A 57,671-nucleotide genomic window follows, 5' to 3' on the forward strand; every position below is an offset into this window, starting at 1 on the left:
ACCTTCAACACAGGCTTCGTCACGGCTACATTGCCGATTTCCAAAGCTTCAACGACCTCATAATCCGGCGTGTTCGTCACGACCATCGCGGTTGTCGTATCGTATTCTGCCGCGATTTTCTCCAGATCGAAGTTCAGGATCGGATCGCCGGCTTTTACCTTAGCACCCGATTCGACCAGCGCTTCAAAGTATTGACCGCGCAGCTTGACGGTGTTGATGCCGACATGAATCAGCAGCTCCGCGCCGGAGTCGCTGTGGATCACGATCGCGTGCTTGGTTTTGAAAATGTTCATTACAATACCGTTAACCGGCGAAGTAAGGATGCCTTCCGAAGGAACAAAAGCGATCCCTTTACCCATCAGTTCGTCGCCGAACGTCGGGTCGGCTACTTCGGTCAGAGGAATCGAACGACCGTTCATCGGCGACAAAATGATTTCGTTCGTTGCCGGGATTTTAGCAGGTTCTTCAACGACAGTGACATCGGAAGCCGATGGCGCAGAAGTTGCGGCTTGCGTCGGCTCGGCTTTTTTAGCGCCGAAGTTGGTTGCGTCCGGAACCGGAATATCTTCTTTGATGCCCAGAATCAATGACACTGCCGTTGCCACGACAAAAGCGATTGCCATACTGATAATTGCATAAATGAATGTCGGTCCGATCATGGCCGGCAGGCCGGGAAGACCGCCGTTGCCCGCCAGCACATAAGCATTAACGCCAAATCCCATACCGAACGCGCCGCCGGCGGCGCTACCGATCATACCGGCGATGAAAGGCTTTTTGTAGGTCATGTTGACGCCGTACATCGCAGGTTCGGTAACGCCCATCAGAGCAGTGAAGCTGGTCGAGAGCGCTACGGACTTGAGTTTTTTATCCTTGGCACGGAAGAATACGCCGAAGGTTGCACCCGCTTGACCCATGTTCGAAATGTAGGTCAGCGGCAGGAATTTATCGAAACCTACGGTTGCCAGATTGCTCAGGATAACCGGAACGATCGCGTAGTGCATCCCTGTCATGACAATGAGGGCCATAGCCCCGCCCAGAATCGCGCCGCCGATCACTCCGCCGCTCGCAAGCAGCCAGTTGATGCCGCCGGACAGGCCGTTACCGATCACCGTACCCAGAGGTCCGATCGCGATCAGCGTGATCGGCACCACGACGACCAACGTAATCAGCGGAACGAACAGCAGCTTGACCGAAGACGGCATGATTTTATCGACCCATTTTTCCACGTAAGACATGAGCCATATCGCCAGCAGAATCGGAATGACAGTAGATGCATACGAAACCGCCGTAACCGGCAGGCCGAGGAAGGATACGGGATTGCCGGACGATAGCAACGCGCCCATATCCGGGTAGAGCAGCGCGGCGACGACGGCTATTCCGACGTACGGATTAGCGCCGAATTTACGCGATGCGCTGACGGCAATCAGAATCGGCAGGAAATAGAACACGCCGTCGCCGATTGCGGAAATGATGCGGTAGACGTCGGTATCGACGGACATCCAGTTCCAAGCAACGAACAGGGCCACGAAGCCTTTGAGCAGGCCCGCGCCGGCAATCGCCGGAAGGATCGGTGCGAATACGCCCGCGATAAAGTCAAACAGACGCGAGATCGGGTTTTTCGTTTTCTTTTGACCGGAAGTTTGAGCAGCCGGCGCGGCATCGCCTTTCAGCGACGGATATTCTTGCGCCATCGCGTTGAATACTTTGGCCACGTCGTTTCCGATAATGACCTGGTATTGATCGCCCGCGATGTTGGTTCCCATGACTTTGTCCAACTTTTTCAGCTCGGCCGCATTGGCTTTGTCGTTATCTTTCAGACTGAAGCGCAGGCGGGTGATGCAGTGGTAGACCGAGTTGACGTTATCGAGTCCGCCGACGGATTCGATAATCTTTTTGGCCGTCTCCTGATTATTCATTTGTCGTTCCCCCATGATCTGAATTGTGATGTGCAGGCACAAAAAATACCCGAACGAATAGACGTCTCCCGCGTTGCGGTGCATCTGTATTCATCCGGGTATTGCCTGATTGAACAGTAACAAGCCCTTTTAGTGTGCGAATCAGCTTTTGGATCCGCACACTTTACATTATGAAGTTCGGTTTTTCATGAGCCGCTCCAGATGCAAAGACAGATACAGCTGCTCGGAGTGAGTCATGTCGTACTGGTAATTTTTGCGGATAAAACGTTCGATCTTCCCGATGCAGGCGAAAGCTTCCGGGTAGTTTTTTTTCACGATCTCATATAGATATTCCTCTACATCCTCATGGCTGGAATGCGTCACGACGCGCTGGCAGAAGTACTTGAGATGCGTAATAAAACGGAAATAGTTCACGCTGTCCTCGTCCAGTTCCACGCTGTAATGGTACTTGACGATGTTCATGATCTCCTGCAAAAGCTGCATCAGGTGCGTCACGTCGTTCATCGAGTCGTTGACTTCCGCATTAACGAAATGCAGCGCGATGTTGCAAATCTCTTCTTTGGGAAATTCGACGTCCAGACGTTCCTTGAGCACGTTCAGCGATTCTTTGGCTACGTCGTATTCCGCTTTGTAAAAATGTTGGATCTCCCAAGACAACGGATTGCGCACGATCATGCCGTCCTTCATGCGCTGAATCGCGAAATGAATATGATCCGACAGCGAAACGTAGATGCCGTCGCTGATCGTCTTGCCGAGCTGCATGCGCGCAAGCGTCACAATATCGTCGGTCGCTTGCAGAATATCGATCGGAACTTCCATAATCGTGGCTTTGAACTTCTCGTAGAGCACCTCGTCCTGCAAACGGAATACTTTCTCGATTCGCTCTTCATCGACGGAATCGCCGACTTTCGAGTTGAATCCGATGCCCCGTCCGAGGATCAGCAGTTCTTGACTTTTCTCATCCTCGGTGCTGACGATATTGTTGTTGAAAATCTGCTTAATTATCACATGGACCACCTGTTTTTGAGGATTAAGTGCCTATCCCGAAATAAAAAGCTGGGCGATCGTCCCACCGTCATCAACGGAAGCAACTTAGTTCGGGATAAGCACCAAAAAGGGCAATACCTACAATGAAAGAAGCGTACGTCCGGATAAAAGAGCCAGAGCTCCTGTCTGTACGTCTCGTCAATTCATCGTGGGTATTGCCCGCATTACCGGTAACAAGCCTCGCGGCTATCATAGCACTAGCTGAAAACGGTGTCAACCAATTTTGCCGATTGACTTGATTGCCCAAATCGTTCAAACAAGTCTTGCCGGATACATAAGCTTGGCCTAAAATGGTACACATTCCGAACGTAAACCATACATAAACGGAAAATTCAGTTGGGGCGGCCATGCGTTCATCGGCGAAAAGCCTTTCGGCACCTGCTCGCTCGAACGACCTGCGTCGATTTGGAGGTACTTCTATTATGCTTGTCAAAAACGGCGCCAAAGCCGAGCGGATCGATCCGGATACCGAAGCCCGATCTGCCGTAAAAGGATCTCCGGCTCCCGGCTCCTCCGACGGACATTCCCGCAATACGGTGTACGGCGTCCTGTTCGCGATCAGTCTGGTGCATTTGTTCAACGATTCGATGCAATCCGTCATTCCGGCGATCATGCCGATCTTGCAGGATTCCATGCAGCTCAGCTACGGACAGCTCGGCTGGATCTTGTTCGCGATCAACTTCACGGCTTCGATCATGCAGCCGGTGATCGGATTGTTCGCGGATAAAAGGCCGACGCCCGCGCTGCTCCCCATGGCGATGGCTTCCACGTTAACGGGCATGCTGCTGCTCGCTTATGCTTCCGACTACGCGGCCGTCATTATCGCGGTCATCTTCGTCGGATTGGGGTCCGCCGCTTTTCACCCGGAAGGTTCGCGCGTGTCGCATATGGCTGCCGGAACGCGCCGCGGTCTTGCGCAGTCGATCTTCCAGGTCGGCGGCAACGCGGGGCAATCGCTGGCTCCGCTGCTGACCCGCATGATCTTTATCCCGCTCGGTCAATTCGGCGCGATCTGGTTCACGGGACTCGCGGCGCTCGGTATCGTCGTGCAGATTTTTATCGCTCGCTGGTACGGACGTACGCTGAAGGCGGCTGCACAGACGAAAAAGACAGTCGTCAAAAAAGCGATGGACCCGGCGGTTCGCAAAAAAGTGGCTTCGGCGATGGGCATGCTTCTTCTGCTGGTGTTCGTTCGCTCCTGGTACGTTACTTCGGTCGGCAGTTATTACGCGTTCTACCTGCGTGACGTGTTCGCGGTCAGTATTGCTGACGCGCAGATTTACGTATTCTTGTTCCTTGCCGCAGGCGCGGTCGGAACCTTATTCGGCGGGCCGTTAGCTGACCGGATCGGCAAGCGCAACGTCCTGTTCGGCTCCATGGTCCTCGCCGCTCCGCTGACACTGGCTCTGCCGTATGCGAATTTGACATGGACGGGCATTCTGCTGACGCTGATCGGATTTATCCTGTTGTCGAGCTTCTCGGTATCGGTCGTATACGCGCAGATGCTGATTCCGGGCCGCGTCGGCGCGGTGTCCGGTCTGGTCACGGGCCTTGCTTTCGGCATGGGCGGTCTCGGCGGATTAGTACTCGGCAATTGGATGGACGTCGCGGGCGTCGCGACGGTCATGCAGTTTTGCAGTTACTTGCCACTGCTCGGCGTGCTGACGTTCTTGCTGCCGAGTGACACCAAACTGAACAGTTGGGCGAAAGAGAACGGAGCGGAAACGTGACGATTCGGCTCGGCGGCTCGGCGGCTCGGCTAACGGATACTATGTCCTTTAAAAGCCCAAATCAACTCTCTGCGCAACTTTAACGGATCGCATGTCCGCTAGCCGCCGATTTCACCTTTTTTTCGATGAAAATCAAGGCGAATTCTGCTCTAAGCATCATCTTGCACCTAGAATAAAAAGTGGACATACCCTTAAGTGACCTCAGATAATAAGGACAAAGAAAGAGGTGGGGTCCGTGACCAAGCAACGTCAGCACTACAACGAAGAGTTCAAGAAAAAAGCCGTCCAGTATGTGCAGGAGCAAACCAAAACGCTGCCGGAGATCGCCGAGGAGATGCAGATTCCAGCCGGCACACTCAAGAACTGGATGACGAAATATCGGTCATTCGAGAATGAGCCGGTCGTCACTGCTAATGCCGAAAAGCTCCGGGAAATGGAAGCCAAGCTTAAAGCCTCCGAGCGAGAAAAGAACGATTTGGAAGAGGAACTCGCGATCCTAAAAAAGGCGCTTCACATCTTCAGCAAAGAAAAGAACTGAGATTTGCGTTCATCGAAGCTCATCGCTCCGAGTTTCGAATTGAGAAGATGTGCACAGTCCTTCAAGTCGCTCGGAGCGGTTTTTACGCGTGGCGTTCTCGCCGACAAAGTGCGCAAAAGCAGCGTAAAGGTCAGGTGCAGCAGCAGATCACCGTTCTTTTCCACGACCACTACTCGCGATACGGCAGTCCCAAAATGACGAAGTTACTTCATCGTCGTGGCGTTCGAATTTCGAGCCGAACCGTGAGTCTCTACATGCGCGAGCTCGGACTTCGTTCGTGCGTCAGTCGCAAGTTTCGAGTCCAAACGACCGATTCTGCCCACCCTTCGCCCGTTGCGCCGAATGTGTTAAACCAGAATTTTGTGGCGACCGCGCCTAACGAAAAATGGGTGGCCGACGTGACGTCTATTCCTTGTCGACAAGGCCGGTTATATTTGGCGAGTGTCATGGATTTGTACACGCGCGAAATCGTAGGCTGGTGTTTGCGTGACCGCATGACCGAAGATCTCGTTGTAGAGGCGTTGAAAATCGCTTACCAGGCGAAGAAACCGAAGCCCGGACTCCTCCACCACTCGGATCGTGGGTCGCAATACGCCTCCAAAACCTACCGCAAGCAGCTTGAATGCTACCAGATGACCGCCAGTATGAGTCGAAAAGGAAACTGTTATGACAACGCCGTTATTGAAGCCTTTCACAGTGTATTAAAGAAAGAATTGGTGTACGTGACTCGGTTCCAAACGCATGCCCAAGCTTACGACGAGTTATACACGTATCTCGAATTTTTCTACAACCGCAAACGGATGCACAGTGCGCTGGGCTATCTTTCTCCTGTTCAGTTTGCCGCACGCTGGCGACAACATTCGGCTTGAATCGGTCACTTAAAAAGTTGTCCATTTTCTTGACATAGGTACATCTCGATCCGTTAAAAATCCTCAACTGCTCCAAAAGCCCGCTAAGCGTCGTCTGGATCCGTTACATTTTCATCACTTTCTCATACCGCGGAAAACCTCATCGGTTTTCCTTTTCTTTTACCGCATCTTTTCTCAAACTCAAATTTTTCAATTCGGGATCGGAATATCGACGTCCCGCGAAGCGTCCTGCACGCGGTACGTTCCCGCGTTGATCGAAAACTCGCTGCCTTCCGGAATGTTCGGGAATACGTCGATCTGAAATCCGAAGTCGCCGGTGTATTTATTGCTGGTTTGTTTAGGGTCGGACAGATAGGTTTTGCCGTCGACTTTAAGTTTCGTTCCGCTCATCATTTGGAATTTGTTTTGGGTCAGCGTCTGGACATGCACATCGTTACCTTGCCTTGTCACTTTGTAATCCATCACGCTCTGATCCGGCATCGTCTGTTGGAGACGCTGCGCTTGATCGCTCGGGGCGGCAACGGGCGTCCAAAGATCGGGATATTCGTTGACCACTGCCGCATTCCGCAGTTGAAGCGTCAAAGACCGATCCCTCACATCGTCCACGGCGTAATCCACGAAATTGAAGTAAAGAGCTTCCGGAGCAGTCGGCCCGGTATCTGCAAGCATATTCGCGCTCATCGGTGCAGGGTTCCATCTGCCTTTGACTTCTTTCTCGTCCACTCGCAGACTCACCTCTTCGTAGTACAAAAACCCGGAACCGTCCGCAGCCGTTTTTTGTGCGCGTATCAACGGGATTCGCAGCTCGAAAGGACCGACTTCCGCTACTTCCAGTCTCATTCCCGTGCGTTCTTCAAGAGCCGCCTGTTCTTCGATCGGCAGGGCATACCCGAAAGTGACAGCTTCCCCGTTATCGATCGTGAAATCGATGACCCAATCTTCGGGAATCGTATCGACGATCTGGATCGTTGAGTAGGTTAAGTTTTTCAGCGTCAACCGATACTTTTTATTCTGGCTGTCCGCAGACAGATTGCTTTCGAAATATTGAGTAAGCGTCTGATTCGTCAGATCTTCGCCGTCCGGTTGGAACAAACTTCGTTCTCCAAGCATCGGCAGACTCTCTCCGCTATCCAAATCAGTTAATGTCATTTGTTCGAATTCGAACGTAGTGAATCCGCGATTTTGCAAATCGGCCAAGCTCAAATGAAGCGCGATTTGATCGTCCTGCTCCGACGGTTTGCGGCCTACGACCACGCTGTTCAGCATCACTTCGATGCCTTCGACCTCAGTTGAAATGCCGACCTGTTGGCCCATTTCGACCGTGGCGACTTCTTGCTGCATCAATGGATTAAAATAAACAGCGGCTCCTCCGGCCGTCGCGAGAATTGCGGCGGCAGATGCAGCCATCACCCAACGACGAGCGCGCGAAACGCTGCGCTTCTCCTCCGACGGCGTCTTGGGCTGTTCGCTCCAACCGGAACGACGGCGCTTCACTTCCAATTGAATTCGACTCCACATCTCGTCATAGTCCGGGCTGCCATCCGAAAGATTGCGCATTCGCTGTTGTACATGCTGTTCAGTAATTCGAGACATGGTGGTCACTTCCTTTCCCTCGCGAATTCGAAGACTTTTCGTACAATTTCTTCAACATCTTCAGGCCCCGATTGATTCTTGATTTAGCTGTTCCTACTGGGATATCCAAAGCTTCCGCGGTTTCTGCCGTTGATAGATCAGCCATATAATACAGCAACATGGCTTCCCGCACTTTGGGCTTTAATCGACTGAGCAATTGCCCAAATTCGTCAGCAGCCTCTACTCGTTCATATTCATTCTCTACCGATTGCGCCGGGCGCAGCGGCAGATGGATTGAAAATGCTTTTTTCTCTTTTTGCTGTCCGTTCGTTCGGCGCCGCATCAACGAATGGCATTCGTTAGCGGCGATTCGCATCAGCCAGGCTTTGATATATTCAACTTTGCTCCGATCTGCCAACATTGCTTTGACGAACACTTCCTGACAGATATCTTCCGCATCCGTCTGGTTGCGCAGCATATGTAAGCAGTATCGGTATACGTCTTCTTTGTACGTCCGAAATAACGTATTATCGTCCACCATTTCTCACGCCTTTCGCCCCTCTGTATCCTTTATACCTTGTATAAAGACTCGCGAGCAAAAGAAACAGTTCGCTTTTTTAGAAAAAAATTAAAGCCCGACTTCTTTCGTCATTGAAAGAAATCGGGCTTGATTATATATTGCTGATTTGGCGTAGAAGCTCTAAAACCTAATTCCCCTCACTTCCGCAAAACAATCTCCGTATCCAGCGACGGATCGATTTGGCTGTATAACCCCAACTTGAGCTCCAGCTCTGCGCTCTGCGGAACATTTTTATACACATCGACCCGGTAATCGCCATTCGGACGGTAGTATTCATGGGACGAACTACCATCTGCCTGATAGGTCTCACCTTTCACGTTCACAATAGGCGCTTCCAGCAGATGCAATGAATTCTCGGTCTCCGTAATGACTTTAAGATTGTTGCCTTCACGCGAGTAACGGTAATGCAGGACGCTGCCGTCCGGCAGCTTGGCATCGATTTGTTGTTCTTGTTTTGTCGGAGCAGCAAGAACGGTTGCGCTCCCCTTCGGTGCTTCGCGAACCACTACAGCATTTTGCAAACGAATTTTCAGCGGGCCCGTAGTCAGGTTACGCATGGCTTCGCTCATAAAACGGAAAGATAACGCCTCTTGTCCTTGAGTCGCTTGACCGAAAGAAACAAGCAAAGGATTGTCTGCATGTTCGCCTTCCTTGGATTCGAATTTCTCCGCAACAAGTACCGACTTTTCATAGTACAGAACAAGCCCGTCGTACAGCTTCCGGTCCTGCCGTTCTCTTTCGATCGGAAGATACACGCCATAGGCACTGACATCGGCTTGCCCAAGCTTCCATCCGATTTTTTGTTCGATTTCCGAAGCGTTCTCCGGCATGATTTGAACCACCCGGTCTTGAGCCTGCGTTCCGTCAAGCGTGAAATCGATCTGCCAAGACCCTTCGATCTTTTCAACCATTTCGGCGTAACTATAAGTTAAAGTCAAAGCTTGGCGTTCTTCGGCGCTTATGCCGTATAATTCGTAATTCATACTGAACGTATCATCTCCCCTACCTCCTGAAGTGGGTGCTATGGTTCGGGTGCCGGTATTTAAAAGAAGCTGTGTTTGAGTCTCGGAAAACAAGGATTCCGGAGGCGAAGACAAACTGTAAGCCTCCGTTCCTTGAAGCTTATAATTTAACGTTAACAGCCCTTGCTCTTCGTCCCATTTCGAATCGGTGAGCAATACGGACGCGCCTTGGAGTGAAGGAATGGGGTATTCGGTTTGATCCTTAACAACACCCTCTAGCGGAATATCTTGACGACGCACCGTATACAGATCGCTTGTTTCGAAACGGAAGCGGCGAATCTGTCCTTCCTCGGCCCAATCCCCGTCGAATACTTGAGCGTCAGACACGTTCTGCATGCCTTGTCGCAGATCGAAGCTGGCTCCTTTCCATTCCTGCGTTGCGCCGCTGTCCAAGTCCGTCAGGCGCGTCGATGCGAATCCGGCGTACTCGGCATTCGGCACGTTCAAACCATCCAGACTCATTTGCAGCACGAGTCTGTCGTTTTGTTTTTCCGTTGTGCCTTTACCTTGAAAACGTCCTTGAATCAGGTTGTTGATCGTCAGCTTAATCCCGTCGACCGTAGCCGAGGCTTCCAACGCTTGTCCGGCAGGCGCCGTGTAGGCTTTGCTCGCTTCGTTTAAGTTTGAAGTCACTGTAGATGCAGGTTCGGTCGCTAGGTCCGTTTGCCAAAACAGTACGCCTGCAACGGCTGCGCAAGCCAACACACCCGCTCCCGCAGACATGGTCCATCCTCGGCGCAACGATCTTTTTTCCGCAGATGCGCCTTCGGCTTTCCATCCCGATCTTCGTTTGTCGACTTCAAGGAGAATCCGTTTTCGCATGCCGGCGTAATCCGGATTGTCGTCTTCCAATTCGCGCAGTTCCCGTTCCGTAGTCGGATCAGTAATTCGAGACATGAACATCGCTTCCTTTCTTCATATGTGGCTCCCGTTCTTCCTTCAGCTTTCTGAGCGACTTTAATCCCCGATTGATTCTCGATTTGACGGTTCCAAGCGGTAAGCCCAACATTTCGGCCACCTCCGCCATCGGCAGATCCGCCGTGTAGTAAAGCAGCAGCACCTCTCGAAATTTCGGCTTGATCTGTCCGAGCAACAAGCCGAATTCCGCTTTCGTTTCGCGACGTTCATAAGTGCTTTCGACCGATTGCGCATACTGAAGCGGATCGTTTTGCAGAAAAACCTTTTGTTCCTTTTCCCGACCTCGGCTTCTGCGCCGCATGAGACTATGGCATTCGTTTGCCGCGATCCGCAGCAGCCACGCTTTTTCGTTGCGAAGATCGCTTCGGTCCGCCAACATCGCTTTCACGAAAACTTCCTGGCAGATGTCTTCCGCATCGCCTTTATGTTTGAGCATGTACAGACAGTATCGATACACCGTCGTTTTATAATCTTCGAACAACTCCAGGTCGTTCATCCCTCTTCTCACATCCTTGTCGACTTCCGTTTGCCTTCTTCAATGATCATGAACGAGCGCGCGCTTCTTATAGAGGACTTATGAAACCGTGAAGAGGTTCCCGTTTGGCGATTCGTCGAAAAACTTAATTATACGCCTGCTCTTGAATGAACAAACGCGAAAAAAAACCGCCGGGGACGCAAATCCCCGGCGGTTTTCGGTCGATGTTTTATTTGCGGATGACGACGGTGGCGTTTTTCGAGTCGTCAACGGTTCCGTAAGCTTGAAGCCCGAGTTCGAACTTCTCGCCTTCCGGTACGTCGTCGAAAACATAGACGCGGTCGTAATAGCCGTTTTCGGTATTCCGAACCGAAATAGCCGAAAATTCGTCCGTGTCGTGAGCATAAGATTTCCCGTCGACCTTCAATCGGATGCCTTCATAGATGTTCATGCCTTCCGGTCTTTGGACCTGAACCAAGACCTTACTTCCTTCGCGGTGCACGATATACTTGATCGGAAGTCCTTCCGGAAGGGTATCCGTCGTCGGTTGTTCTTTTTCCGTCGGCACCGGGATTTGTTTCCAGTAATCGTCGTGCCGGCGCACGACCCAGGCATTGCTGAACGTCGCGGTCAACGGTTTGTTGCGGAAATCGTAGGTTTCCCAATAGTCGTACGTCATCTGGCCGGCCGTCGCGTTTTTGGACATGCCCTGTACGCCGAATTTGATATACTCCTGCTCGCCTTCCCGTCCTTGCTTGATCCGCGTCGTCGGAACCGGATCTTGAGAACCGGAAGTCGTGACTTCGCCGTCCGTGATGGAAATGCTGTAATCCACGATCTGACCGTCTTTCAAGACGCTTTCCGAATCCTCTTCATTTCGATAAACCGGAATCGTAACGCCGTAAGCGTCCAACTGCGCTTCGCCCAGCGTCCAGCCGGTCTTTTCCGTCAGTTCCGACGCGTCTTCGACAGGGATCGTTTCCGTTTCAACGATGGCTTTCGACGAATCGAGCGTGAAATCGATCGTCCACGGACCTTCGATAACCCGAACCGGCTCAGCGTAGCTGAAAGTCATCGTCATATCGGCAATCTGGTCTTCGGTCAGGCCTTTGACATTGTACTCGCCTTCCGCTTCGCTCACTCCCGGCTCCGGTTCGATCGGTTCGCTCCAACCTCCCGGTCCCAGATCTTTATCGCCCACTTTCAGTCTTATCGAGTTTCCCCTATCCATCATGAGCGTATTCGAATCCTCCGTATCAAGTCTCGGCACGTTTTCGTTCGGCAGGAACTTGATCTTCATCAGCCCTTGCTTCTGATCCCAATCGATATCGGTAATTTTGATTTTGAAATTCCGATCCGGCAGCACGGTATATTCTTCGCCCAGCTTCACGCTGCCCTCGATCGGAACAGTCGCGCGGCGAATCATGTACAAGCCGGACGTTTCCAGACGATAGCGATGCTGCCCTTCCGTATCGTCGAGATCTCCGGTCACTCTCGACGTTGTGTTCAGCGTCCGATTGGCTTCCCAATCTCCGATGCTGCGAACATCGTCCGTATTGAAATCGCCCATGCTCAATTCCAGCTTTTTGCCGGTATCGAGATCGATGATCGACGCTTTGTCGAATGCAGCGTAGCGCACGTTTTCGCTGCCGAAACCGCTGAGCGACAAGTCGAGTACCATTCGTTTTTGCGCTTCGCTTTGTCCGTAACTTCGATCCATCCCTTGAACCGCGCTATTCACTTTCAACATAATCCCGTCCACTTCCGCCTGTGCGCCAATCGACTGACCGAGCGGAGCTGCTTTCGCGTCCGGAAGCAACGTTTGGATATAGCCTTGCGAAGCCGCCGCTCCCAATGCGATTACGGCCGCCAACGCCGCGCAAGTCACGGGCATGAGCCATCTTTTCTTCGTCGACTGTTTGCGAATCGGCGCGGCAGCCTGTTCCTGCCAACCCGATCCCCGCTTGTCCGCCTCCAGTCGTATCCGGTTCCACATCGCGTCGTAGTTCGGGTTTTCTTTTTTCAATCCGCGCAGCTTCTTTTCCGTCTCGTTTTCAGTAGCTCGAAGCACGACCTTCACCTTCTTTCTCCGGCATCGCCGATTCTTGTTCCGTCAACTTTTTTAACGATTTCAATCCCCGACTGATTCTCGATTTCGCCGTTCCGATCGGTACGCCCAGCGCATCTGCCGTCTCGTTCGTGGACAGGTCCGCCATATAATACAGCAGCAGCGCCTCGCGCAGCTTCGGCTTCAGTCGTCCCAACAGCTCCTCGAACTCTCCCGACGTCTCGATCCGCTCATATGCCTGCTCGACCGATTGCGGAGAACGCAGCGGCATGCCCAGCCAAAACGCTCGCTTTTCCTTGATCTCGCCGTTCGTTCGGCGTCGCAGCATCGAATGGCACTCGTTAGCCGCGATCTTCATCAGCCATGCTTTCACGTATTCGATGCCGCTTCGGTCTGCCACCAGCGCCTTCACGAATACCTCTTGGCATACATCCTCCGCGTCCGCGCGACTGCGAAGCATGTACAGGCAGTAATGGTAGACCGCCTCTTTATGGGTTTCAAAAAGTTCTTTATCGTTCAACGTTTCTCACTTCCTTTGCCCCTCTGTGTAGTGATCACTCGACCATAAGAACACGCGGGGGATCAAATAGGTTCCATTTTCGCTTCGGAAATTTTTCATGGCAAAAAGGACGGCCGGGGGCCGTCCGGAAAGGTATAGAGGAATCTTGTTCATGTGGTGAAGGAAGACGCTGCGGAAGAAATTCGTTCAAGCCGCTGTCTCACTCGGAAAAAGTTGAATTGGATTTAATAATGGATTTTCCGAGTTCAAAGGCCAACAATTACACGTATGTTACCGCAGGTTTTCTTTGAAAACCTGTATTTCACTGAATTTCTCCCTCTGCTAGGTTTGCTTCTTTTACGACAAATTCTTCTTCACTCTTAAAAGAACCGGACGAAAACTATCCTTTTTGCCAAGAAAAACGAACTCGCTCTACAGTTAAGTAGGGCGAGTTCGTTCCAAGTCGAGCGAAGTTCGATCGTGATCGAACGGCTCCTTTTACTTATTCACTTGCCGATCGACTCCAGGTATTCGGATACTTGAGTTGGAGTTTTAGCGAATTTGCTGTGCAGGTGGGCGATTTTTTCGCCGTTTTTGAACACGAGCAGGCTCGGGATGCCGCGTACTTCGTTCGACTCGGCGATTTCCTGGAACTTCTCTGCGTCCATCGCGAAGAATTCTTTGTCCTGGTTGTTTTCGATGATGCCGCCGATGAAACGGTCCAGGTTTTTGCAGTCCGGGCACCAGTTGGTGTCGAACTTGATGACGGTCAGGCCGTCGCCGCCGATTTGTTCGTTATATTGTTCCAAGCTCTCGATTCGTTCCATTTGTGCATTCTCCTCTCGGTTTCGGGAAGGGGTCCGTCTACGCTGATCGGATTATTCGTAAAAGGTTACGCTCGTCGCTTCAGTAAGGATCGTTGTGCAATTCGCCCGCACCCGGACGCATCCGACGTTTCGCTGCTTGAAGCGCGCGTTCCATGTCCTGTACCGCTTCATCCACGATGCGACGGTCAACCAGATAATCCTGCACTTTCGCTTTTTCCGCCAGTCGCGCGATCTCGGCATCTTTCTTCTCCAGATCGTAACCTTGACGGCGCTGAAGCGCATTGTACTTGTCCAACAAGTCGGAAATCACCTGATAAAACCGCTCGTAATCGAGAATGACATCGTCCAGAAACGCGTCGACGTCCTCTTTCGTATACCCGCGCATTTTGACGGGAAAGTCCTTCTCATGAATTTGCAAAGCGTCGAGCTTGATGCCGAGCTGTTTGAACAGCCGCTTTTGCTCCTCAAGTTGGCGCTGATACTGCTCCTCCATGCCCATCCCTCCTTCTTTTAATGTATCATATTATTTCGTTCGATTGATGAATTTTTAATTAAAAGATTTTGCAAAATCAAAATTTAAATCGTCCATTGCCCTGCGCGGAATACGGGTTCGACCGTGCCGTCCTGCAACTCGCCGTCGATGTCCATCTGATTCGAGCCGACCATGAAATCCACGTGGGTCAAGCTTGAATTGCCGCCGCGCGCCAGCAGTTGGTTTTGCGTCAGATCCGCTCCGCCTTTCATATTGACCGGATAGCAGCTGCCGAGCGCGAAGTGGCAGGACGCGTTCTCGTCGATTCCGGTATTGTAAAAGACCCGGTTCAGGTTCGAGATCGGCGAGTCGTACGGAACCAGCGCGACTTCGCCGAGATATTTCGCGCCTTCGTCGGTGTCCAGCAGCGACTCCAGATGCTCGCGTCCCGATTCGGCGTCGAACGCGACGACACGGCCGTTTTCAAAAGTCAGCGACAGCTTTTCGACCAAGCGCCCGTTCAGGTTAAGCGGCATGGTGGACGTGACCGTTCCGTTGACGCCCGTTCGATTCGGCATCGTGTACACTTCCTCGGTCGGCATATTGGCTACGAAGTATACGCCAGCCCGGTTGGTGTCACCGCCTCCGAGCCATAGATGATCCGGTGCCAATTCGACTTTAAGATCCGTGCCCGGCGCGCGATAGTGCAAGCTTTTGTAATTTTTCTCATTCAGCTTCGCTTGCATGTCTTTCAGCGTCTGGATATGGTTCTGCCAATTCTCTACCGCATCGCCTTCGCCAACCCGATTCATTCGGAAAATGGTTTCCCACATCGCGTCCACGCGCTCGTTCTCCGGCAGATCCGCAAACACTTTGTTCGCCCAAGCCCGGGTCGGCGCTTTGATCAGGCACCATGCCAGTTGATTGGTACGAACGAATTGCTGGTAACCTTTGCGCGCCGCAGCGGCCGCTTTGGTCGCCCGCGCCACGCGGGAAGAATCGATGCCGCGATACAGTTCCGGGTCCGGTACTTTGATATGCATGACCGCTCCGCCTTCGGCTGCCAGCTTTTCCAACGCTTCGGCTTTGAACGTCGGATAGTAATCGAACGTATCCTCCGATGCGTATTCGTAACGCAGGCGGGTCGACGCTTCGTCCTCCCATTCGATCTCGACATACTTCGCTCCCGCTTCGTATGCTTTTTGAACGACCAATCGCGTAAACTCTGCCGCTTCGATCGGGGATTGCAGATGAAGAACTTGCCCCTTCTGAATGTTAACCCCTACCTTTACGACCAGCTCCGCATATTGTTCCAATTTCTTTGTAAATCCATCCATTTCTCTGCTACCCCCAAGTTTTCATCCTTATGTAAAATGAAAATTTCGAATATGAAAACATCTTCTCTTATCATAGTCAAAGATTTTGCAAAAATCCACATAGCGAATCGGTTAAGAGCTTTCGATCCCGGAAGCGATTCCGACTAGGGCGTGTCTTCAAACCTCGACGGAAGCAGATTTTGCCGAATTTTCGTGCTGAATAAGGAACTTTTCCGTAGTCGTGCCGGGTCACGTCAAGGGATACTGACGCAGTAGAGGGCGAAAAGGCGGCTAAAGATGCACGTCGTTAAGTTTGCGTGCACGACCTAAAATAGAAAAAGGGCCCGACAGCTTGTGAGATAGCCGTCGTTCCCTTTTCGATGTAAGATGTTAGATTACGCCCGCATGATGCATGGGATCACGGTTTTTTGCTTCCGAGCGGGGCAATAGGATTTGTTTCAAAAACGATGTAATCGTTAGCCTGCAACTTTTCGATGGTCTCCAGATCCAGCAAGCCCAAAGACTCGAGTTCCGGATTATCGACATCAGCAGGATAAGTTCGTCTTTGCAAAGTGCCGAATCTTTTTTTATTGTATACGCGGTTGATATAAAGGATTGCGTAAAACAGAATGAAGATGCCAAGCGCCAACATAACCAAATTACGAACGTCTTGATCCATCGTACGGAAGGAAGCATGCAACATTTCCGTCAAACCGTTATGCAGCCCGAAAGTAGCGGATACGAAAAAGAAAACCACCGCTAATCCATACGCCCAAAAAATCAAAGAAAAAAAGAAATCAAGACAGGCTCGAAACCAAGATCGGTTGCCTACGATCAGGAAGCTTTCTTCTTCATGCCGCGGTCCGGACTGTTCCATACGGCGTAACCTCCTTTCAGACGCGACGAGATAGCTCGAGGAACAGCAGCCATTACGACAAATGTATTCACCATCCAGTAAATGGCCGGGTACCAAGCTGCCCAGAAATAATACTTCAACACGCGATTGTAATTGGAATCGATCAAAAGCGCGATCAACAACTGAATCAAGCTAATGAACACCAACGCAAATGAGGTCAGCGTAAACCAGATGAGCATGTCCGTTACACTGTCGGCCGTAACCAACAATAATAGCGTAACAAAAAGCCAACTGAATGCCCAAAAGATACTAATCCATTGTTCAAGGTAAATCAGCCACATTCTGCGTTGTTTCCAGCTGAACAAGATTTTCCAATGGCGAAGAATGACTTCTTGGCCGCCCTGCGCCCAACGCACGCGCTGTTTCCAAATGCCGGATAAAGTTTCCGGCACAAGCATCCAACAAATGGCCTGCGGTTCATAGCGAACATCCCAAAAGCGTTTTTGGAGTTTCCAACTGACCGCAATGTCTTCAGTGATCATGTCGCGGTCCCATAAACCGACATCCACAAGCGCTTTTTTGCGGAAAGCGACCACGACTCCGGAGACCGTCATAACTTTTCCGAGAAGTCTTTGCGTCCGCTTAATCGCTCCGATAATCGAGGCGTATTCGACCAACTGCATTCGGCTGAGGAGATTGTTGCGGTTACGGATCGCCGGATTGCCGGTTACGGCACCGAGTCTTTCGCCGCCCTTAAAGAAATGGCGAATCAAATAATAGGGAGCCGTATCGGCAAGGAGGGCGTCGGAGTCGACGCAGATGAGGTATTCGGACCTCGAGGCGAACAATCCGACTTGCAAAGCATTGGCTTTGCCGCGGTTTTCATCCAATTGAATAGATCTGACAATCTCGTATTCTTCCGACAATCGTTTGATGATTTCCCCGGTTCCGTCTTTCGAACCGTCATTGATCAAAATAATCTCTTTCTTGGGGTAAGAAAGTCCGTTCAGGTTACGCACGGTTTCTTCGATCGTCTCTTCTTCGTTATAACACGGAACCAATATGCTGATCATCGGCCAATCGATTTCCTCGATGTTCAAAAGATTGCTTTTGGATTCTTTCGTTCTAAGAAACAGAAGAGAACCGGCCATCCAAAAAAGAGCCATAATAAACGGATACCAAAAAACAAATGCTGTTACAAGGCCATAAGGCCCAGAAAATAAATCAGGAAATCCCAATTCGGTTCCCTCCACTATCATATATAGGCATTAATTTGTGACTAAGTAACTATACATAGAATTTTAATGAAATGTCAATTTATTTTCTGGAAGAAACAGAACTTTTTCAAAGAGAATTTTTCTCCTGTTTTTGTACCTACTTTTGAAGGGTATTTGAAAAATTCATTTTCGATGTACCGACTCCTTTGCTGATCCGTTTTGCAAATCAAAGCGCTTTCTGTTATATTCGCGGCAGATATCGACCCGCCAAAGGAGCCTTGATCAATGACTACTTTTCGCTTGCTGAAAGCCCATGAGCTGCCTAATGCCGCGCAGCTTTCGAATTCCGTATTCCGTCCGAACATGAAACCGACGATGGCCGACATGTTTCCCCGTCTGTTCGCGCCGGGTATTGTGCAATCCTACGGCGCATTTACCGAAGAAGGTACACTGGCCGCGTTCATGGGGCTTGCTCCTTCGACGCTGCGCATAGGCGGAGCAGCCTCGCTTCGCGCTTTCTCGATGGGTTCGGTCTTTACCGCACCGGAGCATCGGGGAGCCGGACTAGCGGGTGAATTGCTGAATCTTTGTATCGCGCATACGCAAAAGGCCGAAGCCCCGCTGCTGTTTATCTCCGGCGAACGCTCGTTGTACACCCGCGCAGGAAGTACCTATTTTGGACGCGCCACAAAAGCGATCCTTCGCCGCTCAATCCATGATTTGTCCGCTGCAACCGATTCATCGGTTCCGGCGCAGCCATCGATTCGCCTTCGCCTGGCCGAACCGCAAGATTTGCTGCGTCTACATCATCTTCATGAATCAAATCACACGCGATTCGAAGAAAGCGCGGCAGGTATCGGCGAGCTGTTGGGCGCCTCTGCCTATTGCAACGTGCTGGGGCTGGCGCAACTTACAATCGTGGCTGAAAACGAACAGGGGCTTGCCTCCTATGCGGTACTAGGCGTGCCGCATCACGTGCAATCCGCGCTCCGGAACGGTTCCGCGCCTTCATTGAATGTTGAATCTGAAAAAAGCAATCCTGCAACGTTCATCTCCTACGGCGGCAAGGCTCAAGACACCGCTAACCTGATCCATGCCTTGCCCGACTTCTGCCGCTTGGACGAACTGCATGTCGATATTCCCTGGCAAGATCAAGATCTGGAAACGCTGCTCGAACAAAAAGGAGCCGAACTTCAATCGATCCGCAACGGCGGCACCCTACTTGTAACCGACATTCGCCTTCTGCTGGAACAAGCTTACGATCTCTGGCCGCTGCCTTGGGAAGAAGCACTCCGCGTCGATCCCGACGGTCGCGTATTCGCCGCAACCAGCAATCGCGAACTCAGTCGGGCGGAATGGTACGGCACGCTGTTCGATCCGCACTACCCTCGTCCCGGGGACATCCCAATTTGGTTCGACCCCATACCACTTCCGAATCCTTACGGATTGCATTACATCTGATATCCGGACCTTGGACTTTCCTTCCTCTCCTTTACGCGTTTGCGTTCTCCAGCTAAGGGTAATATGTATATGATGAAATAGGAGATTAACCTCCCGTGAACGCGACCCATGAAAAGGCAAGCTCAGTGAATCTCGAAGAAGAGGCAAAGCGAAGACGTGCAGCATGCGCCTACGCTCTGCCTCTTCGTCACCTGCGCGCTTTCCGTCATCTCACTGAAAACTTGCATTGCCGGAGACGATCCCCGTGTTCACCCATGATTCCACCCTATTTCCGACCCGAGCGGCCAGCACTGCGGCGCGGCTTCGTCTAAGCTTCGTAGGTTGCCGGGCGGTCCGAAAGAGAGTTGAAGAGGACTTGAAAGGCAAAGAACTGCTCAAGGATTATGTTACGGCGCATATCCCCGGGTATATGACGGCCGTGCTGCTTATCGTCGTCGCCAACGTCATCCAGTCTGCACTCCCCCTCGTTTTAGGAAACTTTACCGATGATCTTCAGGCCGGAACGCTCAATTACCATTCCGTGACGCAATTCGCTCTGCTGCTCCTAGGCATCGGCCTATCGTACGGCGTGCTGTTCGGGCTTGGCCAATACCAGGTCATGCGGCTGGGCCGGCGCTTCGAATTCGAAGTCCGTCAGAAGCTGTTCAGCAAGTTCGCCACGCTGAGCGAGCACTTTTTTTCCAAGCAAGGCACGGGCAAGCTGCTCAGCTACGTCACCAACGATGTGCAATTCGTGCGCGAATCGATCTCGAACGGCGTGACCCAGACCACCAATGCCGTCGTGCTGCTGCTGTCTTGCATCGTCATGATGGTGATCGGAGACATTCCGCTGTCGCTGATCTTGATCTGCATCAGCCCGCTTGTTTTGATTCCGCTGATTGTCGTCCGCATCGGCCCTCAAGTACGGGAACGTTCGATGCACGTGCAGGAATCGCTGGCCGGAATGACGGAATCGGCAGAAGAACAATTCGGCGGCATCCGCGTGACGAAAACATTCGGAACGGAAGATATCGCAGGCCGTCGGTTCGGCGAAAAAGTAGACTTGATTCGCAGCGCGCAACTGTTCCTCGTCCGGCTGTCTTCGCTGTTCCAGGCGGCGATCCCGTTTCTCGGCGCTCTGTCGTTGGTGCTGGCCCTGCTGGTCGGGGGCGCGCAAACGCTCAATGGCGCAATCACGCTCGGCAGCTTCGTTTCGCTGACGCTGTACATGCGCATTATCGTCGGCCCGCTCCAACAGATCGGCAACGTCATCAATATGATGCAGCGTTCCGGCGCTTCGCTCGAACGGGTCAACCGCCTGATGAACGAAGAACCCGACGTGCAGGACGAAGAGAATGCGCGCACCCTGGATCAGCCGAAAGAGATTCGTTTCGAGGATCTGACCTTCTCGTACCCCGGCAGCCGCGAACCCGCGCTGAAAGAGATCAACCTTACGATCGAGCCCGGAAAAACGATCGGCATCGTCGGACGGACCGGCAGCGGCAAAACGACTCTGGTCAAGCTGCTGCTGCGCATCTACGAACCGCCCCGCGGCTCGCTGTTCTTCGGCTGCACGGATATTCGCGACCTGTCGCTGGAAAGCTTGCGCAGCCGCCTGGCCTATGTCCCGCAGGACGGTTTTCTGTTCAGTACGACCATTCGAGACAATATCGCGTTCAGCGACCGGGAAGCTCCGATGGAAAAAGTGGAAACCGGCGCGAAACGTGCCATGATTTACGACAATATTTCGCGCTTCCCCGAAGGTTTCGAGACCCGGCTCGGCGAACGCGGCGTAACGCTCTCCGGCGGACAACGCCAGCGGACAAGCCTTGCGCGCGGATTGACCAAAAAAGCCCAGGTACTGATCCTCGACGACAGCATGAGCGCCGTGGATGCCGTGACCGAAACCGGCATCCTCGACAATCTGGTGCGCGAGCGCCGCAGCAAAACCACGCTTATCATTTCGCACCGGATCAGCGCCGTCAAGCATGCGGACGAGATCGTCGTATTGAGCGAAGGACGTATCGTTCAGCGCGGAACGCACGAAGAGCTGCTGCGGCGCGAAGGCGCGTACGCGACGATGCACCGGCTTCAAGAGGAGGGACTTCAGCATGACGAACTTGAATAAGCAGCAGACAGCGGAAACGGCTTCCAGTTCTCCACAGGAACACAAGCCGTCGACTTCCTCCACGTTAAAGCTGCTGCTTGGTTATGCCAAACCGCACCGGATGGCGTTTCTCGGCGTCACGGTCTGCGCGCTGCTGGGCATATCGGCGGAACTGCTTCAGCCGCTGATCGTCCAGATCGCGATCGACGACCATCTGGCCAAAGGCGAAGGCGGAAGCTCGCTGCTCCGGCTCGGCCTGATCTATCTGGGCATTGCCGTGATTAGCTTCTTGTTTACCTATTTACAAAACAATCTGCTGCAATACGCGGGACAAAGCATTATCGCCCGGATTCGCAAAGACCTGTTCGGGCATATTTCGAAAATGTCGATGTCGTTTTTCGATCGGACGCACAGCGGCAGTCTCGTGACCAACGTCTCCAACGACACCGAAACGATCAGCCAATTTTTCACCCAAGTGCTGCTGAGTCTGGTGCGCGACGGCATGATGCTGGTGCTCATCCTTGTTCTGATGTTCAGCCTCGACCCGCAGTTGGCGATGTTCTCGATGCTGATTCTTCCTGTCATTTTCATCGTCGCGGCCTTTTTCCGTTCTTACTTGCGCAATACGTATCAGCAGGCGCGCAGCCGATTGTCCCGCCTGATCGCTTTTACCGCAGAAAATCTGTCCGGCATGGGCTTGATTCAGTCTTTCCGTCAGGAAGAAGAACAATTAGGGCGCTTCACCGAGCAGAACCGCAACTACTGGAACGCCAATCTGCGGCAAATTCGTTCCAACGTGCTGTTTAACCGTACCTTCGATATTCTGGGCAATGCCGCGCTCGTGCTGATGGTCTGGCTCGGCGGACGCGCGGTGCTCGGGCAAAGCATGGAAGTCGGCGTGCTGTACGCGTTCGTCAGCTATATCCGCCAATTTTTCCAGCCGATCAACCAGATCACCATGCAGTGGAACACGTTCCAATCGACGACGGTCGCCGTTGAGCGCATTCAGCGGGTGTTGGAGACCGAACCGGACGTAAGCGAGCCTGGACAAAAAGAACAAATCCGACTCCGGTCCTCTTCTCTGCGCGGCGAAGTGAATTTCAACAATGTGACATTCGGTTATCGCGCAGATCGTCCCGTGCTGAAAAATCTCAACCTGCATATCCAGCCCGGCGAAATGATCGGCGTCGTCGGAACGACAGGAGCCGGCAAAAGCACGCTGATTAGCCTGTTGAACCGCTTTTACGACGTGGATACCGGCACAGTGGAAATCGACGGCGTCGATATTCGAAAAGTGACGCAAAACGATCTGCACGCGGCCGTAGGATTGATTCAGCAAGATCCTTATCTGTTCGCCGGCTCGATCATCGAGAATGTCCGCCTGTTCCGCGACGACATCACGCGGGAGCAGGTGATCGAAGCGTGTCGTTTCGTAGGCGCCCATCCGATGATTCTTCGTTTGCCGAACGGTTACGATACGCATTTGTCCGAACGGGGCAGCGGATTGTCGGCCGGGGAACGGCAGTTGATCTCCTTCGCCCGCATCGTCGTATTCCGGCCGAAAATTCTGATTCTCGACGAAGCGACCGCCAACCTCGATTCGGAAACGGAGAAGCTTGTCCAACAAGCCCTCTCTTCCGTCGCTCAAGGCCGAACCACGATCGTGATCGCCCATCGTCTATCGACGATCATGCATGCCGACCGTATTTTGGTCATGCAGGACGGCGAATTGACGGAACAAGGCACGCATGCCCAACTGCTGGCGCGCGGCGGCCATTATGCGGAGCTGTACCGACACGCAAGACAATCGGGACGCGAGCAATTGCCCGGTTGACCCAGAAAGACCTTATACGCTCGCAGCAAAAAAAGCCTCTGAAACCGATCATTCGGTCTCAGGGGCTTTAACTTCATCTACAATTAGAATTCCTATTCACTGCCATTATGTTGAGCCAAACTATCTAATCTGCGATTCGGCCCGAAACATCCAACAATACTTTCATTCGCTCTACGACCAAATTCATATCAAGCGGTTTGGTCAGGTAATCGGAAGCTCCCGCGTTCAGGCATTTATCCCGATCCTCCTTCATTGCTTTTGCAGTGAGGGCCAAAATGGGGATGTGCGCAAGTTCCGGTTCCAAACGAATACGGCGCATCGTTTCGAACCCGTCCAACTCCGGCATCATAATGTCCATGAAGATCATGTCGAACGGTCCTTCCGCGTTCAACTTATCCAACGCGTCCAACCCCGTCAAAGCGACGATAATCTCCACGCCGTGCTTCTCCAACATACTCGTCAACGCATAAACATTACGAATATCGTCGTCCACGATCATCATCCGCATGCCTTCAAACGGCATTTCCGGCTCATGCAGAGTCGGCGGGAATAACATCCCGCCCGCATACGAACCCCCGCCTTCTCCTCCTGCGGAATCCGGTACGATTCGAATAAATCGTTGGGAATCGGGAGTCGATAATTCGATAGGAGCTTCCTTTTCTTCTTGGGCGGTTACCGCCGACTCGGCTTCCTCCGGCAACAACGCTTCTTTCAGGGATGCGCTGCTTGACCAGGATCGGCGAGCGTTCAACGGCAGGAACAAGTCCGCCAACTCCCCGTCATCCTTGACGCATGGAACGTACAGACAGAATGTGCTGCCTGCACCGTAACGGCTATCGAGCGTAATTTCACCGCCCAGCAAGGCCGCCAACTGTGTCGAGATCGACAAGCCGAGACCCGTACCGCCATATTTGCGGGCAATCGTTCCGTCCGCTTGTTGGAAAGCCTGGAAGATTAACTGACGATTCTCCTCGCTGATGCCAATCCCCGTATCGCTCACGCTGAACGCCAACTGGTCGTACGCCGCGCCTTCCGGATTCACCCGTTTGCCCGGTACGCGGCCGATTCGAAGCACCACTTCCCCGCGTTCCGTAAACTTGAAAGCATTCGAGAGCAAATTGCGCAGAATCTGTTGAAGCCGCAGTTCATCCGTGAAAATGTAACCCGGCACATTTTCTTCGACCTCGATTCGGAAATCAAGCTGTTTGCGGATCGCGATTTCGGCAAAGTAACGATCCATATCGGAAGCTACTTTTGCCAGATCTACGGCAGCAACCTCAATCTGCATTTTGCCGGCTTCGACTTTGGACAGATCAAGAATGTCATTAATCAGATTGAGCAGATCCTTACCGGACTCGTGAATACTGGAAGCATACTCCTCTTCTTTCGCCGTTAACGTTCGATTCTCGTTTTCGGCAAGGATCTGCGAAAGAATCAACATGCTGTTAAGCGGCGTGCGCAGCTCATGCGACATATTGGCCAAGAATTCCGATTTGTATTTAGAGCTGATCTGCAATTCTTGCGCATACTTCTCCGTCTCTTCCACCGCGATTTCGGCTGCGTGCTTCTGTTCGCTGAGCTGTTCGTTGATACTTTCCAACTCGTCGCGCTGCGTCATCAGCTCCTGCGATTGCACCTGAAGTTCTTCCGATTGCACTTGAAGTTCTTCGGATTGAGCTTGGAGTTCTTCATTGAGCGACTGCGATTCCCGGTACAGACGTTCGATCTCCTGCCTTGCTTCCACCGTCTGAAGCGTACTGCCGAGCAGTTCGGCTTTTCGCTGCAAGCGTTCCACCTCGCCTGCTTCGAAAGCTTTCGGCGACGCCCATTCGATAACGGCTTTCACCCGGCCTCCGTACATTACCGGAATCAGCAGCACTTCGGCCGACGACGCAGAACCAAGCGCGGAAGAGATTTTGACATAGTCCGCAGGCACATCCTTCAGATGCAGTATTTTTCCTTCAAGAGCGCAGCGCCCGATCAAGCCTTCGCCGAATCGAATATCGACCGATTCGGTTCGTGCCGCATGCTCGGCGTCTTCGGCCAGAGCCGCGATTTTCGACAGCGTCTTGCGTTCGGGGTCCACCACGTAGAAAATACCGACCGGAATTTCCGTCGTCTCGGACACTTTCGACAAGAACGCGTCGGCAAGCTCGGAACTTGAACCGGAAGACTTCTCCTGAAGCAATTCCGCCAGGCGAATCAGACGTTCTTTATGCCGATCTTCGGCCTCGATCTTCGCGAGCAGAAGATTGGTCGAATCGCCCAGGTCGCCGACTTCGTCTTGGGAACGAACATCGATCCGTTCGCGCAAATCGCCGCCGACGGTGATCGAACGAATCGCGTCCGTCACTCGGGAAATCGTTTTTGAAATATTGCCTGCAATGGCGAGCGCCGCCACGATGGACACGATCCCGACCAAGGCCCACAGTCCGATCATCGCATAGATCATCCGATCGCTGTTCGCTTTCAGCTCGGCTACTCTCGCATCGGTCAACCGCTGCTCGGTATCGCGAAACGCATCGAATTGAACGCGCAGCTGATCCATCTCCCGCTTGCCCGCGTCGCCCGTGTAGTAAGCCAATACGTCAGCTTCCTTGCCTTCGGTTTTGAGTTCGATCGTGCGGTCGCCCATCTCCGCAATCCAGCTCTCGATATTGGAACGGATAAGCCCGAGGCTCTGCTGCTGGGACGCATTGTCGCCGACCAGCTCGTACAACCGGCTGTAGGTCGTCTCCCACTCGGTGCGTCCGCTCGTGTAAGGCTGCAGATAATCGCGGTCTCCGGTCAGCAGATACCCCCGCTGACCGGTCTCCATGTCCAGCACGTTTTTTTGCAGCGCGCTCAGTTCGTCATGCACCGCAATATCATGATCGCTGATAAACGCATTGGCTTCCTGAAGACTGCGCACTTGTGCGGATACCGCGAGCAGCGATAATCCCAAGCAGACCAAAATAAACAAATATCCGGCCAGTATTTTCGCGCGAATGTTAAAACGTCTTTTTTTCGGCACTTCCATGCCCTCCGCTTCGCTCAGTTTACTCTTCGATGTTTGGCGGATCGAGCCGCCGCGCACGCTGTTCGAACAACTGGTTTTCCAGCATTTCCATACGCTTGCGTTCCCAATCCGCTCTTTGCTCGGCGAATCGTTCGGATGTCTCGTCTTCGCGGATCGTCCAGAGGTCGCTCAGCAGATACCCTTCCACCTTCACAAGACGATCCGCATAAGGCCCAGTTATCCAAGCCAAACCTTCCGGAAGCAGCCTGACCCGCCGGTGCCCGTCAGCCGCTTCCGCTAATTGTCCGAGCTTGATCGCGTTCAGCATCTGACCAAACGTATACCAGTTCATGCTATTTACGTTCAATCATTTTGAAGTCGTCATAGTGGAAGCCCGGCGCTACGATACAAGTGACCAATACCGGTTCATCGCCAATCGGACGAGCCTTCTGCCAATGCTTGCCCGGAACCAGTCCCTGGAAATTCTGACCGTTAGCCGTATCGGGACCCAAGATCATTTCTTCGCCTTCAACCGGTTCTTCTCCGTCGCCGCCCAGCGTTAGAGCCAGCGGACCGCCCGTATGCCAGAGCCACAGCTCGTCGGAATGCACGACATGCCATTCCGATGCTTCGCCCGGATGCAGCAGAAAATAGATCGAACTTGCCGCAAAACGGTCTCCCGCGTATTCTTCCGGCAGCACGCTCTGCGGAATCTTAAACGAAGATTTCCAAAGTTCTTTATGCCATCCGCCTTCTATGTGACCTTCAAGCCCCAACAGTTCAACGAGCGGGGAAAGTTGGAATGGGTGTTCGGAATTCATGGGTAAGGTTCTTCCTTCCTTCAATGAAGATTTTCGAGTAAAGATTTCTGATTTCCAGCATACTATACTATCGGCTTTTCAACCAAACGATTTTTGCGCGTTAGGCTCGGCGAGACTGTATAAAATGTTACGGGCGCGACGTCTAATTTACGGGTATATAAAGGCAGGAAGAAAAACGTGCCGGAAGGAGAAATTTCATGCAACTATCCGTCGAAACAAGGCGCGAAATGCAGCGCGCATTCGAAGCCTGCCGGGAGACGATCGGAGGCTTCCCGCAGCCCTTCGCTCAGCTCGGCATTCGTTACTTGGATCGATTCGATCCAGGACTCGGAAACGGCCCCACCAATTATATCTGCTGCCTGCTCCCCTATTGGCTGCGCGAGGCGGCAGGAGCCACGCTTGAACACTGTCGGGAAATCGCCGAAGCTAACATCTTCGGTATGCTGCATTTCCATCTTCAGGACGAACGAATGGATCGTCAGTCCGGTCTGGATCGCCCTCACATCGCACTGTCCCAACTACTAAACGCAGAGATGACCGTTCGATATGCCGCGCTGTTCCGCTCCGCGAGCCTCTTCCGCGAAGCGCTGGTCTCTTGCACGGGCGAATGGGCAGCAGGACTTGCCGCCGAGCGAAATACCGATCCCTTTTACGAACATCCGCCCGATATTGCAGCCCGATCCGCTCCGCTACTGCTATGCCCGTTAGCCTTATTCTCTGATCATGAAGCTTTGCAGACGCGTGCGCTGCATGCGGTTCGCGAGACCCTCATCACCCTCCAAATGGCCGACGATTGGGCAGACTACACAGACGATCTACAGGACGGCTCCTACAACTGCCTCGTCTCGCTCTATCGCAAAGAATACGCAAACACAATCGAAACCCCGATCTCCCCCCGTGATATTGAAGCTGCCGTTTATGAAAAAGGCATGCTTGGACGCTATGCGGAATTTTCGGCTGACAGACAAGCTGAACTCGAGGACTACCGTGCAGACTTCCCTGGCTTGATCGGATTTCATGCTGCTCTGGCAGGTGATCTGGAGCGCATCGCAGCCCGGATCGAAGAAGAAAAGCAAAGGCTGTCACTGGGCGGACTGAACTATTGGCTCCTCGGTCAATAGCATTCTTTTCTCCTCTTTTCAAAACGTTGCTTTCCCGCTTGCTATCTCCTTTTATCCGTGTTATGATTTTCCATAAAAACAAAACCTTCTCAGTTCGATCGCGATTCCATGAATTTTCGATCGACCTCGGATGGACCCAACGTCACTTGTCCTCCTGTTCAACAATCATGAATTCGCACGCGAAAGGATGATGTTCAATGGCACACCTGACAACGGAAACTTTGATCAAAACCCAAGTGATTCAAAAAGCATGGGAAGATCCCGAATTCCGGGCCCGTCTGCTGGCCGATCCGAAGAACGCTCTGCGCGACGCTTTCGGCATCGAACTGCCTGACCATATTAACTTGACTGCGGTTGAAGAGTCGGCGAACGACTTCTATCTGGTCATCCCTCCGAACCCTTCCGACATTATTCCGAAAGCCGAGCGAATCACCATTGAGCCGGCAGCCATGTGGGGAACAGGCGGCTAAATCGCAACGACACGCATCCATCCTATTCACCTAACAAAAGCAAGGAGCGGGACCTCCGCGACCTCGATCTGCCGGAAGCCTCTTACTCAGAGGCTTCCGGTAAACGAATGGTTGCTTCGGTTCCCGCTCCTTTTTCGCTGCTGAATCTTAATGTTCCCTGCATCGCCTCGATGATCCGGAAGGTGACCATAAGCCCAAGGCCTGTTCCTTTTGTCTTATTGGAGAAATAAGGTTCGCCGAGCCGCTTCAACTCCTCCGGTCCCATGCCTACCCCGTCGTCGCGGATGCGGATCACGATCTCGCCGTTTTCTTTGGCTGCCGTGATCGTAATCTGACCTTCGTCCTGAAACGCCTCGATGCTGTTTTTGATCATATTGATTAATGCCTGTTTGAACTTGGACGAATTGCCTTTGACATAAAGATCGGGAGCAATGTCCAGAACCATTTTTCCGTGATGGATGCTGGCCAGCGGCGTCAATACCCCTTCGATATGACGGAATTCTTCGGCAATCGACAAGGTTTTTATATTTTCCGCACCCGGCTTGGCAAAGGTCAGAAAATCGGTAATGATTCCCGAAGCCCGATCCAGTTCGTCCAGCGCCATATCGATGTACGCTTTGTCCGACGAAGCCGAGCGCTCGCCCAGCAGCTGCAAAAACCCGCGGGTCACTTGAAGCGGATTGCGTACCTCATGGGCAACCGATGCCGCCAGTTCGCTGATAATCTCCATTTTCTCCGCGTGTTGCAGTTCATTATTAAACATTTCGAGTTCCTTCGAATATTGGAGCACCTGGTTGTGCGTCTCGGCAAAGCGTCGACCCAAGACCACGATTAGCGAAATAACGAAGACGACCATGCCCCATTTCCACCAGTATAGATCATATTGCTCTTCGGTCGCATAGTAGCGGAACAATTCGAACACTCCGACTCCCGCAAAAACAGCCAAGCCCGCGTTGAAAATCCAGGCATCTTTGTTTTTTTGCAGGCTGTATACCACCGAACCGATCAACATCGTCAGCAGTTCCACGATCATCAATCCCCCGAGCACCGTCGTTGTCAGGAGATAATAGATGGAGAAAAAGCGCTCGTTCGTCAACACGTTTCCGAATAAAAGAAGCAAACAGAAGAACGAGTAACCCAATTGTAACCGACTTAGATACAAGATAGAGTTTTTGTATCCTTTTCCGAAGATAAGCTGGAAAAAGTACAGGAAGGAAGGCAGAAGCGCGAAGAGTCCGACATCGAACAACAACTGAAGCATTCGTCCGTATTCGGGGTAAAGCGTGAATAAGAACGGAGAATACGTCGCGACGAGCAGACCGATCGACAAAATGACGAAGCTGAGCGACAGCCAAGCCTGAACATAACTTCGATGCAAAAACAGCGCGCAAATCAGCATGACCACCCCGATTAGCACAAAAGAGCCGCCGAGCATGATATCCAGCATGTCCTTGGTCAAGTATACGGTCAGCAGTTCGTAAAAGCTTCCGAATACGATGTTCTGGACGATTCCCGAACGCTCCTCCGTAAGCTGAAGGCGAATATAGACAGAGCCTCCCGCATCTTCCACGCGAAGCGGCAGCAGCAGTTCGTTCATCGCGTAACGGTATTGCCGATGCGAATCGAACAGCTCCCGGTATTCGGTATACACCACCACGTTGCGGGCGTGCGCCTTTTCGATCAACACGGCGGGAATCGGCCATTCGAGATGAGGGATATCGATTCTCACCCAGGCCCAAGCCGCTCCGAGCGGTCTGGACGGCGGCATCGATTCCTCGTCCATCGCGATCCAATCCGGCGAATGCAGTACCCGTTCGGGCGGCGTGACGGAGCCTTGCTCCCAACCGCCCGGATCCCATAAAAATTGCCATGACCCGACTTCGACCGCTGCCGCTTCGTCTTTTTCGCCGGGGAAAGCTTTTATGCACAAAAAAATAATGATCATAACTCCGATTAGAACGGCTATTGTTTTCGGTAAAGTTCGCATAAGCCCTCCTATAAGGTCCATTCGATCTTCGACCCCTCCGGGCAAGAAGATCGAATGAACCCGCGACAAGCGATTCTATTCAAACGATCTTGATCTCTTGACTTTGATCTCTTGACCTTAATCTCTTAACCTCTTGATCTATTAATCCTTTAACCTTCATTCTTCGTCCCTTGCCCTTATCTACACATTCGCCGCCGTGCCCCCGGTTCCCTGCCGTCTTTCTTCTTCCTTTTGGAATTGCGGGTAAAAAGCCCTTGTTTCAAGGTACGGGGGTCCTGTGTATAAATTATCATCTCAACAGATCCCAGGCGTGCGACTAAGCGAAATCACGATCGATCAAGGAGGAATTCAACATGAATAATTCGCATAGAGACGTGGATGTCGAAGAACGCAGAATCGAGAAAAAGTCGGACTCGAGCATGGTCGCTTCAACGTTCATCAAGTATGCCGCGTATATCATCATCACGTTCGGCATCTTGTATTTCCTCGTTCGTTATGTCTTCCCGATGTTCCAATAACCGTAAAGCAGGGTCATTCAAACGTCCCGATATGTAAAAAAACGGATTTCCTTGGCGATTGCCCCGGAAATCCGTTTTTTTGTCGTTTTATCAATCGGTGTTACGAAATTGCAAGTCCCCGGACCTGTTCTTAATCGCGATGCAACCGGTGAGCCGCATGCAGGGTAGGTCCCACGAAGGAGTTAATCGGGAAACCGTGACGAATGGCTGCGGTCACGAATGCTTTGGCATTTTTGACTGCGGTACGCACATCTGCGCCTTTTGCCAGTTCAGCCGTAATCGCCGCCGAGAACGTGCATCCCGCACCGTGAATGTAATTCGTCTCGATGCGATCGGACTCCAGCAGCTCGAATTCTTGACCGTCGTAGATCAGATCGACCGCTTTCTCGTGCAGCAGCTTGCCGCCGCCTTTGATTACGACGTGTTTCGCGCCAAGTTCGTGAATTTTCGCGGCTGCGTTCTTCATATCTTCTACCGTGCGGATCGGCGCCGTCTTCGCAAGCTGGGAAGCTTCGAACAGGTTCGGCGTGACGACCGTCGCTTTGGGAACCAGCTTTTCCAAGATGGCTTCCGCCGTATCCGGGTTCAAGACTTCGTTCTCGCCTTTGCAGACCATAACCGGATCGACCACGAAATGATCCAAAGGACGTTCTTCGATCTTGCGCGCAACCGCGTCGATGATCGCTACGGTGCTGAGCATGCCCGTTTTGGCTGAAGTCACCCCGATGCCATTCAGCACGGTGTCCAATTGGCTCTCGAGCAACTCCGCCGACATCGGCGTTACATTATGGCTCCACAGCTGCGGGTCCATCGTAACCACGCAAGTCAGCGCGGTCATTCCGTATACGTTCAGCTCCTGGAATGTTTTCAGGTCAGCCTGAATGCCTGCGCCCCCGCTTGTATCGGAACCGGCAATCGTCAAAACTTTAGGTATCGTCATCTTCCAAACGCCTCCTGGGTCTATATTGTAAGCCTGTTGGCAGCGCGAATCGAAGATCCGAACTGCCGGCCTGCTTGTCTATTCACGCTGCGCCGAATTACCGAAAAGCATCGCAGCCTTCGGTAATCGTAAGACGAAGCGTCTGTCTTGTCAACCGCTTGCCAAAGTTGATTTATCCGCTTATTCGGATTCCCCGTCCGCGATTTTCGTGCGCCGAAACGGAGCCGTCTGGTCGATCTTTTTATAATGGGCGATAAAGGCGCAAGCCAGCAGCGCCACGCCGTTGATCACGAAGATCCAGTGGATCGGAATGACCGCGCCCAGAACGCCGCCGATCAGCGGTCCGGCCATCGTGCCGAGCTGCGTCGCCGACTGATTCAAACTGAAGGCCCGGCCGCGGAATTCAGGCTTCGTAACTTGAACAATCATCGCGTTAACCGCCGGGAATACAGCCGCGAAGAACAATCCGTACACGAAGCGCAAAATGCCGAAGCCGACATAACCGGTGACAAAGAATTGCAGCAGATTCCCCACCGCGCCGCCGATCAAACCGATCATCAGCACTTTGCCGTAACCGATCTTCCCGCCGATTCTGCCCCAACGCGGCGCCATGATGACGGTCGCCACCCCCACCGCGGAAAAGACGACGCCCGAGATCAACGAGATTCGATCTGACGCGATATCCATGCCTTGCACGTAGATCGTAATGAGCGGTTCCAGAATCATAACCGAGAAGTTGCTCATCGCGACGAGTCCGAGCAAAGCGAAAAATACCGGAATGCCTGCCGCCTGCTTCAGATCGTCTCGCACCCTCGAACGAACCTTCGGCCGTTTGAATTCTTTCTCGTGCACCAGGAATGTCGCGACTAACGCCGCGATCAGTACGATCGCGCTGGAGAACAGGAAAGCATTCCGGTTGCCCAGCGTAAAGCTGACCACGCCGCCGATCAGCGGTCCGATGATGTTGCCTGAAGCGCTGGCCGTAGCCATGATGCCGAGCGCGTAACCCGTCTTCTCCTCCGGCGTATTAGTACCGACCAAGGCAATCGCTGCCGGAATGAATCCGGCAAGCAGCCCCTGGAACAAACGCAGCGCTACAAGCTGAACCGGGTCCTGCACGAAAAAGTTGATCAAATACAAAGCTGCCAAGCTATAGCCTGAGCGAATCAACATCGGCTTGCGTCCGTACTTGTCCGCCAAAGATCCCCAGAACGGAGAAATCAACGCGCTCGACAGAAACGTAATGCCGAATGCCACGCCTGCCCAGATCGATAAATACTGGTTCCCTACGCCAAGCTCGTCATGCATGAAAATCGGCAGAAAAGGGATCGAGATCGAATAGGCCATGCTGCAAAAAAATACGCCGGCCCATAACACGATCAAGTTTTTTTTCCATGAAAATTCCATCCGTCCGCACGCCCTTTCGCATGCAAGACGACGTACGCTCCTATAAGGATATCGCCCGATGATCCGAAAGCGATCCGAAGAGATCGGTCCGCCGCCTTGCCGAAGTCGACGTTCGCCACAATGCGTGCGATACCTCCGCCGGCCCAATCGCCACGCCGCAAACGCCCGTTGTTTCTAACTTATTAATTTTACTCCTATTCGATAAAAATTCCCAATCGAACCCGGAGGGTTCTAGCGAAACTAAACCCGATTTTAGGTCATATGACGCAGCAAGCTCCGCAAAGCGCAAAAGCATGACAGATCGCGGCCGGATGCTCGGATTCCCCTTTTCAAGATTGGGCAACCGTCTATCTTTTCCTGCTCGAAAACCATGCCTCGAATCAGGAAAGAGGTTACAACAACAACCTTTCGGGTAAACGTATGTATACAACGAATACGATGAACACGAAGGAGAGATGACATCATGGCTTTCGATCCGAGAAACGAATCCGACCGCGCGCACGAGCGTTTTCAATTGGAACGGGATACCCCTTACTCCGAGGAACGCGGCATTCCTGACGAAACGCTGGAATATGTCGACACGGTTCAAGAAGGCGCACCCGTCGATGCCGATCAGGCAATAACCGACCCGGAAGCGTACCCGAACCGCACGGAAGAAGATCCGCATCTGGACTCTCCTCTATTGGAAGACGTACCGGACGCCGACGATCTGCACCCGGACAGCCCCGTTGATCCGGCTGCTCCCGCTCAGGACGAACCTCACGGAACGGACCTGCTTAACGGCGCGGGCGGAGAAGAAGGCCGTGCGGAACTCGCTGCCGAATCCGAAGACCCGGACCGTCCCCTGATTACCGACGGCGACCGCGAGACGGTGCATCATCAGGATAATCTGGTGACCGAACGCGATACCGATCCGGAAAACGGGTTATTCCGCGAAGGTTCTTTCCCTTCTTCCTTGCCGGACGAAGTTCAGAAGAATCTGATCGATTCCGAGACGGACCAAGGATATCGCGATGAAGTTTATACGGACGAAGACGAATAAATTTGGATTGAAACAGATTGTTTGTATAAGAAAACGCACCGGATCAATGGCTTCCCCGCGAAGCTGTCGCCCGGTGCGTTTTTGCGTCCGCGTCAAAATAAGCTTGACCGGTTTGAACCTCCGCTTTATGATGAAGATAACTTTGAGTGCAAAGGGGAAATTTTGATGACGGGGTATGTTCTTAACTAATTAATTCCATACAGGATAGTCTTTCATCGGGAACGATCGAAAAATCGCGTCAAGCGGTTTTATTTCGTGTTGCCTGTTTGAAACTGTCCGGAATTCAGTTAAGAACAGCGAATCATTTCTCCATAAACTTGAGGCGGGTATTTTACTCTTTCGAGTTTTCGGGCCGCGCTGTAGCTGAAGCGCGGCCCTTTTGGCGTCTGCGCGCAAGAAAGGACCAGCGGCTCGGGGCCGTCTCCTTCCTTGCGCGCCGAACGCCCGCTCCGCGCGGACGCTGCGGAGTGCGGACGAATCTTTGAAAGAAACGAACGTGTTGCGGCTTTCGGTGCGAAAATTCGGCGAAACGCCGAACTTGCACGATAAGCATCGCGTTCGGAGGCACGGGAGTGCCGGAACCAGACCTCGGAAGACGGAAGATAAGCTGATCAGAGCGTCTTCGAAATCGAACCATCGATTTCGAAGACGCCGACTGGATCGGCCTGTCTTCCGTCTTTTTTTGTTTTCCGGCTATGTCCGATTCAACACTGCGCACGCTAGGGCGTACACGCCCCAATGCCAATACAAAGGAGCGATTCCGATCATGACCACCTTTTCGACAATTCAACCTCAAACGCTGGAGCGCCTCGAATACGAGCGCGTCAAACATGAATTATCCGTCTACGCCGTTTCTTATTTGGGCAAAAGACACATCGCCGAACTCCAGCCGATCACCGACGCCCGAATTCTGCGGCGACGCCTGGACGAGACCGACGAAGCTACAGGCGTACTGCGCCGCGGAGCCAGCATTCCGCTGCCGTCGCTGACGGGCATGGAGCAGATCCTCGATTTGCTCGGCTCCGGTTATGTCTTCCAAGAACAGGACTTCACGCATTTGCATCAATTCCTGCGCAGCTGCACCCAGTTGATCGACTATATGCGCGCAAAAGCCGATTGGGCACCCAACGCCGCCTCTTATGCTTCGGGCATGCATCGGCTGGAACGGCTGCAAGAAGAAATCGAGCGCTGCATTCGCAACAGCCGCGTGCTGGATTCCGCCAGCCGCGAATTATCGAAAGTCCGCCGCCGCATGGCGACCGTCGAAGAACGCAGTTCGCGCAGGCTCGCCGAACTGATGGCCAAGCACCGCTCGATCTTGCAGGAAAGCCTTGCCGTGCAGCGCGGAGGCCGCTCCGCGATTCCGGTACGCAAGGAGTATCGCAAAATGGTGAAAGGATCGGTATTGGACGAATCCTCCAGCGGCCAGACCGTCTATATCGAACCGGAAGAAATCCGTCAGTTCCACGACGAATTGGAGCTGCTGCGAACCGAGGAGGCACGCGAAGAAACGAAGATTCTCAGCGAGCTGACCGGGCTTGCCGAAGAGTTCCGCGGCGAGCTGGTCGTCAATGCGCAGCTGGTCGGCGAATATGATTTCCTGTTTGCCAAAGCCCGTTACGCGCTGGCGCTGGATGCCGTCAACGTCAAATTGAACGAGCACGGAATCATTATTTTGCGCGGCGCCCGCCATCCGCTGATGGGATCGAAAATGGTTCCGCTGAATTTCGAACTGGGCGAACGATTCCGCATGCTGATCGTGACCGGACCGAATACGGGCGGCAAGACGTTGGCGCTGAAAACGGTCGGTTTGCTTACGCTGATGGCGCAATCCGGTTTATTGATTCCTGCTGAGATCGGCGGCACTATGGCCATATTTACAGGCATCGAAGCCGATATCGGCGACGGACAAAGTATCGAACAAGCGCTCAGCACCTTTTCCGCCCATATACGCCGAGTCAAAAGCATTCTGGAAACGGCCGACCGCCGCTCCCTGGTACTGATCGACGAAATGGCCTCCGGCACCGATCCGGGCGAAGGCGTCGGCTTATCGATCGCGGTGCTGGAAGAACTGCGAAGACGCGATTCCTGCGTAGTCGTCACGACTCATTTTACCGAAATCAAAAACTTCGCTTCGGCGACGCCAGGTTGCGAGAATGCCCGAATGGAATTCGACGCCGAGACGCTGCAGCCGCTCTATCGCTTAACGATCGGCGAAGCCGGGCGCAGTTATGCTTTCGCCATCGCCAAAAAGCTCGGCATCCCGGATGCCGTGACGCAGCGGGCAGAGGAATTGACCCGGCGCGCGAAGGCATTGGAGGTCGATCCGTCTCAGCAGATGGCGGCAGCGACGACGGAGAACCTTTGCGATTCCGGGGAGCTAGTTTCCAATGATCTGACTACTGCGCCCCGTAACCTCGTACGCGAAGATCCAGCGCTTTTGCCGGGAGCCTCGCTGCGGCGTACAGAACCCGAAGCTGCAACGCCTTCAAAATCAACAGGGGTGACAAGCGACGGGATTTCCGATGCCGAAGAAGCCCTTTCGAAACCCGCAGCCTTTCGTATCGGGGACAGCGTCTTGATTCCTTACCTTGGGAAGACGGGGATCATCTATGCGGAGGAAGACGGCATGGGCAATATCGGCGTACAAATTCAAGGCAAAAAAATACGCATCGCCCGCAAACGTCTCCAGCCGCATATTGCTCGCGAGTCGCTGTATCCGGACGATTATGATCTCAGCATCGTGCTGGACTCCAAAGAGAACCGCAAGAAACGCAGTAAAATGGAACGCAAACATATGGAAGGCGTAACGATTGAGCAGTCCCCCGACGAGCGCGGCGAAACTTGGCGGCGATAAAGTCGAAGAGTTGATGAACTTTCAGCAACAACGATGACGGAGAAGATTGGTGCATATAAGCAACAATTCAGGTGGCAAAACAACGAAACGACGATCATTGCTGCATATAAGCAACAATTTCAGCGAAAAATACCGAAAAGCGCTCTACGGAGCAATAATTGTTGCTTTTTCGCATAAATGAAAATGAATTCTGGCGAATTACGTAAAATTGTTGCTTTTTAGCAAGATTGCCGAGTCCATTTTTTTCGGAAGCGACAATCGTCCAACGTACGCGTTAGTACGTTTCGTGAAAGTTCAGTTCATTCACATCATTTGAAAAAAATTAAGCGCTCCCGCCTTTAAGCAAGAGCGCTTGCAAGTGTGGAGAAAACCCAACGTAGCTAGAAGCGAGAAGACGGAGAGAGAAATTCAGTGAAAGACGCCTTTGAACTTGGAAAACTTCCATAATAAAATTCAAATCCAGTTTTCCAAGTGAGACAGCGACTTGAACGAATTTCTCTCGCAGTCTTCTCGCTTCCCCCACCAAAGCGACTTTCTCGAAGACATCCCGAAGCGCTCCCGTTTTCAGCAGGAGCGCTTTTTTAAAACTTTTTATATAGCCGCAACCAGCAGTAACCTCACAATACCTCTATCGCATTAACCGCACTCACCCGCAAATGCTCCAGCACGAAAGCAAGCGCCAATTCCGATTCGTCCAACATCGACAGCTCAATCGTACGACTTTCGCCCGGCAGCAGATCAAAGTAGTTGTCGCTGAAGCGAACGCGCCCGAGCGGCAGTTCCAGCTTGACCATGCGCGCGAATGAACCCGAAGCTTTTACGGTAACTTGGCAGCGAGCCGCTTCGTGTTCGACATGCTTTTCCCCTGACTGAATCGTCGCTTCGGCCAACGGTTCGTCCATCAGCCAAGCCGCCCGAATATCCCGTTCTCCCGCCTGCCGTTCCTGCGGGGCCGCGATATGAACTTCCCATGCAAGCTCCGCCGCTCCAAGCTTCAGCTCCCGATGATCGCGCAGCATGTACGTTTGTTCGAACCCGGCCGCTCCCCCGCTGATCCAGCGCAGCCGAATCACCGCTTCAGATGCATCCGTTCCATTCAACGCCTCTGCTTCGCCGATCTCCCCAAGCATCTTAGGCCCGCGCAGCGCGCCTTCCGAGCGGAAACGATACTCCCCAACCTTTTCCCCGTCAAAATGCCACACTTCCAGCACGGCTTCTACTTCGATCGGCTCAAGCCCGTCGTTGACCGCCCATACTTTCAACGGTTCGCCCGGCTCGTGTTCCAGCGACAGCAGCAGCGGATGATAGAACTTTTTCGCGTAATAATAGGAAGCTTTCGGCAACAGTTCGTAGTCGATCATCGCCCAGCTCGTTCCCGGCCAACTGTCGTTGAGTTGCCAGATCAGACTGCCTCCGCTGCGCGGGTTGCGCCGATAATGCTCGACCCCGTAACGCAGCCCTTCCGCTTGGGTCAGCATCGAAAAGTTCATGTATTCCTCGATATCGCGCGGGATGCCGGTATAACCTTCCATCAGCAGAATACCTTTAAGATGATTGGTGTCCTTGTTGCGGTACGCCATTTCTTCTCCGCCCCAGACCAGTTCGCCCGGCGGCATGTTTTTCTCCAGCGTGTAACGGTTGGCCGAAGCGTGCATGCCGAATTCGCTGCTGAAGAGCGCCATGTCCTGCTTGTAATTTTTGAACGTGACACCTTGAATGCTGTAATCCAGAATCGGCGCTTCGCCGAATTTTCGCGGATACACGGAGCCATGCCACACCTGCCAGTTATGCCGGTCGCCGACTTCCGGATCGTTGGCGTCATTGCCTCCGAACGGCGAAGACGGCCAGTAGGGACGGTTCGGGTCGAGCAGCTCCAGCACTTCCGGGATCAGCTCGTGGTAGATCAGCTCGCCGTAAAAGTCGCTTTTGATATCCCCGCCCGCCGTCTTCATATCGTACAGCCAATCAATCTCGTTGTTGCCGCACCAAAGCGCGAGCGAAGCTCGTCCGCGCAGCCTTTTCACATTGTATTCCACTTCGGCGCGCACATTGTTCATAAAGTCCTGATTGAAGTCCGGGAACAACGCATTGGCGAACGCAAAGTCCTGCCAGACCAACACCCCTTGACGGTCGCATTCCTCGTAAAAGACTTCCTTTTCATAAATGCCTCCACCCCAGATCCGCAGCATGTTCATCCCGGACTCCGCCGACAGCGCGATCAACTCCCGGTAACGGGAATCCGGAATCGCCCCGATCATATTATCGGCGGGAATCCAGTTGGCGCCCCGAGCGTAAACCGGTTGATTGTTGAGGAAAAAGCGGAACGCCGCGCGGCCCTCTTCGTCTTCGGTCCGCAGTTCGATCGTGCGCACCCCGACTGCCTGTGTCATCGTATCGATCAGCGCGTCTCCCGCATGCAGCTCCGCCGTCAGCGTGTAGCGATGGGGATCGCCCAGATCGTGCGTCCACCACAGCTTGGGGTCGGGCAGCACGACCGACGCAGCGAACGACGCTTTGCGGCGGTTTGCCGGACGAAGATGCGGAGCTTGAGCGCTGCGCACGCTTGACGCGCCGAAGAATGTCTCGGATCGGGTTACGGAGAAAGGCGAAGTCTGTGGATTCGACGATTGCAGCGCATGCGGCGAGGTACTGGAACCCGCACCGTCGCTTGTCGAGCGGTCGAATGATGGCTTTTCGTCAAAGGCCGCCTCGGTCGAACCATTCGCGCAATAGGCGCCGGGCGCCCCTTGCTCCGTCACTGCCGCTTCGTAGACCACATTTCCGTCTGAGTCTTCCAACTTCAATTGCAACGTAAGAGGGACATCTTGCATGCCGCGATACGTCTGGATCTCGGCCGAAATATTCAGCTTGGCTTTCTGTTCCGTAATCGAAAGAGTTTCAACGAATACGCTTTCGATCTTGGCCTGCAAGTGTCGCTTCAATCGCACGCCGCCCCAGATCCCGACCGTGACCAGACGCGGACCCCAATCCCAGCCGAAGTTCATCGCCGCTTTGCGCAGCCAAGGACGTTCTTTCGTATACGAAGACCAGTCGAAGCGTTCCTTATCCTTCTGATGCGGAAGCAGCGGGTCGAAACGGACGGCGACCATGTTCCAACCGGAGCGAATTACCCTCGTTACGTCAAAAGTATGCGCCATCAGCATATTGCTGCTCCGGCCGATTTCGTGTCCGTTGACGAAGATCGTCGCGAAGGTATCCAGTCCGCCAAAAGTCAGCTCGAACCGCTCGGCCGCGTCCTTCGTCAATTCGCCGCTATATTCGAAACCGCGTCGATACCACCATTCCCGGTCTTCGACCCAGCGGCTTTTCAGATCGTTATGTCCGAAATAAGGAGGATCGATCACCCGACGCTGCGTCAACGCGCTATGTACGTCTCCCGGCACTTGCCCCGTCATCCAGTACCGATCGTCCAATCCGGGCGCCGCATTCTCCTGCGAAGGCGCAGCCCCCGGCGCGAAGTCTTTGATTCTCCAGTTTCCGTTCAATTCCGTTATTCCGGCTGCGTTACTGACATTCGTGCCCATTCTTGAATTCCCCTTTCGAGATAACGCTTTCAACATGCTCCCTTAAAATATCATAACGCGCGAAACAGGTACAGACGCAACTTCGCGACATGCTATACTGGATCTGGAGCATAGGCGCAAGAAGCGTGAATGATACAACGAAACCACAAACGGAGAGGACGATTCGGATGATCATCGGAGCAATCGAAGCAGGCGGAACGAAGTTTGTTTGCGGAATCGGCAATGAACGCGGAGAGATTTCGGATCGGATCAGCTTTCCTACGGAAGAACCGGAGAAAACGACGCAAAAAGCTGCCGATTACTTCAAGGATAAAGGAATCGAAGCACTCGGCGTCGGTTCGTTCGGTCCGCTCGATCTCGACACAAACAGCAAGGCTTACGGCCATGTGACGACGACTCCCAAGCCGGGCTGGGCGAACTACGATCTGCTCGGGCATTTGAAAAAAGAGCTGAACGTTCCTGCCGGATTCGATACGGACGTCAATGCCGCCGCTTTCGGCGAAGCTCGCTGGGGTGCGGCTCAAGGCTTGGACAGCTGCTTGTATTATACCGTCGGTACCGGAATCGGCGTAGGCGTCTATGCCGGAGGTCAATTGATCCACGGGCTGGTGCACCCGGAAGGCGGACACGTGCTCGTTCGGCGCCATCCGGACGATACGTTCGCGGGCGCATGCCCGTACCACGGCGACTGCCTGGAGGGCATGGCCGCAGGCCCCGCGATCGCCAAGCGCTGGGGACAAAGCGGCGACAGCCTTCCCGAAGATCATCCCGCTTGGGACATCGAAGCCCATTATCTGGCCGAAGCGATCACCGGAGCGATCCTGCTGTTGTCGCCGAAAAAGATTATCCTCGGCGGCGGGGTTATGCACCAAAGCCAACTCTTCCCGCTGATTCGTCAAAAGGTGGCGAAGAACCTGAACGGATATGTAGCTTCTTCGGTATTGGACGATCTGGACAGCTATATCGTGCCTCCGGGTTTGGGCGACAACGCCGGCTTGGTCGGCTCCATAGCGCTGGGCGTGGAAGCGGCTGGACGGTTTCGAGCTTAGGTGACGCTGTGGGAGAAATTACCAGCATAGGCTTCCGAAGTGCATTTCTTCGAAATGCTTCACAAAATGCTGTCTCGCGCAAAGAGCGCGCTCAAAGGCATTTTGACCTGAATTTCTCCCTCCGCTGCTGCCCACCGTGCAGGCGCTTCTTTAAATAAATTAATTAAAAAGATTAACAATAAGGACGGTTTGCAGGCCGTTTTAGATGTTTGGTAGATAGATAAAGGCATGAATAAATTGCATATATGCGCCAAACTAAAAGGCACAGCCCCATAATCGGCTGTGCCTTTATCTTGCTGTTGCTTTTCTTTTGCCCTTGTCCTTTAAAACCTACCATCCACGTGCTGAGGTGAGCGGAGGGGTGAAGGAGTCGTAGAAGCGAAGCGTTCGCCTTTGAAAATGGGTTTCCTACCTCCAGCTTGTTTTATACAATCCGAGGAAACCCATTTTCAACACGCGATCGAAGACCCTTCAGCCCGCAGCGCCTCCCACCTCAAGAACGTCTCCCCCTCCGCCAATATCGGTACCCGATCCGAAACATGCTGTTGAGCATGATCAAGCCGAACAAGATGAAATAGATGATTTTGTTGTCCATGACAAGCTCGTCATTCAACAAATACACGATGGCGGCGGCTGCAAGCAGGAAAAAGACGAAGTCCGCGGCAGTCATGAGCTTGATCAATCGTTCCGTACCCGGATTGCTTGGATGCTTGTCCATTAGCTTCCTCCTTACTTATTCTCGTTCTTGTCCTCCAGCTTCGCTTCCACTTCGCCCAGATCGAGCGTGGCGCTTTCGCCGAACCAGGAGACCAGCTTGACACGGGCTTTGCCGCGCGTGTCGTCGTTGATCAGCTTCGCGACGACGGCGACGGCCGCGATCAAGGTGCCGAAATCGTCCGTGTACCCCACCACCGGAATAAAGTCGGGGATCAGATCGATCGGGGCGATGAAGTAGGCCAGTGCGCCGACGATGACCGATTTCGCCCACGGCGGAACGTCTGCGTCTTTGAGCGTGTAGAACAGCAGTAAAGCTGCATAGACGACTTTGACGCCTGCTTTTTTGCCGAACTTTTTGACTTTTTCCCAGAACGAGCCTTCCGAATACTGCTTGCCATAGCCTTTGATGCGTTCGTTCAATTCAGCTTCGTTGATCGGATCGCCTGCTGACTCTATTACTGCGGCTTCTGCCGGATCTTTGGCATTCACGCCGATTCCGAGCTTAACGCGGCCGTAATCGGACACGCGGTCTTTCCAGGTTTTTTTGTCCGCCATATCGGCATGACCTCCCTTATGCGATGTTTCGGGCGACCGTTTATACGCGAGCGCCCGGATGCTATTTTTACCCTTCAAGCTCTCATCTTCGATCGCCGCGAGCCGCTGTTCGAACTGCGGTTCGCCGAGCGTCCCTCATGCGTTTTGGCGAACAATCGGATGCACCAGTTGGCGCACAGCAGCGAGAACGCGACGAACAGAATGGACCAGCCGATTGCCGGCACGAAGGTGTCCTGCGCCAGCAGCGCCGCATCGCCCGCCGCTCGCGGAGAAGTGATCGACACCCAGGCCAAGTAGAGGGAACTCGTAATCGACTCCTCCAGCGTCAGGAAGCAAAGAAGCATGTAGTAGAACTTGCGCAGCGGCTCCCAGACGAAGTACATCAACACGTTTAATGCGATAAATCCAATCAGCCAGACTACGCCGAAGCCGTCATGCACGTACAGGATCAACATGATCAAAGCAACGGCCGTCATCAGGATCAAGCCTTGCTTTTGCTGTTTTTTGTAATAGCCGTAGAACAGCAGGACGGCAAACAGCGAAGCGGACATGTATCCGGCCAAGGAGACAAGAATCGAACTCCAGGTCGAATACGTCATGACGTAGGTGGCTCCGCTGTGGTTCGCGTTCAAGTCGATCGACGAGACATGACCCGACGTGGCGAGCGCGACCACCGCGTGACCGAATTCATGGATCATCGTGTTCAGATTGCGAAATAACGATGAAAAAGGAATCAGTCGGGTCAGCACCGCCGCGACCAGCAGATACAGCACCAGTTTTGCCCATTTTGGCATGAAACAACCTCCTCGAACGGATCGCGAACCGCCGCCTTGCCTGAACGGTTCGCGGTGACTTTCCAAAACTTTTATATCATTTTATGCGTTCAACGCGTTCTCGTTATGTTACGACCAAGCACAGGGCAAGGTTCCGGCTTATCGGATTTTCGCTTAAAAAAGTAGGGCCTATGCTCACCCCGCTTGGCGTTTCAACTCTCCGACACCTTTTCAATAACAATCAGGCAGGTGCTGTCCGGCAGCGAAAGCTCATGGCCTGCGTCGTCCGTCACCTTTACTTTGTCTTGCAGCGCCAGCGTGTACCCTTCCTGTAAAAAGTAGCGGCTTACCACGATTTTCGCCTGCTCTCCGAACAACTCCGCGATACAAGCTTCATACTGCGACGGCGTCATATACCCGAATTGCTCCTGCACCTCGTGCACATACGCTTCCTCGCCCCAGGTGTAGGTGTACAGAAACTCCATCGCGTCGTTGACCGGCATGCGGACTTCGTTCGGGCCGAGCTGCTCAAACTTGATCTCCCGCCCGACAAAGTCTTCGGCGTATCGCGCAAGCTTCTCCGGCGCTTCCGGGTCGGAGAACGTCAATCTTCGCGTCTGCTCCTCAGGTTCCGTCATGATCCCGTCTCGAATAAGGATACGCCCGCCGACGGGGATCAGTTCGAACGCGCTTTGCAGCGCCGCCCGGACGGTTTCCAGATTAAACTTTTGCCCGTTGAACGGAATATACGAATACAATTCATGCAAAATGGAGGAAAACACCACCGTATCGATACTGCCCGGCTCGATGCTTTGCTTCAGATTGAGCGCGTCGCCTTTGAGCACCCGCCAGTTGCGGTTCTCCAATCGTCTGCGCCGCTCCAACGCTTCCACCACGTTTTCGCTGATATCGACGCCGATCGCTTGTTTGTCCGGCAGTTCCTGTTCGATCAGGTCGAGCAGCACGCCGCCGCCCGGACCGATATCGAGCACGCGCGAGCCGGAAATGTACGAAAGCAGCACTTTTTTGTCGTCCGCCGAACTGTTCATCGATTCCAGATACTCGTCTTCGTTGTGGAAACGGTCATACGCGTCGCGCCGCAAGCCGAACAGATCCATCAGCATGAGCACGGCGCGTTCGTACAGCGGCGATTTCTCGGCTTCCACGCAGAAATCGATCAGCTTTTCCGCGGCCGGAGAGAATACGAAGCCGAAAAAGCACGTATCCGTATTGCCTTTTTCCCGGCTGACCCGATGATGCAGATGCGGACTGTTCGCGTGCCGCCCGCCTTCCAGCACGGCCGCCCAATCCAGCTCGCGCAGATACTTTTCGATGATCCGTTTTTTGTACAGATTGATCTTTTTGACGCCTTTATAATCGTAGTACAAGCCGTGCATCAAGCGCTCGAAGCTGATATGCCGGGCTTGAGAGCCTTCGTCCGCGCCGCGCAGGGCGAGCAGCATCATTTTGACGAACTCCTCCAACGAAAACTCGCTCAATGCCGCCTCGACGTACCAGAGCGTTTTATCGTTTAAGCGTGCAAAAGCCTGCTCCGACCCGTTTTCGACGCCGGATGCTTGGAGCGCTTGATCCACTTCTGCCAGCCCGCCGTCAAAATCCTCGCCGCGCCGGATCGACTCCGTGCGCAACCGCCGCAATCGTCGCCGCAATCCGTCGCCCTCCGGCACCGTGCCGAGCGAGACATGCAGCACGCAAGCTTCAAGCTCGGCGGCCACGGCTTCCCACAGATCCTCCGACACGGCCCCGATTACGCAGCGGTTGAGCGCCATCAGCAGCCGGGCAAGTTCGGTCTCGGTCAACAGCCCTTCGTCTACCGGACCATGCAGCGGCATATTCGCGGCAAAAGGCACTTCGCCCCGCAAATATTGGCCGAGCAGCCCGTGCGTGCGGATCAATAGCGCGGTCAAGCGGCGGCGGTCCCCGGCGCTATCCGTCGACTTTTGCAGATACAAATCCGCCGAACCTTCATTATGTACAAACACGTTAATGCCCTGGCGCTGCCAGCCGATCCGATCGAGCCTGCTGCCGCCTTTTGCCGTCTCGCTCCAAGCCAGCACTTCTTCGAGCAGCTCTTTCATCCAAAAGGACATGCGCTCTCCCTGCAAAAGCTCCAAACTTCGCTCCACGTAAGCCAGTACCGGATTCAACTGCTCCAGTTCGCCGATCGAGCCGATCCGTTCGTAATTGACGATGTACTCTTCGGCGGACGCCAAAATATTCAGCCACGCCGGAAGGTCGATTCTGCGGGCTTCTTCCTCTTCTTTTTCCATATAGCTGCGGATCTGTTCCAGGGCGCTTGGCATGATGTTCGCTCCTCTCCATTCTCCATCTTTTCGCGATGATCGCTATAATCTCTATTATGATACCCCAAATCAGGGCGGTAAAAAAATCGGAAGACGAAGCGAGAGAACTTCGAAGCAGCATGCGTCTTAGCAGTAAATCGTCACGGAGGAGGAAAAGGAGTGGAACTGCCGGATGACCGGATCATCGTGGATGCCGTACTCGCGGGCGACAAGCAGGCTTACGCGGACATCGTGGATCGGTATAAAAATAAATTGTACGGATTATTTCGGAAAATGGGACTGAGTGAAGCGGATGCGCAGGATCTGACGCAAGAAACGCTGTTCAAAGCTTACCGCAAGCTGGATTCGCAGCGACCCGAACAAAGCTTTTCCGCCTGGATGCATACGATCGCGCTTAATTTGTTTCGGGATCGCGGGCGAAGAAAAGTTCCTGTTCCGCATGAACCGATCTTGGAGACTCCCGCACCGAAAAAAGACACGCCGGAAGAAAGTCTCATGCGGACTGAATTGCGCGAAGAATTGGATCGACTGCTCGATATGCTGCCGGAACATTATCGATTGGCGATGGTGCTGCGTTATGTCGGTCAACTGAGTCACGAAGAGATCGCGGAGCTTATGGGCATGAACGTCAGTCAGGTGAACAACGCGCTGTATCGGGCAAAATGCAGCTTACGCGGCAAGATCAAAGCGAAGGAGGGAATGCGCTATGAATTTCCGATCGCAGTCGACAACGGCAAAAGTTCTGCACGATAAACGCAGTTCGGAAGGGAACGGAAGCGGGCAGGTTGGCGGTGAGAATTCGAATGAACATTTTTCGGATAAACAGCACCCGTACGCTAATGAGGATGCACGCAAAAATGACGAATATACCGCTCGCGAAGACGCGCAGTGGACATCGCTCTTCTCGCAGGAAAAGCTGCCGGATGATTTTACGGAGCGGTTTATGGCTGAACTGGAAGGGGTCGATATGGATTCGGTGCCGGAGGTCCCTGTCGAACAGGCGGATAACGATAAACAGGACCCGGAAGCGCCGACAACCCTTGAAGATCCCGGCAGCTCTCCCGAACGGAAAGTTCCAAAAAAACGAAAAAGTCGTAAGCCTTTGTGGATAACAGCGGCCGTCATCGTATTCCTTGCCGGAGGCATCCTGCTGTCTACCCATCCCACGATCGCCGAGCATGTACGCTCTCTTTTCTCCAAAGACTCCATGGCCGATAAAGGGATGTCCGAAGCGAGAGACGCTGGATTTTTGACCAGCACCAACGTTTTTGCTACGGACGAAGCGAGCGGGTACACGGTCAAGGTCGAAGAGCTGATTGCGGATTCCACCCGGTTGGTTGTCGGGCTTACTGTATCGGACAAGCACGGTAATTCAGTTGCGGGTCAGTTGACCCAAGGACAGGGTAATCAATTTCGGATTCGGGACAGTCAGGGAGAGGTCGCATATACCAGCTCGATCGGCGGGAACTCGAGTCTTGACCAGATCGAATTCAGGTTTGGGCGTCCCGCTGTCGGCCAAAGCCTATCGTTGGAAATTGACGCAAGAGAACTTCTGATCAGTCCCGGCGAAGCATTGAGCGATTCCAAACGACAGAAAGTCGGCGGCCTTTGGACGTTAAACGTCGACATCGACCTGACCAAGGCCGCAGACGTTTCCATAATAACCCGTTTGAACGAATCTTACGAAACGCCTGCCGGCGTGAAAATCAATATGCTCGGAGCAACTCGCACGCCCAGCGGAGGTGCGCTCGAATTCGAAACCTCATTGACACCGGAAGCGCAAAAGCGAGGAACGGAAGGCATCCAAAGCAAGCACGAGGTCCTGTACCGAATCGAACGGACAGACGGCGAAGAATTGCCTTGGAATTACGGCTCTTACGATTTCGCTTCGCCCGTTTTCGATCGTTGGACCGGCATCAATCGCTGGTTTTATCGGTTCAGCAATTTCTCTTACACTACGGAACCGCTGCGCTTTGTACTGGAAGGTTATATGATTCGGGAAAAAAGCGACGCCTCGGTCAGCTTTGACCCGTCTTCCCTTTCTGCCCAAAATCCTGCGGTGTTCAAGGATTCCGGGGACGAGTTCGAACTGACCGGGATGACCGTCGGGCCCGACCCCAACAGGGAGGGTAGCGGAGCTGCCGATATCCCTTCTGCCGGGATCATCACTTTCGGAGGAAGTTATAGCAATCCTGGCTTCCCGACCGACGATTGGATCGCTTTGGACGATGCCGGAAACGAGTATCGCGTCCAATTCCGCGGAGCCTTAACCATAGGAGATCCGAAATTGGAAGGTAGCCAGACGTTCATCGTCGAGGGTCTGGAGACCATGCCAAGCAAGCTGACGCTCAAACGTACCGAAGTGCAGCATCTATACCGCGACGGGGAATGGTCTTTCGAGATTCCGCAGACCGGAACGCCGGGCGTAGTGCCGGAATAAAACAACAAAGACGCAGGCGACCGGAACCGATCCGAACCGCCTGCGTCTTTGTTCTTCCTTTTCACACTGCTCAACCTTTCAATCTCCCCATCGACAGATTCACCCGATAGTTCCCGTAATTCAACATATCCTGCAAAAATCCGTTCAGTTCCTCCATCGTACGCGTACGCGTCAACAGCAAATAACACCCTTCGCCGTTCGTCCGATCCATTCGCACAACGCGTTCATCACCTTGAGCGAACGCGAGAAACGCGGCGTGAATCGTCCCCGCATCCAGAAAAACGGTCACGTATGCTTCGACCGCCAGCCCGACTTTCGCCGGATTCCAACGCAGCGTATACCCTTCGATCACGCCGCTTTCGCGCATTCGCCTTACTCTTGCGCCAACGGCCTGTCCGGTTAAATGAACCTCTTCCCCGATTTCTTTGTGCGTACGGGTAGAGTCTTCTAGCAACAAATCCAAGATGCGCAGGTCCGTGTCGGCAAAAGAGGCGTCGGCAACCGATGACCTATGCTGTTCGCTCATCAATCTGTCGCTATGCCGCACGCTTGCCGCTTTGCGTTCTTGCCGTATCCGTTCACGCTCCGTCTGCGGATTTTCATCGTTAATCATGTCGCTTCCTTCCTTTTCGTCATCCTTATTTTCACGCCGAAAACATAAAGCCCCGGATCGTTTCACCGAAGCGTGTCCTGGCGGATTTGGCGTCTTTATAATGAAAAGTATATCACGGCCTACCGCTCTCGGCCTCTTTTGAGATCGCGAGACAAGCGGCCATCAGGAGGTTCATCATGAAAATCACCCTTATCCGCAATGCGACATTATGGCTGGAATACGGCGGCCTGAATTGGCTCGTCGATCCCTCTTTCGCCGACCAAGGCTCTACTCCGGCAATTCCGCATGTTCCCGATTCCCGTCCCAACCCGCTCGTCCCGCTTCCGGTGACGTCCGAAAGCCTTTCCTCGCCCGACGTACTGCTGTTGACCCATCTGCATCCGGACCATTGGGACGAACCTGCGGCCAAAGCTCTGCTTGCGGGACGCGGCGGTTCGGAGCTTCCGATTCTGGCCCAACCGGGCGACCTTGAGCGAATCGCGTCATTCGGCTTCTCGCATGTGACCGAAATCGAAGACGCGCTGGCGTACCGAGGCGTTACGATCACGCGCACCTCCGGTCAACACGGCATCGGCGAGATCGGGCAAAAGATGGGACAAGTCTCCGGTTTTGTTTTCCGTGCTGACAACGAACCGACGCTGTACATCGCGGGCGATACGATCTGGTGCGACGACGTCGTTCAGGCGCTCGACGCGCACCGCCCCGATGTCACAATCGTCAACGCCGGCGGCGCGCAATTCGGCGAAGGCGATCCGATCATCATGACACCGGAAGACGTTGCGTCGGTTTGCCGCCACGATACGCATACCGCCGTAGTCGCCGTGCATCTGGAAGCGATCAACCACTGCCGGACGACGCGGGAAACGCTGGCGACCGAAATGAAGCAGCAGGGGCTTCAAGATCGGGTACGCCTCCCGGACGACGGGGAAACGTTGGCTTTTTAAACGGAACGTCAAACGACATAAAAAGACGCGCACGGGGAAAATTTCCCTGTACGCGTCTTTTTTGCTGAGTCGGCCTGCTGGATTGATCTATTTCGGCTCCACGTATTCCTGCATGTCGCGCAAGTTGGAGATCGGCGAAAACCAGCCTTGCTCGCCCTCGTTGAACCGCACGCCGTACAGACCCGACTTTTCGATCTCTTGAAGCCAATTGATCATCGGATCGACCTGCATTTTGGCAATCAACACCTGCCCGCCCGGCGTCATCAACTGATTGTTGCGCGCGAACACCTGGGCATGCATCGGATCGGTAAACAGGAAAGCCCAGCCTTGTCCGTCGACGTTGCCGAAAAACGGCTCCGGCTGCTGCGGATTGTCGCTCGGCTGCATCAGAATCAACCAGCTGTCCAGCTTGAATGCTTCGGCCCAGATCAACGTCTGTCCTTCCGCGAACGGAAGCTCTCTCGCTTGCTCTACCGTCACGTCAAAGTGCGCAGCAAGATCGGCCGCCTCGCGCACCTGCTGCTGTTGTTGCGGATTTTGTTCTTCAGTCATGATAAAAAACTCCTTTCGATACTGCTCGGTAATGAACACTTCTATTCATTGTACCGAATCGAGGAGGAGAATGCGAAGCGGAAGTCAATTATAGTCCGATTCGAATAAGTAGGTCTCGGTCGCCCACGTGGTGCTTTCTGCGAATGAACGACTAAGAAATCTCTTTTGAAGATACTTATCTTCACCCGGCTTACGCTGATACGCAGCTTTTTACCGTATATATTTTAACTTTTCCTTCTATTAATAATAGCAAGCTGTTTACTTATAAAATATGTTCGAACATCTTCACGACTTCTTCCTTCGTCGGTTGGAACGGATTGCCCGGAGCGCAGGCATCCTTCATCGCGTTATCCGCCAGCAGGTCAAGGTCCGGATCATCCACGCCCAGCTCCGACAGCTTGGACGGAATGCCGACTTCGCGGGACAGCTCGGAGATTTTGTCCACGACGTAGCGTGCGCACTCCGTATCGCTTTTCCCGGAATCGTCCAAACCGATCGCCCGAGCAATCGCACGGAACTTTTCCGGTACATGCTTGGCATTTTCCGCTTCGACGAACGGCAGCAGCATCGCGTTGCACACGCCGTGCGGCAGATCGTAGACGCCGCCGAGCTGATGCGCCATCGCATGCACGTAACCCAATCCGGCGTTGTTGAAGGCAAGGCCCCCAAGGAAGATCGCATACACCATCTGCTCGCGGGCTTCGATGTCGTTGCCGTCCTTCACGGCGCGCGGCAGATAATCGAAGATCAGGCGAACGGTAGCCAGCGCCGTCGCGTCCGTAACCGGATACGCGCCCGGCGTGACCAGAGCTTCGACCGCATGCGTCAGCGCATCCATCCCCGTAGCGGCCGTCAGGTCGGCAGGCTTGCCGGTCATCAGCTCCGGATCGTTGATCGAGACGGAAGCCAGCGCATTTTTATCCACCATGACCATCTTCACTTTGCGCTCTTCGTCCGTAATGACATAGTTGATCGTGACTTCGCTGGACGTGCCTGCCGTGGTATTCACCGCAACGATCGGCATCGACTTGGCTTTGGATTTGTGAACGCCTTCATATTCCGTGATATGGCCGCCGTTCGCTGCGATAATCCCGATGGCTTTGGCTGCATCCTGCGGCGATCCGCCGCCTACCGAGACGATGATGTCGCAATTTTCTTTTTGCAGCAGCTCCGCGCCGTCGTGAACATTTTTGCAGGTCGGATTCGGGCGGACATCGCTGTAAACGACGGATTCGAAACCTTCTTTTTTCAATACGTCCAGCACTCGATCCGCAATTCCGCTCCGAAGCAGGAATTCATCCGTCACAACGAGCGCCTTGCGGCCGCCGAGTTGGTGAATATGCGGGCCGGCCTCGTTCAGGCAGCCTCGGCCCATTAGATTAACGGGAGGAACATAATAGACATGCGTAGTCAAATTCATCTTCCTTTCTCGTTCGCTTGTTTGGTTACGACTTGAAAAGGTTCATGCTTCAATGTCCACATTATCATTAGTGATTATTTTCACTAAATAATAAAAGTCACATTTATTTGTGGTTTTTTGTTTATTCTTTTTGTAAAAAAAGGAGTCGTTCCGGTCAATTATTGTCAGCCCGTCCGCTAAATTTGCATCAAGGGTGGTTTTTGGGTAACAATATTGAAGAAAGGATTTTTTTGCGGAACGACGGATGCGGCTTTTGGTTTTCCGAACCCTTGTTTCTAAAGGCTGCCGACTGTGTAACTTTTAATAAACTCAAGCGTATAACCTTTTGGAGGTGTTTGATTGTATGAATAAAATGAAATCTTTATCCGTTTTGGCTCTTACCCTGATGCTGACCGGCGTGTTGGCCGCATGCGGCAACGACCAAGCGGCTTCGCCGTCCCCGTCGACGTCTTCGGATTCCCAGGCGGATAGCTCGGCGAACGACCAATCCAGAGAAGACAACGACGCGCACCCGACAGACGAAGTGGACATTGACAAAGAAAACAGCACGGAGTCCCCTACCGATTCGGCGATCGGCGAAGCTCAGGAAGAAACGGACCTCGACGCGACGACAGGCGATCCTGTTCCTGCGGACGACGAGTCGAAGGATAACGCGGAAACCGACAGCACGCCTGCCGAAACGAAGCCGGACGAGTCCGCTTCCGATTCGGTAAGTTCGACGAACAGCGGAACGACCGGAGGAACGACCGGAACCGCTCCCGCGACTACGCCTGCGGCGGACGAGCAAAGCGGCAAAGGATCGTACGTCGGCCTTGCCGACGCCCACAGCGCGGAGATCGAAGTAGACGGCGAGCCGGTCATGTACCAGTTGTCCGAAGAAGCCCAAGCGCAGCTCGGTCAAATTCCGGCGGATGCTCAAGTGACGTTCACGTATACGGAAGAAGACTTTGATTCCGAGACGAAGGTACTGACGATCACGGACATCAAAGAAGCCAAGTAACCGAACCTTTTACCCGACTTGAATAGCATGCTTGCGTAAGCACTGCGCCCTCTCTGCCCGGCTTCCGCCGGACAGGAGGGCTTTTTAAGGTCTCCGGACCTGACGGTTCGCTGCACGGGGCTTTTTGAACGACGCCGAAATTTTGCCAAAAGGAGATGCGGATATGTATCGGGTAGTGATGATCAGACACGGACAAAGCGAATGGAACCAAAAGAACCTGTTTACCGGCTGGACGGACGTTAACCTGACCGAGCACGGAATCGAGGAAGCGAAAGACGCCGGACGCATTTTACGGGAATCGGACTATACCTTCGATATCGCGTTCGCTTCGGTGCTTCAACGCTCGATCAAGACGCTGCACTATGCGCTGGACGAGTTGGGGCTGTTATGGATTCCCGAAGAGAAGTCGTGGAAGCTGAACGAACGTCATTACGGCGCGCTTCAAGGATTGAGCAAACCCGAAACGACCGAAAAATACGGCGAGGAGCAAGTGCATCTGTGGCGGCGCAGCCTTTCCGTACGCCCGCCGATGCTTGAACCGGGCGACAAACGGCTTCCGAATTCAGATCCTCGCTATGCCGATGTACCGACGGAGCAGCTTCCCGCCGGCGAAAGCCTGCAAGATACGATCGAGCGCGTAGGCGAGTTTTGGGACGAAGAAATCGTGCCGCTGGTGCAGGACGGCCGCCATATCTTGATCGCGGCGCACGGCAATACGATTCGCGCGTTGATCAAATTCATGGAAGATCTTGAAGAACACGAACTGCTGGATCTGAATATCCCGACCGGCGTTCCGCTCGTCTATGAACTGGACGACGACGTGAAACCGCTCCGCCGCTTCTATCTCGGCCATCCGACGCACGTCGAAGAGAAAAAGCGTCAAGCCGCCGATCCGAACCACGATCCCGATTGATTACTATCCAAGCCAGAAAGGAGTGTTCAACATGACCGGCAACTTTACCGTTCGCCCTGCCGTGCCGACCGATGCAAGAGCGGTCTCGCTGCTCATGTACGAAGCAATCGGCGATATCGCCCACACCATCGCGGGAACGACCGACCTTCCCGATACGCTGGAAGTACTGGAAGGGCTGTTTCAACTTCCGGGCTGCCGCCTCGGCTACGATAACGCCCTGGTCTGCGAAGACCAAGACGGCGGCATCGCGGGCTTCGTCCTGAGTTATCCCGGCGAACAAGCCGCAGCCCTCGATATCCCTTTACTGCGTCGCCTGCAAGAACGCGGTCTGCCGACAGACGGATTGGTTCCCGAAGCCAATCCGGGCGAATACTACCTGGATTCTTTAGCCGTCAGCGGCGCCTACCGAGGCGCAGGCCTTGGTACCCGCCTCATCGAAGCCTTCGAACAACGCGCGGCAGACCTCGGCCAATCCCGAGCCATGCTCCTCGTCGAAAGCGAAAATACCAAAGCCAGAGCCCTCTACGAACGTCTAGGCTACTCCCCCGACGGCTGGCTCGACCTGAGCGGTCATCGATACCAACGTATGATCAAAGCGATCCCAGCCTGAACGCAATGCTTGGAAGCAACCGCAAGCACGTCCATATGCTCAACCTTTATACGAAGGAATAAGTCCAGCAGAGCTGGGCTTATTCCTTTTCTGCTTACTGGATGTACTGATCACAACTATGTCTTTTATTCTTTTATCCTTTTCCCCCCTTTCATCCATCACGATGCCGGGAGCCTTTTCGGCGGAAGCGCCGAGCGGAGGGAGAAATTCAGTGAGGGACGCCTTTGAGCTATAAAGTCGGAGACTTTATAAGCGAAACAGCGGCTCGAACGAATTTCTCCCGCAGCGCTCCCTCGCTTACCAGCCGAACCCAGTCTCCCGCCATCCTCCGCCTATCCCCATTATCCCCGTCGTCCACAATCGACCGCCCTGAATTATCCCCGCCATCCACAGTTTGTGCCGCTCGAATCTATCGGTTTTCCACGGCTTGTCCCCATCCTTTTCCCGCATAACTAACTTTTTATCACTTTGTTCAAAAAAATTAATTTGCACTTCTTGTCGACTGAAGACCTTCTTTCTGTCTTGATCAATCCCGTACCCCGCACCATTGCGGCATTTCCGAAAAAGCCTCCTTACTCTTTTGTCCGTCAATCCCCGTTTAGGGAAAGTTCCGTTGCAAAAACGTCTTTTTTCCCTTAATTGCTCTCGTTTTCGCCTTTTCTCCCACTTCCGACTCTTTTATTTTCTAAAATTTGTGCTTTGACAAACCCCATATCTGGTTATAAAATGAGTAACACTGACCCGGATAAAACTAGATATAGATTTAACCGGGCAATCAAGGAGCGTGAAAGAACATGGTGATCGCTTACGATTCCAGAACAGGAAACGTGCGGAGGTTTATCGAAAAACTGGATCTCCCCGCGGTTCAAATCGACGAAACGATGAAGCTGGAAGAGCCTTTCATCCTCGTCACTTATACAACGGGCTTCGGTCAAATACCGGACAAAGTCAATCAGTTTCTCCAGAACAACGGCCAGCAACTGCGCGGCGTATCCGCCAGCGGCAACCGCAACTGGGGACTTTCTTTTGCCAAAAGCGCAGACACGATTTCCCAAACTTACGGCGTACCGGTATTGTGCAAATTCGAATTATCGGGAACGAATAAAGACATTCTACATTTTAAAGAGGAGCTGAACACCCTTGCGGCATATTGAACTGAACAACCAACTGATGCTGAGAAACGCCGACGGATTTTTCCGTCTCGAGAAAGATAAAGAAGCGGTAGCCGCATTCATGGAAGAAGTACAGCAGCGCAGCCTGACTTTCCCGGACTTCGGTTCTCAAGTGGATTACATGATCGAAAACGACTACTACGAGAACGTGTACGCGAATTACACCCGCGAGGAAGTCGTTTCGGTATTCGAGACTTCGCACAACGTGCCGTTCGAATTCGCTTCGTACATGGCCGCTTCGAAGTTCTACACGGACTACGCGATGAGAAGCAACGACAAAGCGCAGTACCTCGAGACGTACGCGGACCGTTCGGCGATCGTGGCGCTGCACCTGGGCGGCGGCAACGTGGAAACGGCGAAATCGCTCGTGACCGCAATCATGGAGCAGCGCGTGCAGCCTGCGACGCCGACGTTCCTGAACGCGGGCAAAAGCCGCCGCGGCGAACTGGTATCGTGCTTCCTGCTGGAAATGGACGATGCGCTCAACTCGATCAACTACGTGCTGTCGACCTGCATGCAGCTGTCGAAAATCGGCGGCGGCGTAGCCGTCAACCTGTCGAAACTGCGCGGACGCGGCGAGCCGATCAAAGGCGTCGAAGGCGCGGCCAAAGGCGTTATGCCGGTACTGAAATTGATGGAAGACGCTTTTTCGTATGCCGATCAAATGGGTCAACGCAAAGGCTCCGGCGCGGCGTACTACAACATTTTCGGCTGGGACGTGCTTGAATTCCTCGACAGCAAAAAAATCAACGCCGACGAAAAATCCCGTCTGAAGACGTTGTCGATCGGCCTGATTGTTCCGAACCGCTTCTACAAGCTGGCGGAAGAGAACAAACCGCTCGTGGTATTCGGACCGTACTCCGTGTACAAAGAATACGGCAAACACCTCGACGACCTCGATATCGACGAGATGTACGACGAACTGCTCGCCAACGACAAAATCAAGAAAAAAACCGTGATGAGCGCGCGCGACATGCTGGTCAAAATCGCGATGGTTCAGCTGGAATCCGGTTATCCGTATATCATGAACAAAAGCAACGCCAACAACAATCACGCGCTGAAAGATCTGGGCATGGTCAAAATGTCCAACCTGTGCACGGAGATCTACCAGCTGCAAGAAACGTCGACGATCGGCGATTACGGACAAGCCAACGATATCCGCCGCGACATCAGCTGCAACCTGGCTTCCCTGAACATCGCGAACGTGATGGATCACGGCAAGCTGCAGGAGTCGGTACACGAAGCGATGCTCGGACTTACGGCCGTCAGCGACATGACCGAAGTGCAAAACGCTCCGGGCGTGGCCAAAGCGAACCGCGAGATGCACTCCGTCGGCCTCGGCGCGATGAACCTGCACGGCTACCTGGCTAAGAACAAAATCGCGTACGAAAGCGACGAAGCGATCGACTTCGCGCGCACGTTCTTCATGATGATGAACTACTACTCGATCGAAAAGAGCATGGAAATCGCGCGCGATCGCAACGAAACGTTCGCAGGCTTCGAGCAATCCGAATATGCAAAGGGTACATACTTCGACAAGTACGTACAGACCGATTACAGCCCGCGCACGGATAAAATCA

General features: G+C 53.4%; 47 protein-coding genes (2 of these 47 running past the window's edge). 20 read left to right on the forward strand and 27 right to left on the reverse strand.

What is annotated here, in order from left to right; translation table 11 throughout:
• Together SACSAC_RS03980 and licT are read right to left on the reverse strand one after the other, a co-directional pair.
• Positions 1-1,916, reverse strand: partial view of a beta-glucoside-specific PTS transporter subunit IIABC gene (locus SACSAC_RS03980; RefSeq protein ID WP_037283736.1) — the 5' portion only. It extends 10 nt beyond the left edge of the window; 1,916 of the gene's 1,926 nt are visible here — the first part of the coding sequence; the start codon lies at positions 1,914-1,916; the stop codon falls past the left edge of the window.
• 168 nt (positions 1,917-2,084) lie between these two features.
• Complete coding sequence (licT, locus tag SACSAC_RS03985) at positions 2,085-2,924, reverse strand: BglG family transcription antiterminator LicT (RefSeq protein WP_037283738.1); 840 nt, start codon at positions 2,922-2,924, stop codon at positions 2,085-2,087.
• Between the two features lie 461 nt (positions 2,925-3,385).
• On the opposite strand from licT, the gene SACSAC_RS03990 reads away from it, so the two are divergent.
• The 3 genes from SACSAC_RS03990 to SACSAC_RS04000 all read left to right on the forward strand — a co-directional run bounded on the left by SACSAC_RS03990 (position 3,386) and on the right by SACSAC_RS04000 (position 6,100).
• Entirely contained in the window at positions 3,386-4,693 is a 1,308-nt protein-coding gene (locus SACSAC_RS03990; RefSeq protein WP_051506846.1) for an MFS transporter, read from the forward strand.
• Positions 4,694-4,928: 235 nt separating this feature from the next.
• Positions 4,929-5,231 carry a transposase gene (locus tag SACSAC_RS28285; RefSeq protein ID WP_037283740.1) on the forward strand — a complete coding sequence of 101 codons (303 nt, stop codon included), beginning with the start codon at positions 4,929-4,931 and terminating at the stop codon, positions 5,229-5,231.
• A gap of 11 nt (positions 5,232-5,242) precedes the next feature.
• Positions 5,243-6,100: an IS3 family transposase gene (locus tag SACSAC_RS04000; RefSeq protein WP_245608722.1), complete on the forward strand. Its 858-nt coding sequence runs from the start codon at positions 5,243-5,245 to the stop codon at positions 6,098-6,100.
• Between the two features lie 189 nt (positions 6,101-6,289).
• Here SACSAC_RS04000 and SACSAC_RS04005 read toward each other — a convergent pair whose 3' ends face one another.
• The 11 genes from SACSAC_RS04005 to pgaC form a co-directional block, all read right to left on the reverse strand.
• Positions 6,290-7,693: a hypothetical protein gene (locus tag SACSAC_RS04005; protein WP_037283744.1), complete on the reverse strand. Its 1,404-nt coding sequence runs from the start codon at positions 7,691-7,693 to the stop codon at positions 6,290-6,292.
• Positions 7,677-8,213, reverse strand: coding sequence for an RNA polymerase sigma factor (locus SACSAC_RS04010; protein ID WP_051506847.1), 537 nt, complete (start codon positions 8,211-8,213; stop codon positions 7,677-7,679). The genes SACSAC_RS04005 and SACSAC_RS04010 overlap by 17 nt, the downstream gene beginning before the upstream one ends.
• 176 nt (positions 8,214-8,389) lie before the next feature.
• Positions 8,390-10,171, reverse strand: a complete 1,782-nt coding sequence (locus SACSAC_RS04015) for a DUF4179 domain-containing protein (protein ID WP_037283746.1) — start codon at positions 10,169-10,171, stop codon at positions 8,390-8,392.
• The gene (locus SACSAC_RS04020) at positions 10,155-10,688 is read right to left on the reverse strand and encodes an RNA polymerase sigma factor (protein ID WP_037283748.1); all 534 of its coding nucleotides are present in this window, start codon (positions 10,686-10,688) and stop codon (positions 10,155-10,157) included. The genes SACSAC_RS04015 and SACSAC_RS04020 overlap by 17 nt, the downstream gene beginning before the upstream one ends.
• A 208-nt stretch (positions 10,689-10,896) precedes the next feature.
• Complete coding sequence (locus SACSAC_RS04025; protein WP_037283750.1) at positions 10,897-12,738, reverse strand: hypothetical protein; 1,842 nt, start codon at positions 12,736-12,738, stop codon at positions 10,897-10,899.
• Positions 12,722-13,255, reverse strand: a complete 534-nt coding sequence (locus tag SACSAC_RS04030; protein WP_037283752.1) for an RNA polymerase sigma factor — start codon at positions 13,253-13,255, stop codon at positions 12,722-12,724. The genes SACSAC_RS04025 and SACSAC_RS04030 overlap by 17 nt, the downstream gene beginning before the upstream one ends.
• Before the next feature lie 485 nt (positions 13,256-13,740).
• Positions 13,741-14,061: a thioredoxin family protein gene (locus SACSAC_RS04035; RefSeq protein ID WP_037283754.1), complete on the reverse strand. Its 321-nt coding sequence runs from the start codon at positions 14,059-14,061 to the stop codon at positions 13,741-13,743.
• A 79-nt stretch (positions 14,062-14,140) separates the two neighbouring features.
• Positions 14,141-14,554 carry a DivIVA domain-containing protein gene (locus SACSAC_RS04040; RefSeq protein ID WP_037283755.1) on the reverse strand — a complete coding sequence of 138 codons (414 nt, stop codon included), beginning with the start codon at positions 14,552-14,554 and terminating at the stop codon, positions 14,141-14,143.
• Between the two features lie 83 nt (positions 14,555-14,637).
• On the reverse strand, positions 14,638-15,870 hold the full coding sequence (locus SACSAC_RS04045; protein ID WP_037283757.1) for an aminopeptidase: 1,233 nt from the start codon (positions 15,868-15,870) through the stop codon (positions 14,638-14,640).
• Positions 15,871-16,267: 397 nt separating this feature from the next.
• Entirely contained in the window at positions 16,268-16,726 is a 459-nt protein-coding gene (locus SACSAC_RS04050; protein WP_051506848.1) for a hypothetical protein, read from the reverse strand.
• Positions 16,684-17,964 (reverse strand): poly-beta-1,6-N-acetyl-D-glucosamine synthase, encoded by a 1,281-nt coding sequence (gene pgaC, locus SACSAC_RS04055; protein ID WP_084777899.1) that lies wholly within the window; start codon positions 17,962-17,964, stop codon positions 16,684-16,686. Before pgaC ends, SACSAC_RS04050 begins: the two co-directional genes overlap by 43 nt.
• A gap of 243 nt (positions 17,965-18,207) precedes the next feature.
• Between pgaC and SACSAC_RS04060 the strand changes: the two genes are divergently transcribed.
• From SACSAC_RS04060 to SACSAC_RS04070, 3 genes are all read left to right on the forward strand, one after another.
• The gene (locus SACSAC_RS04060; RefSeq protein WP_051506849.1) at positions 18,208-19,383 is read left to right on the forward strand and encodes a GNAT family N-acetyltransferase; all 1,176 of its coding nucleotides are present in this window, start codon (positions 18,208-18,210) and stop codon (positions 19,381-19,383) included.
• A gap of 355 nt (positions 19,384-19,738) precedes the next feature.
• A complete protein-coding gene (locus tag SACSAC_RS04065; protein WP_037283761.1) occupies positions 19,739-21,490 on the forward strand; it encodes an ABC transporter ATP-binding protein in 1,752 nt (583 codons plus the stop codon).
• Positions 21,474-23,303 (forward strand): ABC transporter ATP-binding protein, encoded by a 1,830-nt coding sequence (locus SACSAC_RS04070; protein WP_037283763.1) that lies wholly within the window; start codon positions 21,474-21,476, stop codon positions 23,301-23,303. Before SACSAC_RS04065 ends, SACSAC_RS04070 begins: the two co-directional genes overlap by 17 nt.
• A 124-nt stretch (positions 23,304-23,427) precedes the next feature.
• Here the strand turns inward: SACSAC_RS04070 and SACSAC_RS04075 are convergent, their stop codons facing one another.
• From SACSAC_RS04075 to SACSAC_RS04085, 3 genes are read right to left on the reverse strand one after another with little or no spacing between them, the layout of a single operon-like run.
• Positions 23,428-26,316 (reverse strand): CHASE3 domain-containing protein, encoded by a 2,889-nt coding sequence (locus SACSAC_RS04075; RefSeq protein ID WP_169833745.1) that lies wholly within the window; start codon positions 26,314-26,316, stop codon positions 23,428-23,430.
• Positions 26,317-26,341: 25 nt separating this feature from the next.
• Complete coding sequence (locus tag SACSAC_RS04080; protein ID WP_037283764.1) at positions 26,342-26,653, reverse strand: hypothetical protein; 312 nt, start codon at positions 26,651-26,653, stop codon at positions 26,342-26,344.
• Between the two features lies 1 nt (position 26,654).
• A complete protein-coding gene (locus SACSAC_RS04085; RefSeq protein ID WP_037283766.1) occupies positions 26,655-27,122 on the reverse strand; it encodes a cupin domain-containing protein in 468 nt (155 codons plus the stop codon).
• 197 nt (positions 27,123-27,319) lie between these two features.
• On the opposite strand from SACSAC_RS04085, the gene SACSAC_RS04090 reads away from it, so the two are divergent.
• Together SACSAC_RS04090 and SACSAC_RS04095 are read left to right on the forward strand one after the other, a co-directional pair.
• A complete protein-coding gene (locus SACSAC_RS04090) occupies positions 27,320-28,243 on the forward strand; it encodes a hypothetical protein (protein WP_037283768.1) in 924 nt (307 codons plus the stop codon).
• Positions 28,244-28,440: 197 nt separating this feature from the next.
• The gene (locus tag SACSAC_RS04095) at positions 28,441-28,713 is read left to right on the forward strand and encodes an NHLP leader peptide family RiPP precursor (protein WP_051506851.1); all 273 of its coding nucleotides are present in this window, start codon (positions 28,441-28,443) and stop codon (positions 28,711-28,713) included.
• An 82-nt stretch (positions 28,714-28,795) separates the two neighbouring features.
• Here the strand turns inward: SACSAC_RS04095 and SACSAC_RS04100 are convergent, their stop codons facing one another.
• Positions 28,796-30,700, reverse strand: a complete 1,905-nt coding sequence (locus SACSAC_RS04100; protein WP_037283770.1) for a sensor histidine kinase — start codon at positions 30,698-30,700, stop codon at positions 28,796-28,798.
• Between the two features lie 353 nt (positions 30,701-31,053).
• Here SACSAC_RS04100 and SACSAC_RS28175 point away from each other — a divergent pair, with 353 nt between their 5' ends.
• Positions 31,054-31,218 carry a hypothetical protein gene (locus SACSAC_RS28175; RefSeq protein ID WP_166273239.1) on the forward strand — a complete coding sequence of 55 codons (165 nt, stop codon included), beginning with the start codon at positions 31,054-31,056 and terminating at the stop codon, positions 31,216-31,218.
• Positions 31,219-31,348: 130 nt separating this feature from the next.
• Here SACSAC_RS28175 and pdxK read toward each other — a convergent pair whose 3' ends face one another.
• Together pdxK and SACSAC_RS04110 are read right to left on the reverse strand one after the other, a co-directional pair.
• Entirely contained in the window at positions 31,349-32,158 is an 810-nt protein-coding gene (gene pdxK / locus SACSAC_RS04105) for a pyridoxine/pyridoxal/pyridoxamine kinase (RefSeq protein WP_037283772.1), read from the reverse strand.
• A 180-nt stretch (positions 32,159-32,338) separates the two neighbouring features.
• The gene (locus SACSAC_RS04110) at positions 32,339-33,565 is read right to left on the reverse strand and encodes an MFS transporter (RefSeq protein WP_037283773.1); all 1,227 of its coding nucleotides are present in this window, start codon (positions 33,563-33,565) and stop codon (positions 32,339-32,341) included.
• Between the two features lie 463 nt (positions 33,566-34,028).
• On the opposite strand from SACSAC_RS04110, the gene SACSAC_RS27880 reads away from it, so the two are divergent.
• On the forward strand, positions 34,029-34,607 hold the full coding sequence (locus SACSAC_RS27880; protein WP_037283777.1) for a hypothetical protein: 579 nt from the start codon (positions 34,029-34,031) through the stop codon (positions 34,605-34,607).
• A gap of 784 nt (positions 34,608-35,391) precedes the next feature.
• Positions 35,392-37,464, forward strand: coding sequence for an endonuclease MutS2 (locus SACSAC_RS04125; protein ID WP_425414831.1), 2,073 nt, complete (start codon positions 35,392-35,394; stop codon positions 37,462-37,464).
• A gap of 617 nt (positions 37,465-38,081) precedes the next feature.
• Here the strand turns inward: SACSAC_RS04125 and SACSAC_RS04130 are convergent.
• Positions 38,082-41,009 carry a beta-mannosidase gene (locus tag SACSAC_RS04130; RefSeq protein WP_051506852.1) on the reverse strand — a complete coding sequence of 976 codons (2,928 nt, stop codon included), beginning with the start codon at positions 41,007-41,009 and terminating at the stop codon, positions 38,082-38,084.
• Positions 41,010-41,176: 167 nt separating this feature from the next.
• On the opposite strand from SACSAC_RS04130, the gene SACSAC_RS04135 reads away from it, so the two are divergent.
• Complete coding sequence (locus SACSAC_RS04135) at positions 41,177-42,058, forward strand: ROK family protein (RefSeq protein WP_037283780.1); 882 nt, start codon at positions 41,177-41,179, stop codon at positions 42,056-42,058.
• A 493-nt stretch (positions 42,059-42,551) separates the two neighbouring features.
• Here SACSAC_RS04135 and SACSAC_RS04140 read toward each other — a convergent pair whose 3' ends face one another.
• The 4 genes from SACSAC_RS04140 to SACSAC_RS04155 form a co-directional block, all read right to left on the reverse strand.
• On the reverse strand, positions 42,552-42,776 hold the full coding sequence (locus tag SACSAC_RS04140; protein ID WP_037283782.1) for a hypothetical protein: 225 nt from the start codon (positions 42,774-42,776) through the stop codon (positions 42,552-42,554).
• 11 nt (positions 42,777-42,787) lie between these two features.
• Positions 42,788-43,330: a DUF1232 domain-containing protein gene (locus tag SACSAC_RS04145; protein WP_156950941.1), complete on the reverse strand. Its 543-nt coding sequence runs from the start codon at positions 43,328-43,330 to the stop codon at positions 42,788-42,790.
• Between the two features lie 74 nt (positions 43,331-43,404).
• Positions 43,405-44,124, reverse strand: a complete 720-nt coding sequence (locus tag SACSAC_RS04150; protein ID WP_037283784.1) for a M50 family metallopeptidase — start codon at positions 44,122-44,124, stop codon at positions 43,405-43,407.
• 191 nt (positions 44,125-44,315) lie between these two features.
• Positions 44,316-46,427, reverse strand: a complete 2,112-nt coding sequence (locus tag SACSAC_RS04155) for a class I SAM-dependent methyltransferase (RefSeq protein ID WP_037283786.1) — start codon at positions 46,425-46,427, stop codon at positions 44,316-44,318.
• A gap of 159 nt (positions 46,428-46,586) precedes the next feature.
• On the opposite strand from SACSAC_RS04155, the gene SACSAC_RS04160 reads away from it, so the two are divergent.
• Both SACSAC_RS04160 and SACSAC_RS04165 read left to right on the forward strand, forming a co-directional pair.
• Positions 46,587-47,180, forward strand: coding sequence for an RNA polymerase sigma factor (locus SACSAC_RS04160; RefSeq protein WP_084777900.1), 594 nt, complete (start codon positions 46,587-46,589; stop codon positions 47,178-47,180).
• Positions 47,134-48,867 carry a DUF4179 domain-containing protein gene (locus SACSAC_RS04165; protein ID WP_037283788.1) on the forward strand — a complete coding sequence of 578 codons (1,734 nt, stop codon included), beginning with the start codon at positions 47,134-47,136 and terminating at the stop codon, positions 48,865-48,867. Before SACSAC_RS04160 ends, SACSAC_RS04165 begins: the two co-directional genes overlap by 47 nt.
• 70 nt (positions 48,868-48,937) lie before the next feature.
• Here SACSAC_RS04165 and SACSAC_RS04170 read toward each other — a convergent pair whose 3' ends face one another.
• On the reverse strand, positions 48,938-49,480 hold the full coding sequence (locus SACSAC_RS04170) for an Lrp/AsnC family transcriptional regulator (protein ID WP_342666444.1): 543 nt from the start codon (positions 49,478-49,480) through the stop codon (positions 48,938-48,940).
• Between the two features lie 176 nt (positions 49,481-49,656).
• Between SACSAC_RS04170 and SACSAC_RS04175 the strand changes: the two genes are divergently transcribed.
• Positions 49,657-50,424, forward strand: coding sequence for an MBL fold metallo-hydrolase (locus tag SACSAC_RS04175; protein WP_037283790.1), 768 nt, complete (start codon positions 49,657-49,659; stop codon positions 50,422-50,424).
• A gap of 87 nt (positions 50,425-50,511) precedes the next feature.
• Here the strand turns inward: SACSAC_RS04175 and SACSAC_RS04180 are convergent, their stop codons facing one another.
• A complete protein-coding gene (locus tag SACSAC_RS04180; RefSeq protein WP_037283792.1) occupies positions 50,512-50,976 on the reverse strand; it encodes a hypothetical protein in 465 nt (154 codons plus the stop codon).
• A 262-nt stretch (positions 50,977-51,238) separates the two neighbouring features.
• A complete protein-coding gene (locus SACSAC_RS04185; protein ID WP_425414793.1) occupies positions 51,239-52,396 on the reverse strand; it encodes an iron-containing alcohol dehydrogenase in 1,158 nt (385 codons plus the stop codon).
• Between the two features lie 343 nt (positions 52,397-52,739).
• Here SACSAC_RS04185 and SACSAC_RS04190 point away from each other — a divergent pair, with 343 nt between their 5' ends.
• The 5 genes from SACSAC_RS04190 to nrdE all read left to right on the forward strand — a co-directional run.
• Entirely contained in the window at positions 52,740-53,396 is a 657-nt protein-coding gene (locus SACSAC_RS04190; RefSeq protein ID WP_037283794.1) for a hypothetical protein, read from the forward strand.
• Between the two features lie 163 nt (positions 53,397-53,559).
• Positions 53,560-54,309, forward strand: coding sequence for a 2,3-diphosphoglycerate-dependent phosphoglycerate mutase (gpmA, locus tag SACSAC_RS04195; protein WP_037283796.1), 750 nt, complete (start codon positions 53,560-53,562; stop codon positions 54,307-54,309).
• A 31-nt stretch (positions 54,310-54,340) separates the two neighbouring features.
• Positions 54,341-54,919: a GNAT family N-acetyltransferase gene (locus SACSAC_RS04200; RefSeq protein ID WP_037283798.1), complete on the forward strand. Its 579-nt coding sequence runs from the start codon at positions 54,341-54,343 to the stop codon at positions 54,917-54,919.
• Positions 54,920-55,713: 794 nt separating this feature from the next.
• The gene (nrdI, locus tag SACSAC_RS04210; protein ID WP_037283802.1) at positions 55,714-56,073 is read left to right on the forward strand and encodes a class Ib ribonucleoside-diphosphate reductase assembly flavoprotein NrdI; all 360 of its coding nucleotides are present in this window, start codon (positions 55,714-55,716) and stop codon (positions 56,071-56,073) included.
• Positions 56,060-57,671 carry the 5' portion of a class 1b ribonucleoside-diphosphate reductase subunit alpha gene (nrdE, locus tag SACSAC_RS04215; protein WP_037283803.1) on the forward strand. 473 nt of this gene lie beyond the right edge of the window, so the window shows 1,612 of its 2,085 coding nt (coding positions 1-1,612); its start codon is at positions 56,060-56,062; its stop codon lies off the right edge, out of view. Before nrdI ends, nrdE begins: the two co-directional genes overlap by 14 nt.

The organism is Saccharibacillus sacchari DSM 19268 (assembly GCF_000585395.1).
GTDB lineage: Bacteria > Bacillota > Bacilli > Paenibacillales > Paenibacillaceae > Saccharibacillus > Saccharibacillus sacchari.

Excerpts from the sequence above, each read along its gene's own strand:
- nrdI (WP_037283802.1), top strand. The coding sequence starts at position 55,714 with ATGGTGATCGCTTACGATTCCAGAACAGGAAACGTGCGGAGGTTTATC.
- SACSAC_RS04035 (WP_037283754.1), bottom strand. The coding sequence starts at position 14,061 with ATGGAACGAATCGAGAGCTTGGAACAATATAACGAACAAATCGGCGGC.
- SACSAC_RS04180 (WP_037283792.1), bottom strand. The coding sequence starts at position 50,976 with ATGACTGAAGAACAAAATCCGCAACAACAGCAGCAGGTGCGCGAGGCG.
- SACSAC_RS04100 (WP_037283770.1), bottom strand. The coding sequence starts at position 30,700 with ATGCGAACTTTACCGAAAACAATAGCCGTTCTAATCGGAGTTATGATC.
- SACSAC_RS04070 (WP_037283763.1), top strand. The coding sequence starts at position 21,474 with ATGACGAACTTGAATAAGCAGCAGACAGCGGAAACGGCTTCCAGTTCT.
- SACSAC_RS04110 (WP_037283773.1), bottom strand. The coding sequence starts at position 33,565 with ATGGAATTTTCATGGAAAAAAAACTTGATCGTGTTATGGGCCGGCGTA.
- SACSAC_RS03990 (WP_051506846.1), top strand. The coding sequence starts at position 3,386 with ATGCTTGTCAAAAACGGCGCCAAAGCCGAGCGGATCGATCCGGATACC.
- SACSAC_RS28175 (WP_166273239.1), top strand. The coding sequence starts at position 31,054 with ATGAATAATTCGCATAGAGACGTGGATGTCGAAGAACGCAGAATCGAG.
- SACSAC_RS04050 (WP_051506848.1), bottom strand. The coding sequence starts at position 16,726 with ATGGAACAGTCCGGACCGCGGCATGAAGAAGAAAGCTTCCTGATCGTA.
- SACSAC_RS04130 (WP_051506852.1), bottom strand. The coding sequence starts at position 41,009 with ATGGGCACGAATGTCAGTAACGCAGCCGGAATAACGGAATTGAACGGA.
- SACSAC_RS04150 (WP_037283784.1), bottom strand. The coding sequence starts at position 44,124 with ATGCCAAAATGGGCAAAACTGGTGCTGTATCTGCTGGTCGCGGCGGTG.
- SACSAC_RS04010 (WP_051506847.1), bottom strand. The coding sequence starts at position 8,213 with ATGGTGGACGATAATACGTTATTTCGGACGTACAAAGAAGACGTATAC.
- SACSAC_RS04175 (WP_037283790.1), top strand. The coding sequence starts at position 49,657 with ATGAAAATCACCCTTATCCGCAATGCGACATTATGGCTGGAATACGGC.
- SACSAC_RS04080 (WP_037283764.1), bottom strand. The coding sequence starts at position 26,653 with ATGAACTGGTATACGTTTGGTCAGATGCTGAACGCGATCAAGCTCGGA.
- SACSAC_RS04165 (WP_037283788.1), top strand. The coding sequence starts at position 47,134 with ATGAATTTCCGATCGCAGTCGACAACGGCAAAAGTTCTGCACGATAAA.
- SACSAC_RS04135 (WP_037283780.1), top strand. The coding sequence starts at position 41,177 with ATGATCATCGGAGCAATCGAAGCAGGCGGAACGAAGTTTGTTTGCGGA.
- SACSAC_RS04145 (WP_156950941.1), bottom strand. The coding sequence starts at position 43,330 with ATGGCGGACAAAAAAACCTGGAAAGACCGCGTGTCCGATTACGGCCGC.
- SACSAC_RS04085 (WP_037283766.1), bottom strand. The coding sequence starts at position 27,122 with ATGAATTCCGAACACCCATTCCAACTTTCCCCGCTCGTTGAACTGTTG.
- SACSAC_RS04190 (WP_037283794.1), top strand. The coding sequence starts at position 52,740 with ATGAATAAAATGAAATCTTTATCCGTTTTGGCTCTTACCCTGATGCTG.
- SACSAC_RS27880 (WP_037283777.1), top strand. The coding sequence starts at position 34,029 with ATGGCTTTCGATCCGAGAAACGAATCCGACCGCGCGCACGAGCGTTTT.
- SACSAC_RS04185 (WP_425414793.1), bottom strand. The coding sequence starts at position 52,396 with ATGAATTTGACTACGCATGTCTATTATGTTCCTCCCGTTAATCTAATG.
- SACSAC_RS04200 (WP_037283798.1), top strand. The coding sequence starts at position 54,341 with ATGACCGGCAACTTTACCGTTCGCCCTGCCGTGCCGACCGATGCAAGA.
- SACSAC_RS04090 (WP_037283768.1), top strand. The coding sequence starts at position 27,320 with ATGCAACTATCCGTCGAAACAAGGCGCGAAATGCAGCGCGCATTCGAA.
- SACSAC_RS04170 (WP_342666444.1), bottom strand. The coding sequence starts at position 49,480 with ATGATTAACGATGAAAATCCGCAGACGGAGCGTGAACGGATACGGCAA.
- SACSAC_RS04045 (WP_037283757.1), bottom strand. The coding sequence starts at position 15,870 with ATGGATGGATTTACAAAGAAATTGGAACAATATGCGGAGCTGGTCGTA.
- pdxK (WP_037283772.1), bottom strand. The coding sequence starts at position 32,158 with ATGACGATACCTAAAGTTTTGACGATTGCCGGTTCCGATACAAGCGGG.
- SACSAC_RS04155 (WP_037283786.1), bottom strand. The coding sequence starts at position 46,427 with ATGCCAAGCGCCCTGGAACAGATCCGCAGCTATATGGAAAAAGAAGAG.
- SACSAC_RS04040 (WP_037283755.1), bottom strand. The coding sequence starts at position 14,554 with ATGGAGGAGCAGTATCAGCGCCAACTTGAGGAGCAAAAGCGGCTGTTC.
- SACSAC_RS04140 (WP_037283782.1), bottom strand. The coding sequence starts at position 42,776 with ATGGACAAGCATCCAAGCAATCCGGGTACGGAACGATTGATCAAGCTC.
- SACSAC_RS04005 (WP_037283744.1), bottom strand. The coding sequence starts at position 7,693 with ATGTCTCGAATTACTGAACAGCATGTACAACAGCGAATGCGCAATCTT.
- gpmA (WP_037283796.1), top strand. The coding sequence starts at position 53,560 with ATGTATCGGGTAGTGATGATCAGACACGGACAAAGCGAATGGAACCAA.
- SACSAC_RS04060 (WP_051506849.1), top strand. The coding sequence starts at position 18,208 with ATGACTACTTTTCGCTTGCTGAAAGCCCATGAGCTGCCTAATGCCGCG.
- SACSAC_RS04020 (WP_037283748.1), bottom strand. The coding sequence starts at position 10,688 with ATGAACGACCTGGAGTTGTTCGAAGATTATAAAACGACGGTGTATCGA.
- SACSAC_RS04015 (WP_037283746.1), bottom strand. The coding sequence starts at position 10,171 with ATGTCTCGAATTACTGATCCGACTACGGAACGGGAACTGCGCGAATTG.
- pgaC (WP_084777899.1), bottom strand. The coding sequence starts at position 17,964 with ATGATAGTGGAGGGAACCGAATTGGGATTTCCTGATTTATTTTCTGGG.
- SACSAC_RS04095 (WP_051506851.1), top strand. The coding sequence starts at position 28,441 with ATGGCACACCTGACAACGGAAACTTTGATCAAAACCCAAGTGATTCAA.